Genomic DNA, 55,301 nt, shown 5'->3' on the forward strand with positions numbered 1-55,301 from the left:
TGTCGGCGCCTCCCGCCGTGGCGCTGTCATAGAGATCAGGCTGGAAGCCTTCGTCGCTGCCTAGGTTTTCGGCATGAGGATGCTCGTCGCTGCCGCCGGAATAATCGTCGGCGCCGCGCTCGCGCACGCCGTCCTCGCTTGAGGCGATCTCGAGCAGCGGGTTTTTCTCGAGTTCCTGCTCGATGAACTGGGTAAGCTCGACATGCGTCATCTGGAGCAGCTGAATCGACTGCATCAGCTGCGGTGTCATCACCAGCGACTGGCTTTGGCGCAGAAAAAGGCTTGCGGCGAGGGCCATGCGGACGCGCTACTCCTGGAAAAGTCCGCGCAAAACCATCACGGCCGGCGGCTGAAATCCAACTGGCCCAAAAATTGCTTTTTTGAGAGGTTTGGTCAAGCGCCGGCTGCGCGGATGGTGAAGATCGGCCTCAGAGGCTGAAATTGTCGCCGAGATAGAGGCGGCGCACATCGGCATTGCTGACGATGTCGTTCGCCCTGCCATGCGTCAGCACTTCGCCGGCATGGATGATATAGGCGCGGTCGATCAGGCCGAGCGTTTCGCGCACATTGTGGTCGGTGATCAGCACGCCGATGCCGCGCGAGGTGAGATGGCGCACCAACGCCTGGATATCGGCGACCGAGATCGGATCGACGCCGGCAAAGGGTTCGTCGAGCAGCATGAAGGTCGGGTCTGTCGCCAGCGCACGGGCGATTTCGAGACGGCGGCGCTCGCCGCCCGAAAGCGCGATGGCGGCGGATTTGCGCAGATGCGAGATCGAGAATTCGGCCAGCAGGCTGTCGAGCTTTTGCTCGCGCCGCGCCTTGTCCTTGTCGTGCACTTCCAGCACGGCGCGGATGTTGTCCTCGACCGTCAGGCCGCGGAAGATCGAGGCTTCCTGCGGCAGGTAACCGACGCCGAGACGGGCGCGACGGTACATCGGCATCGTCGTCACGTCATTTCCGTTGATCTCGATCGAGCCCTCGTCGACGGGCACCAGGCCGGTGATCATGTAGAAACAGGTCGTCTTGCCGGCACCGTTCGGGCCGAGCAGGCCGACGGCCTCGCCCCGGCGCACCACGAGCGACACGCCGTTGACGACGCGGCGGTCGCGATAGGTCTTGGTCAGGCCGCGCGCGATGAGCGTTCCCTCGTAGCGCGAGAGATCAGCGGTGTGGTGGGCGTCCTGCGCGGCCTTTTTCGGGCGGCGCGTCAGCCGGGAGAGGAGGGGCAAAGACACGGGATGGCTATCAGTTCGTCGTCTTGCGCGACTTCGGGTCGAGCTGGATCATGACGCGGCCGCCGCAGGCGTCGAGCTTGGCCTCGCCGGTGCGCATGGTCACGGCAAGCTGGCAGCCGACGAAGACGTTCTTGCCTTCCGACAGCACCACCTTGTCGCCCTTCAGGAGCAGCGTCTCGTTGACGAGGTTGAAGGTGCCGGTATCAGCGGTCGCTTCCTGCGTGCCGGACTTGAGGTAGACCTTGCCGGACACGTCGATCTTTTCGATGTCCGCATCGCCGCTGGCCACTGAGCCGCCGCCCGACTTGTAGAAGACGATCATCTTGCCGGCCTGCAGCGTCGTCGTGCCCTGCACGACCTTCACATTGCCGGTGAATTCCGCCTTGTTCTGCTGGTCCTGAATCTCGAGCTTGTCGCTCTGGATCTGGATCGGCTGATCGTTCGAAAGCTGCATGCCTTTCATGCGGCTCGTGGTCTGCTGCGCACCGGCAGGAACCGAGACGAGCGCGAGGCCGGCGGCAAGAACGAAAAGGCTGGCTGCCCGAAGAGGGGCGGAGAGGCTGGCGAACATGGCGCTCTTACTTTTCTCGGTTGCGGATGGCGGCGGGATCGACGTCTACGACGACCTTGCCTTCAAAGACGACGGTCCGGCCTTTATCCGTCATTCGCAGCGACTGCGCAACAATGGATGCTTCCGGCGAACGAATGGAAACCGGCTCGGTCGTCTGCATGCTGCCGCCGTTGATATCGAGATGGGCGGAGCGGAAGGCGGCTTCGAGACCGGTGTTGAGATTGATGGTGAAGGGCGCGACCATGTCGAGCAGGTTTTTGCCGCGGTCGTAGATGCCGGTTGCGGCCACCACTTCGGCAACCGTCGTCTCGTTGACCGGCATTTTCGCCTTGATGTTCTCGAGCGTGATGACGTCGGGCTGCTTCATGTCCTGCAGCGCCCGTTCGGCCTTCATGGAATAGCTGATGCCCGCATCGTTGCGGCCCGAGATGGCCGGATTGAGCATGACGATCTTGCCGTCCTCGATGGAGGCGCTTTCGACTTGCAGGTCGGCGGGAATCCAAGTGCGCACGATCGAGACGGCGACGAAGATGGCGCCGATGACGAGGGCTGCGACCGGCAGGGCCACCTTCAGCAAGCGCACGCGCGAAGAATGCCGCTTGGCGAGACGATACGCCTCGGCGGAAACATTCATGCCCGGTGCACCTGTCGGTGCCTCTGCCACGCTGTTGAGCATTCTGCCTGCTTGGTTCGAGCCGTCCGGCCTTCACTCGCGGAAGCGACGGGCCCAATGCATAACGGGGCCCATATGGCGATTATTCCTGAACAAACAATGGATGTGCAAGAAACTTCAGCGACGAATTGCCATTTGCGCCGGGAATGCCATATCGATAGGGCTTTCGGCAAGCCACGTTTCGCGGCCCAGCTGACATCAAGCCAGCATATTGAGGACAGGGAATGGATCACGCCACCATCGCCGACCGCAGGCAATTGCGCCGAAAGCTGACCTTCTGGCGCATCGCGGCTGTTGTCATAGCGCTTGCCGGCATCTTCATTGCCGCAAGCTGGGGCCGGAAAGATACGGGCGCGGTCGATCACATCGCCCGCGTCAAGATTTCCGGCATCATCCAGGACGATGCCGAGCTTCTCGAACGGCTCGACGGCATCGCCAGGAACGACCGCGTGAAGGCGCTCGTCGTGACGATCTCCTCGCCCGGCGGCACGACCTATGGCGGCGAGGTCATCTACAAGGCGCTGCGCAAGGTGGCGGAAAAGAAGCCTGTCGTCTCCGATGTGCGCACGCTCGCCGCTTCGGCCGGCTACATGATCGCGACGGCCGGCGACACGATCATTGCCGGTGAAAGCTCGATCACCGGTTCGATCGGCGTGCTCTTCCAGTATCCGCAGATGAAGGACCTGATGGACAAGATCGGGGTGTCCCTCGAAGAGATCAAGTCCGCGCCGCTGAAGGCCGAGCCCTCGCCCTTCCATCCCGCAAGCGAGGATGCCAAGGCGATGATCCGCGCCATGGTGATGGACAGCTACGACTGGTTCGTCGATCTCGTCGCCGAACGCCGCAAGCTGCCGCGCGCAGAGGTGGTGCGGCTGGCTGACGGCAGCATCTTCACCGGCCGGCAGGCGCTGAAGAACAAGCTGGTCGACACGCTCGGCGGGCCGGAGGCGATCCGCGCCTATCTCGACGGACGCAAGGTAGCCGCCGACCTTCCCTTCGTCGATTACGACGCGCCGAGCCGGTCCGGTTTCCCCTTCCTGTCCGGCAGCATTCACGAATTTGCGCGCTCCATCCTCGGCCTGCCGCTCGATCTTCAACCGACGATCGAAAAGCTGACTGGCGAAAAGTTGTTTCTTGACGGTCTGGTCTCGGTTTGGCAGGTTGATCATGATTGAAAAACAAGAATTTTTGAGGGGGATACAGTGATCAAGTCGGAACTGGTTCAGATTGTCGCCGCGCGCAATCCCCACCTCTATCACCGCGATGTCGAGAACATCGTCAACGCGGTGCTCGACGAGATCACCGATGCGCTGGCGGGTGGAAACCGCGTCGAGCTGCGCGGCTTCGGCGCCTTCTCCGTCAAGAACCGCCCATCGCGCTCCGGCCGCAACCCGCGCACGGGCGATGCGGTCTTCGTCGAGGAGAAGTGGGTTCCCTTCTTCAAGACCGGTAAGGAACTGCGCGAGCGCCTCAATCCGGGTCAGGCAGACCAGGACGACTGAGGGCTTCGCGCCAGACAGGTGACGCCATGATCAAGAGAATAGTCAACGTCCTCGTGCTTCTGCCGATCGCCATCGTGCTGATCGTGCTGTCGGTGGCGAACCGTCAGGCCGTGACTCTGGCGCTCAATCCCTTCCGGCCGGAAGACAGCGTGCTGTCGGTGACCGCGCCCTTCTTCGTCTATCTCTTCCTCGCCGTAATCTTCGGCCTCGTCGTCGGTTCGCTGGCCACCTGGTTTGCCCAGGGCAAGCACCGCAAGCGCGCCCGCGTCGAGGCGGTCGAGGCCATGAAGTGGCACACGGAGGCCGAAAAGCACCGCACCCGCGCCGAGGCGATCGCCTCGCAGGCCGTACTCCCCGCGAAATAGGTCAGGGCGCGCCGTTCAGCCGCGCGCCAAAATCGGCGAAAAACTGGGTGGCGAGTTTCTTCGACGAGGAATCGATGAGGCGCGAGCCGAGCTGGGCGAGCTTGCCGCCGATCTGCGCCTTCACGTCATAGGCGAGGATCGTGCCGTCACCATCTTCGGTGAGCCGCACATCCGCGCCGCCCTTGGCAAAACCGGCAATGCCGCCCTTGCCCTCGCCTGAAATCGTGTAGCTCTCGGGCGGGTTGAGGTTGGAAAGCGTCACTTCGCCGCTGAAGCTGGCCGAAACAGGGCCGATCTTGAGCTTCACGGTCGCTTCCAGCTCGGTCGGCGATTTCATGGTGAGCGACTGACAGCCGGGAATACAGGCTTTCAGGATCTCCGGGTCGTTCAGCGCTGCCCAGACGGCGTCGCGCGGAGCGGCAATACGTTCTTCACCGGTCATATCCATGATCGATCCTCCCTCAGAGGTTCAATTTATCGCAATCGGAAAGCGCTTTGCCAAGTGGGGGAGGGATGGTATGGGAGCCGCTTGTTTTCCGGCGCTGCCGGCACCCCATCCAACCGACGACGGACGACCATCGTGAAGGACAGACCCCGCCGGCCGAAGAGCGGCCCCGCCGCGCCCGTGAAGGGTTTTGCGCCCGCCAAAGCGCGTGCGCAAAAGGCCCCGGCCGCCAAAGCCGCCACGCCGAACAAAGAACAGCGCCCGGCCCCGGAGGCGCCCGCCCGTCCGCTGATGCGCCGCGAGGGCGCAAAGCCGGCCGAGCGCCTACCCGTCATCCTGGAGACTGCCGGCTCCGACCAGTACCGTCTGATCGACAGCGGTGCCGGCGAGAAGCTGGAGCAATACGGCCCCTACCGCATCGTTCGCCCCGAGGCCCAGGCGCTCTGGCAGCGCAGCCTGCCTGACGGCATCTGGAACAAGGCCGATGCACTCTTCACCGGCGATACGGACGAAGACGGCATGGGCCGCTGGAAATTTCCCAGGACCGCCCTTGGCGAGACCTGGCCGATGCAGCTGCTCGGCGTCGATTTCCACGGCCGCTTCACCGCCTTCCGCCATGTCGGCGTCTTCCCCGAACAGCTCGCCCACTGGAGCTGGATGAAGGAGAAGGTCGAGACGGCGGGCCGTCCGGTCAAGGTGCTGAACCTCTTCGGCTATACCGGTGTCGCCTCGCTCGTCGCGGCTTCCGCCGGTGCGGAAGTTACCCATGTCGACGCCTCGAAGAAGGCCATCGGCTGGGCGCGCGAAAATCAGACTTTGGGCCGCATGGACAAGCTGCCGATCCGCTGGATCTGCGAGGATGCGATGAAATTCATCCAGCGCGAGGAGCGCCGCGGCAGCAAATATGACATCATCCTCACCGACCCGCCGAAATTCGGCCGCGGACCGAACGGCGAGGTCTGGCATCTCTTTGATCACCTGCCGCTGATGCTCGACATCTGCCGCGAGATCCTGTCGCCCAAGGCGATCGGTCTCGTGCTGACGGCCTATTCGATCCGCGCAAGCTTCTATTCCATCCACGAATTGATGCGCGAGACGATGCGCGGCGCCGGCGGCACGGTGGAATCAGGCGAGCTCGTCATCCGCGAGAGCGGCACGGACGGCAAGGAAGCCGGCCGCGCGCTCTCCACCTCCCTCTTCAGCCGATGGATCAGCGCATGAGCCAGGAACACCATGGGAGCCGCCGTGTCGGTCAGGTGAAGGAGGTCACGAGCCTTTCGAACCCCATCGTCAAGGATATCAAGGCGCTCGCCAACAAGAAGGACCGCGACGAGACGAGGAGTTTCATGGCCGAGGGCCTGAAACTCGTCATCGACGCGCTGGAACTCGGCTTCGAGATCAGGACGCTGGTCTATGCCAAGAACGTCAATGACAAGCCGCAGGTCGTGCAATGCGCGACGAAGACGGTGGCGCGCGGCGGTCTGGTGCTGGAAGTGAGTGAGAAGGTGCTCGCCTCGATCACGCGGCGCGACAATCCGCAGATGGTCGTCGGCATTTTTTCGCAGCGCTGGACGAACTTGCGCGATCTCAGGCCCACAAACGGCGAGACCTATGTGGCGCTCGACCGCGTGCGCGACCCCGGCAATCTCGGCACGATCATCCGAACGGCCGATGCGGCGGGCGCCAGCGGCGTCATTCTCGTCGGCGAGAGCACCGATCCCTTCTCGATGGAAACCGTGCGCGCCACCATGGGCTCGGTCTTCGCCGTGCCACTGGTGAAGACCAGCGTGGCCGATTTCCTCTCATGGAAGAAGGGCGCGGGCGTCTCCGTCGTCGCGACCCATCTCGCCGGCGCCGTCGATTACCGCACCATCGATTACAAGAAGAAACCCGTCGTGCTCCTGATGGGCAACGAGCAGTCCGGCCTGCCGGAAGAGCTCGCCCGCGAGGCCGATGCGCTCGCCCGCATCCCGCAGGTGGGGCTAGCGGATTCGCTCAATCTCGCGATCGCCACGGGCGTCATGCTCTTCGAGGCGCGCCGCCATCTGCTGACGCTGGATGCGCGCGCATGAACGACCGCATTCCCCTGATGTCGCGGCCGCTGCCGGTCGTCGTCTTCATCCTGCTCGCGCTTCTCCTTGACCAGGCCGTGAAGTTTGCCGTTGAGATGTGGCTGCCCTTCCAGGAGGCGGTGCATGTCGTGCCGATGCTGGCGCTCTACCGCACCTACAATTACGGCGTCGCCTTTTCCATGCTGTCGGGCATGGAGGGCTGGTTCATCGTAACGCTCCGGCTCTTCGTCGTCGGCTTCGTCATCTGGCTCTGGCGCCAGACGCCGAAGCAGCGCGGCCTTGCGCATGCGGGCTATGCCTTCATCATCGCCGGTGCCTTCGGCAACCTGATCGACCGCGCGCTGTTCGGCTATGTCATCGACTATGTGCTGTTCTACACCGAGACCTGGTCGTTTGCCGTTTTCAATCTCGCCGACAGTTTCATCACCATCGGCGCCGGCCTCGTCATCCTCGACGAGCTGCTTCTGCTGCGCCGCCGGGATCGCTAAGATTTTAACGACTTGCTGAAGCCGATTTGAACGGTCCGCGTGATAAGCGGATCGTTATGAGCGAACCCGTCAAGCTACAGAACCGGCTCCAGGCCGAATTTGCCGAAGCGCCGCGCCGTTCCACCCGCGCCCGTTCCGCGGAGGACGCGCCCGTCTCCCTCGACGTCGAGGCCGATATCGTCGTGCCGCGTCCGGAGCCGGAAAGCCACGCGACGATCCGCAGCGTGATTGCCGGCGTCGGCCTGCTTTCGGCGGCCCTCGTTCTGGCGACCGGCATGGTGACGGGCTTCTATATCGCTGCCATCGCACTCGGCCTTTCCGGCATCGCGGGGGCCGTTTTCCTTTATCGCACCCGCCGCCCGGCCGCTGCCGAGACGGACCATGACCAGTCCTGGGAGCGCAGCGAGACCTCGCAAATCCTTTCGGCCATTCATGACGTGCTCGGCGACATCGTCGTGATGCGCGCGCTCGACGGCCGTATCCTTCGTGCCAATGCCGTGCTGTCCGACCTCACCGGCCTCACCGATATCGAAGGAAAGACCTGCGAGGCCATCGGTCTTTCCTTCCGCTCGCAGGCGATCGCCCATCGCTATGATGTCGATGTGAACGGCCCCGCCGGAAAGCGCATCTATTCCTGGCACGACGTCACCGTGCGCGATCCCGCCTCCGGCGATCTGGTCGTGCATTCCATCGCCCGCGATGTGACGGAAGAGCGCCGTGCGGAAGGCGAGCGCGAACGCGCCCGCCAGCGCGCCGAGGAGGCGAGTGCCGCCAAGTCGCGCCTGCTCGCCACCGTCAGCCACGAAATCCGTACGCCTCTGTCCGGCATTCTCGGCATGTCGCACCTGATCGGCCAGACCCGCCTGACGGCCGAGCAGAAGAACTATCTGGCCGGCATCCGCCAGTCCGGCCATGCGCTGGTGCAGCTCGTCGACGACCTGCTGGATTTCTCGACCATCGAGGCGGGCCGCTTCCAGCTGCGCCCGTCGGAAGAACCGGTGCGGCCGATGCTGGAAAGCGTCGTTGAAATGCTGTCGCACCGCGCCCATGACAAGGGCATCGAGATCGGCTCGTTCGTTTCGCCCGATGTGCCGGGCCTCCTGACCTATGATGCGGCCCGCCTGCGCCAAGTGCTCTACAATGTCGTCGGCAATGCCGTGAAATTCACCCATACCGGCGGCGTTTCGCTGGAAACCACGCTGGAGCACGGTGCGGTCGTCATCCGCGTCACCGATACCGGCCCCGGCATGAATGCCGAGGAACAGGCGCGTATTTTCGAGGAGTTCGAGCAGACCGGAAGTGCGGCCCAGCGCAGCGGCGGCACCGGTCTTGGCCTTGCCATCTCGGCCCGCATCCTCAACGAGGCCAGCGGTGCGCTGACGCTCGAAAGCACGCCCGGCAAGGGCTCCACCTTCACCATCCGCATGCCCGTCGATGCGAAGAAGATGCCCGGTGTCTCGCGCAAGGGCGTGCTGAAGGGCAGCCTCGTCTTCCTGTTCGCTCCCGCCGGCCCGGCATCCAAGGCATTGGTGCGCACCATCGATGCGCTCGGCGGCACCTGCCATCTCGCCAGTTCCATCGACGAAGCCTTCGATCTCTTGCAGGGTCTTGCCGGCCGCAAGGCGGCGCTGACCGACATCATCGTCGACAACAGGCTTGCCGGCGCCTTCCGCCGCGAGCTCGCCGACCTCAACGTCATCAAAGACAGCCGCGCGCGCCGCATCTATCTCGTCAATCCGGAGGAGCGGACCGGCCGCGCCATCGGCAATGGCGAGGGCTACGATTCCTGGCTGATCCGGCCGTTGCGCGAGCGCTCGCTGGTCGAGGTGCTGCGTGGCCGCATGAAGGGCATCGAGGTGCGCGATGCGATCAACGATAACAGGCCGATCCTGAAGGACCTGCCGCTTGCGGTCGATCCGACGCCGGCACCCGTAACCGGTGCGCGCATCCTGCTTGCCGAAGACGATCCGGTGAATGCCATGCTGGTGCGCTCGGTGCTGGAGCGGGCGGGTCATCAGGTGCGCCACGTCCCGGATTATCCGGCCCTCGTCTCCGCCCTTGCCGGCGCCACCGATGCCGGGCCGTTCGCGGCCGATCTCATTGTCACGGACCTCGGTATGCCCGGCGGTGACGGCAAGGAGATGATCGCCCGCATCGTGCAGCGCGACTATGGCAATGCCCGCCTGCCGGTGATCGTGCTCACCGCCGACAGCCGCGCCGGACTGGCCGAGGAACTGCTGGCCGTCGGCGCTGAAGCCGTGCTCGCAAAGCCCGCTGATCCGATGCGGCTGATTGCCGAAATCGCCCGTCTCGGCCGTTCTGTGACAGTCTGATCTTCTCAAGCCGGACTTGCGTCATTATCTTGTTGCAGAATCGTGGTTAAACCCCACGAAGTTCCTGACAACGGGTATAATGCCATGACGCTCGACCTTGCCCAGACCATCGCTCCGGTGGAGATCGCCCAGAAGGCCGCCCCGGTCGCGGGACGTTCGGGAACGGACGTGCTCGGCCGCATCGGCAACCTGGAAACCCGCATCGCCCGCTCGGTCTCCGAGATCGACGCCGCCCAGGCCGTGCGCTACCGCGTGTTCGCCGAGGAGATGAATGCCCGCCTGTCCTCCGACGCCGTGCGCCGCAAGCGCGACATCGACGCCTGGGATATGGTCTGTGATCACCTGCTGGTGCTCGACACCTCCATCGAGGGCGACGCCGAGGAGCAGATCGTCGGTACCTACCGCCTATTGCGCCAGGATGTTGCGGCCGTTTCCGGCGGCTTCTATTCGCAGTCGGAATTCGATGTCGATGCGCTGATCGCCCATCATCCGGAAAAGCGCTTCATGGAGCTCGGCCGCTCCTGCGTGCTGCCGGCCTACCGCACCAAGCGCACGGTCGAGCTGCTCTGGCAGGGCAACTGGGCCTATGCGCTGAAGCATGGCATTGACGTGATGTTCGGCTGCGCCTCCTTCCACGGCATCGTGCCGGAAGAGCATGCGCTGGCGCTCTCCTTCCTGCACCACAATGTGCAGGCGAAGGACGAGTGGAGCGTGTCGGCCCGCCCGGAACTCTTCCGCACCATGGATCTGGTGCCGCCTGAAGGTATCGATGCCCGCAAGGCGCTTTCCGCCATGCCGCCGCTCATCAAGGGCTATCTGCGCCTCGGCGCGACTGTCGGCACGGGCGCCGTCGTCGACCACGGTTTCAACACGACGGATGTGCTGATCGTGCTGCCGATCGGCAAGATCTCCGGCCGCTACCTCAACTACTACGGGGCGGACGCGGGTCGTTTCGCCAGCTAATCATTTTATGAAGGTCAGCACAGTCTGATTTGCCGCCCGTTCCCGACCTCGGGGACGGGCGGTTTTATATGCCATAAACGTTCAAACCCTGCCGCGGCTGCGGCAGGGTTTGAAGACGCTGGGCTGGAAGACGGAAAGATCAGCCGGAATTGTAGGCGGCGAGCGTCGCCATGTTGACGATGTCGCTGTCCTTGGCGCCCATCGAGACGATCTGCACGGATTTGTCGAGGCCGACGAGCAGCGGGCCGATGACCATGGCGCCGCCGAGTTCCTGCAGCATCTTGGTCGCGATCGAGGCCGAGTGGAAGGCCGGCATGACCAGCACGTTGCCGGGGCCGGAAAGGCGGCAGAACGGATACTGCTCCATGATGCGCGGATTGAGCGCCACATCGGCCGCCATTTCGCCGTCATATTCGAAATCGACGCGGCGGCGGTCGAGGATCTTGACCGCTTCGCGCACGCGCTCCGAACGCTCGCCCGAGGGATGGCCGAAGGTCGAGTAGGCGAGCATCGCGACGCGCGGCTCATAGCCGAGACGGCGGGCGAGGCCGGCGGCTTCCTCCGCGATGTCGGCCAGTTCTTCCGACGACGGCATGTCGTGCACGGCGGTATCGGCGACCAGAACGGCACGGCCGCGGCAGAGCGCCAGCGACGCGCCGATGACCCGGTGGCCCGGCTTGGCATCGATGCAGCGGCGCACGTCTTCGAGTGCAGTCGAATAGTTGCGCGTCAGGCCCGTCACCATGCCGTCGGCATCGCCGAGCGCCACCATGCAGGCCGCGAAGTGGTTGCGGTCGTTGTGGATCAGGCGCTGAGCATCGCGGTAAAGGAAACCCTTCCGCTGCAGGCGGGCGTAGAGATAGTCGATATAGACATTGTTGCGCTTGGAAATGCGCGCGTTGACCAGCTCGATGCCGGGACGATCGAGGTCGATGCCGGCGCGTTCGGCCGTCTCGCGCATATGCTCCTCGCGGCCGAGCAGGATGGCGGTGCCGAGCTGCTCGTTCACATAGGAGATGGCGGCGCGCATCATCTGCTCTTCTTCGCCCTCGGCGAAGACCACGCGCTTGGGCTGGCGGCGCACGCGGGCATAGATCTGCTGCAGCGTCGAGGCGATCGGGTCGCGTCGGGCGCGCAGGTCGCGGGCATAGGCGTCGAGATCGGTAATGTCCTTGCGCGCGACGCCCGTCTCCATCGCCGCCTTGGCGACGGCGACCGGAATGGCCGAGATGAGACGCGGATCGAACGGCACGGGGATGATGTACTGCGCGCCGAAGCGTGGACGCACGCCCTGATAGGCGGCGGCGACATCGTCGGGCACGTCTTCCTTGGCGAGCTTGGCAAGGGCCTCGGCTGCGGCGATCTTCATCGCGTCGTTGATGGTCGAGGCGCGAACGTCGAGCGCGCCGCGGAAAATGTAGGGGAAGCCGAGCACGTTGTTGACCTGGTTCGGATAGTCCGAGCGGCCGGTCGCGACGATCGCGTCGTCACGGATGCGGGCGACCTCTTCCGGCGTGATTTCCGGATCCGGATTGGCCATGGCGAAGATGATCGGGCGCGGCGCCATGGAGCGGATCATCTCTTCGGAGAAGGCGCCCTTGGCGGAGAGGCCGAACACGACATCGGCGCCGACCATGGCTTCGGCGAGCGAGCGGCGGTCGGTCTTGACGGCGTGGGCGGACTTCCACTGGTTCATGCCGTCTTCACGGCCCTGGTAGATGACGCCCTTGGTGTCGCAGAGAATGACGTTGTCGGGTGCAAAGCCCATCGACTTGATGAGTTCGATACAGGCGATAGCGGCGGCGCCCGCGCCATTGCAGACAAGCTTGGTCGTCTTGAAATCGCGGCCGGTCAGTGCCAGCGCGTTGATGAGGCCGGCGGCGGCGATGATGGCGGTGCCGTGCTGGTCGTCGTGGAAGACCGGGATGTCCATCAGTTCGCGCAGGCGCTGCTCGATGATGAAACAGTCGGGCGCCTTGATGTCCTCGAGGTTGATGCCGCCGAAGGAGGGGCCGAGATAGCGCACGCAGTTGATGAACTCGTCGACATTTTCCGTGTCGACTTCCAGGTCGATGGAATCGACGTCGGCAAAGCGCTTGAAGAGGACGGACTTGCCTTCCATCACCGGCTTGGAGGCGAGAGCGCCGAGATTGCCGAGACCGAGAATGGCGGTGCCGTTCGAGATGACGGCGACCATGTTGCCGCGCGTCGTGTAGTCATAGGCGGTTGCCGGGTCTTCGGCGATGGCCTTGACGGGCACGGCGACGCCGGGCGAATAGGCGAGCGACAGGTCGCGCTGCGTCGCCATCGGCTTGGTCGGCGTGATCTCGAGCTTGCCGGGACGGCCGTTGGCGTGGAAATCCAGCGCTTCCTTGTCCGTGACGGTTGCCCTCTGGCGATCTGTTTTGTCGGTTCCCGGCATAATCCCCCCTTCACACTCTTGTGGGCGATAAGCCCATAGCTGCGGACAGCTGTTGTTTTCTATATCGCCGCATGGCTAGGGTGACACCTCTTTTTTGGGAAGAACAGACCCCTCGTTTTAGAAGAAACAGAATCTCCGTGAACGATCAGATCGTGCGCCCGAACGATATCCTCTCGACATCAGAGCTTGCCAGCGACGAAAGCCGCGCCTCGGCGACGCCGATGATGGAGCAGTATATCGAGATCAAGGCGGCCAATCCCGACAGCATGCTGTTCTACCGCATGGGGGATTTCTACGAGCTGTTCTTCCAGGACGCGGTGGACGCGTCGCGGGCGCTCGGCATCACGCTGACCAAGCGCGGCCAGCATATGGGTCTCGACATTCCCATGTGCGGCGTGCCGGTGCATGCGGCGGACGACTATCTCCAGCGGCTGATATCAGTCGGTTTCCGTGTCGCCGTCTGCGAGCAGGTCGAAGACCCGGCCGAAGCGAAGAAGCGCGGCTCCAAGTCGGTCGTGCGGCGCGATGTCGTGCGTCTGGTCACGCCGGGCACGCTGACCGAGGAAAAGCTGCTGTCGCCCTCGGATGCCAACTATCTGATGACCGTCTCGCGCATCCGCGGCGGGGCTGAGCCCTCAATGGCGCTCGCCTGGATCGATATTTCCACCGGCATCTTCCGTCTGTCGGAGACCGCGCAAAGCCAGCTCCTCGCCGATATCCTGCGTATCGAGCCGCGCGAGCTGATCGTGCCGGATACGCTGTTCTACGATCCGGAATTCCGCCCCGTGCTCGATGTGCTGGGACGTGTTGCCGTGCCCCAGCCGTCGGTGCTGTTCGACAGCGCGACGGCGGAAGGCCGCATCGCCCGCTATTTCGGCGTCTCGACGCTTGATGGTTTCGGCAGCTTTTCACGCGCCGAGTTCGCGGCGGCTTCCGCGGCTATCGCCTATGTCGAGAAAACCCAGATCGCCGAACGCCCGCCGCTCGGCCGGCCGGAGCGTGAAAGCTCGGCCTCGACGCTGTTCATCGATCCCGCGACCCGCGCCAATCTCGAACTGGTGCGCACGCAGTCGGGCGAGCGCAGCGGCACGCTCCTGAAGGCCATCGACCGCACCGTCACGAGCGGCGGCGCGCGGTTGCTCGCCGAGCGCCTGATGTCGCCGCTGACCGATCCGGAGGCGATCAATGCCCGCCTCGATTCGATTTCGACGCTGGCCGATCGCCCCTCCTTCAGCGAAGACCTGCGCCGGGCGCTGAAGCGCCTGCCCGATATGCCGCGTGCCTTGTCGCGCATCGCGCTCGGCCGCGGCGGCCCGCGCGATCTTGGCGCGATCCTGCAGGGCCTTTCGGCTTCCGCCGAGATTGCGGCGCTGATGGCGGTCGAAACTCTCGATGGCGAACTTGCCGCTGCCCGCACGGCCATTGCCGCCCTGCCGATCGATCTCTCGCACCGCCTGTCCTTCATGCTGGCCGACGAGCTGCCGCTTTTGAAGCGCGACGGCGGCTTCATCCGCGCGGCGGCGGATGCGGAGCTGGACGAGGTTCGGGCGCTGCGCGACCAGTCCCGCCGAGTCATCGCCGGCCTCCAGCTGCAATATGCCGAGGAGACCGGCGTCAAGTCGCTGAAGATCAAGCACAACAACGTGCTCGGCTATTTCATCGAGGTCTCCGCCGGCAATGCCTCGGCGCTCACGGATGGCGACGAGGCGAAGGCCCGGTTCATCCACCGCCAGACCATGGCGGGCGCCATGCGCTTCACGACGACGGTGCTGTCGGAACTCGAAACCAAGATCGCCAATGCCGCCGACCGTGCGCTCGCCATCGAGCTCGCCGCCTTTGATGGCCTGGTCGAGGCCGTCGTTTCCGAGGCGGAAGCCATCAAGGCCGCCGCCCGCGCACTCGGCGTCGTCGATGTCTCGGTCGGTCTTGCAGCACTCGCCGAAGAGCAGGCCTATTGCCGCCCGGTGGTCGACAATTCGACGATGTTCGCCATTGTCGGCGGCCGCCATCCGGTCGTCGAACAGGCGCTGCGCCGCCAGAACGCCGCCGCCTTCGTCGCCAATTCCTGCGACCTGTCGCCGACGGACAGCAAGGGACATGGCGCCATCTGGCTGCTCACCGGCCCGAACATGGGCGGTAAGTCGACCTTCCTGCGCCAGAACGCGCTCATCGCCATCCTGGCGCAGATGGGGTCCTATGTACCGGCCGAAAGCGCCCATATCGGCATCGTCGACCGTCTCTTCTCACGCGTCGGCGCGTCCGACGATCTGGCGCGCGGCCGATCGACCTTCATGGTGGAAATGGTCGAGACGGCGGCGATCCTCAACCAGGCGACCGAGCGCTCGCTCGTCATCCTCGACGAGATCGGTCGCGGCACCGCCACCTTCGACGGTCTCTCCATCGCCTGGGCCTCCGTCGAGCATCTGCATGAGGGCAACCGCTGCCGCGGCCTCTTCGCCACGCATTTCCACGAGCTGACGGTTTTGTCCGAAAAGCTCGGCCGCCTTTCCAATGCCACGATGCGCGTCAAGGAGTGGGATGGCGACGTGATCTTCCTGCACGAGGTCGGCCCCGGTGCGGCGGACCGATCCTACGGCATTCAGGTCGCGCGCCTTGCGGGCCTGCCGGCCTCCGTCGTGGCGCGGGCGAAGGATGTGCTTGCGAAGCTCGAGGATGCCGACCGCAAGAACCCGGCAAGCCAGCTCATCGACGATCTGCCGCTGTTCCAGGTTGCGGTGCGCCGCGAGGAGGCGAAGCGCGATGCCGGCCCGTCGAAGGTCGAGATGCTCGTGAAGGACCTCAATCCCGACGACATGACGCCACGCGAGGCGTTGGACGCGCTCTATGCGCTGAAGAAAGAACTTGGCAATCGGTAGCGGCTAGAATCATTGTCCTCGCGTGCCGAAAGGGTCTATAGGCATGCGAACCGAACGGGCGTTGGACGGGAAGCAGGCCGGCATCTGATGGAACACAAGCTCTTGGCACCGGCCGAGTCCGGCCTTCTCGACGTGCCGGCGCTGCGCGCCAAATGCGAATTCATCGCCAGCACCAATGCCGAGTATCGCGACCGCATGCGCGGCGCGCTTCTGGCGGAGTTCAAGAAGGTCAATGCCGCCGGTCGCGAACGCGCCCGCGAACTGCTCTTCGTGGATGGCAGCGGCCTGCAATGCGCCGCGCGCATTTCCTGGCTGCAGGACCAGCTCATTTCGGTGCTGCATGATTTCGCGCTGAACCACGTCTTCAGCGCCGGCCAAGCGCCGCCTGCGACCCGCATCACGGTGACGGCCGTCGGCGGTTATGGCCGCGGCACGCTCGCACCCGGCTCGGATATCGACCTGCTCTTCCTGCTGCCGGCCAAGCCCGCCGCCTGGAGCGAGCCGGCCATCGAGTTCATGCTCTACATTCTGTGGGATCTCGGCTTCAAGGTCGGCCACGCCACGCGCAATCTGGAAGAATGCATCACGCTCTCGAAGGGCGATATGACGATCCGCACGGCGATCCTCGAAGCGCGCTATATCGGCGGTTCGGCCTCGCTGTTCGAGGAGCTGGCGCTGCGCTTCGACCGCGAGATCGTGCGCGGCACCGGCCCGGAATTCATCGCGGCAAAACTTGCCGAGCGCGACGAGCGCCACCGCAAGGCAGGCGACACGCGTTACCTCGTCGAGCCGAACGTCAAGGAAGGCAAGGGCGGCCTGCGCGACCTGCACACGCTGTTCTGGATCGCCAAATATTTCTACCACATCAAGGACCCGGCCGAACTGGTGAAGCTCGGGGTGCTCTCGCGGCAGGAATACAAGCTCTTCCAGAAGGCGGACGATTTCCTCTGGGCCGTGCGCTGCCACATGCATTTTCTGACGGGCAAGGCGGAAGAGCGGCTGTCCTTCGACATCCAGCGCGAGATTGCCGAATGCCTCGGCTACCAGCCGCATCCCGGCCTCTCGGCTGTCGAACGCTTCATGAAGCACTATTTCCTCGTGGCGAAGGATGTCGGCGACCTCACGCGCATCTTCTGCGCGACGCTGGAGGACCAGCAGGCCAAGGAGGCGCCCGGCATCACCGCCGTCATCAGCCGCTTCACCCGTCGCACGCGCAAGATTGCGGGAACGCTGGATTTTCTGGAGGATCGCGGCCGCATCACGATCGCCGATCCCGATGTCTTCAAGCGCGATCCGGTCAACATCATCAGGCTCTTCCATATCGCCGATCTCAACGGCCTGGAATTCCACCCGGACGCTCTGAAGCTGGTGACGCGCTCGCTCGGGCTGATCAACGGCGCGGTGCGGGAAAACGATGAGGCGAACCGCCTCTTCCTGTCGATCCTCACCTCGCCGCGCGATCCCGCCCTTCTCCTGCGCCGCATGAACGAGGCCGGGGTGCTCGGCAGGTTCATCCCGGAATTCGGCAAGATCGTCGCGATGATGCAGTTCAACATGTATCATCACTATACGGTTGACGAGCACCTGATCCGGTCTGTCGGCGTTCTCGCCAATATCGACCAGGGCCGCGAGAAAGAGGCGCATCCGCTGAGCTATCAGGTGATGCCCTCGATCGAGGACAAGATTCCGCTCTACGTCGCCGTGCTGCTGCACGATGTCGCCAAGGGCCGGCCGGAGGATCATTCGGAGGCCGGCGCCAAGGTCGCCCGCAAGCTTTGCCCACGCTTCGGCCTGACGCCGAAACAGACGGAGCTGGTCGTCTGGCTGATCGAGGAACATCTGACCATGTCGATGGTCGCTCAGACCCGCGACCTCAACGACCGCAAGACCATCGTCGATTTCGCCGAGAAGGTGCAGTCGATGGAGCGGCTGAAGATGCTCTTGGTGCTGACCGTCTGCGACATCCGCGCCGTCGGTCCCGGCGTGTGGAACGGCTGGAAGGGCCAGCTTCTGCGCACCCTCTATTATGAAACGGAACTCCTGATCTCCGGCGGCTTCTCCGAGCTGTCGCGCAAGGAGCGCGCCCAGGCGGCGCGACAGATCCTGTCGGATACGCTGCCGGTCGACTGGAGCCAGAAGGACCGCAAGACCTATACCAAGCTGCACTACGATCCCTACCTGCTGACGGTGTCGCTGGAGGACCAGGTGCGCCATGCGGCCTTCATCCGCGAGACCGACAAGGCGGGGCACACGCTGGCGACCATGGTGCGCACGCATTCCTTCCACGCCATCACCGAAATCACCGTGCTCTCGCCCGACCATCCGCGCCTGCTGACGGTCATTGCCGGCGCCTGTGCGGCAGCCGGCGCCAACATCGTCGATGCGCAAATCTTCACGACGTCGGACGGAAGGGCGCTCGACACGATCCTCGTCAACCGCGAATTCCTCAACGACGCCGACGAGACGCGCCGCGGCGGCACGATCGGGCGGATGATCGAGGACGTGCTGTCGGGCCGCAAGCGCCTGCCCGAGGTGATCGCGACGCGCACCAAAAGCCGCAAGCGCAGCCGTACCTTCACCGTCTCGCCGGCGGTGACGATCTCCAACACGCTGTCGAACAAGTTCACCGTCATCGAGATCGAGTGCCTCGACCGTCCGGGCCTCTTGTCCGAGGTCACGGCCGTGCTCTCCGATCTCTCGCTCGACATCGCCTCGGCGCATATCACCACCTTCGGCGAGAAGGTCATCGATACCTTCTACGTCACCGACCTCGTCGGCCAGAAGGTCACCAACGACAACCGGCAGGCCAATATCGTCGCCCGGCTGAAGGCCGTGATGGCCGACGAGGCGGACGAGCTGCGCGACCGCATGCCGTCGGGCATGATCGCGCCGGTTCCCGCCACACCGAAAAGGGTCAAGGCACAACAATGAGTCTGGTGAAAAAATTCGCGACGGTGGGCGGCGCGACGCTTGGCAGCCGCGTGCTCGGCTTCGCGCGCGAGACGCTGATGGCCGCCGCGCTCGGCACCGGCCCGATGGCCGATGCCTTCTATGCGGCCTTCCGCTTCCCCAATCTCTTCCGCCGTCTCTTTGCCGAGGGCGCCTTCAACGCCGCCTTCGTGCCGCTCTTCGCCAAGGAGATCGAGGCGGGTGGTCTCGACGGGGCGAAACGCTTTTCAGAAGAGGTTTTCGGCGTCCTGTTCTCGGTTCTCCTGATGCTGACCATCGCGATGGAGCTGCTCATGCCGCTCATCGTCGCCTGGGTCATCGCGCCCGGCTTCGTGGACGATGCGGAAAAGTTCGACGTGACGGTGAAACTCGCCGTCGTCATGTTCCCCTATCTCATGTGCATGTCGCTGACGGCGATGCTGTCGGGCATGCTGAACTCGCTGCACCACTATTTCGCCGCCGCCGTCGCGCCCGTCTTCCTCAATGTCGTGCTGATCGGCGCGCTGGGTTACGGCCTCTGGGAGGGCGCGTCGCCGCTTCAGGTGGCCTGGTATCTCTCCTGGGGCGTGCTGGTTGCCGGCCTCTTGCAGATGGCGGTGCTCTATGCCGGTGTGCGCCATGCCGGCATGAAGATCGGCTTTCGCCGCCCGCGCATGACGCCGAACGTCAAGCGCCTGCTCTGGCTCGCCTTCCCGGCGGCGATCACCGGCGGCATCACCCAGATCAACCAGCTGATCGGCCAGATGATCGCCTCCACCAAGGACGGCGCGATCTCCGCCCTGCAATATGCCGACCGCGTCTATCAGCTGCCGCTCGGCGTCGTCGGCATCGCCGTCGGTGTGGTGCTCCTGCCGGAACTGGCGCGGGCGCTGAAGGGCGGCCATGAGCGCGAGGCCGGCAACCTGCAGAACCGCTCGATGGAATTCGTGCTGTTCCTGACGCTGCCGGCCGCCGGCGCGCTCTGGGTCATCTCCGACGAAATCGTGCGCGTGCTTTACGAGCGTGGCGCGTTCAGCCCGGAAACCACCTCCGTCGTCGCCGGAACGCTTGCCATCTACGGTCTCGGCCTGCCGGGCTTCGTGATGATCAAGGCGCTGAACCCCGGCTTCTTCGCCCGCGAGGACACCAAGACGCCGATGCGCATCACCATGCTGTCGGTTGTTATCAACTGCATCCTTGCTGTCTCGCTCTTCCCGCTGTTCTACGAGCGCGGCATTGCGACCGCCGAAACCGTCTCAGGCTGGATCACCGCGCTGCTGCTCTTCGTGACATTGGTGCGCCGTGGTCACTGGCCGCTGGAAAAGGCGCTCGCCTGGCGCGTCGCGCGGCTCTTGATCGCCACGGTCGTCATGGCCGTCTCGCTCGAATATGCCTCCGGCTATCTCGCCCATCGTCTGGCGCCGACATCGTCGCTCTTCGAGCAACTGACGGCACTCGGCATGCTGATCGGCTTTGCCATGGTGGTCTATTTCTCCGTCGCCTTCCTGATCGGCGGCGCCGATCTCGGCATGCTCAGGCGCAACCTGAAGCGCGGCCGCGGCAAGCCGCCGCCGGCGGAGGCCGAATGAGACAGCGCATCGCCCTCGTCTCGCTGCTGGTGCCCGACTACGATGCGGGCATCGCCTTCTATTGCGGCAAGCTCGGCTTCGATCTCGTCGAGGATGTCGCGCTGGACGCCGACAAGCGCTGGGTCGTGGTGCGTCCGAAAGGCGCCGGCGAAAGCGGCCTGCTGCTCGCCGTCGCCGATGGCGAACGACAACAGCAGGCGATCGGCAACCAGATGGGCGGCCGCGTCGGGTTCTTTCTGCATACGGACGATTTCGACCGCGATCACGCAAGCTTTGCCGCTGCGGGCGTGCGTTTTCTCGAAACGCCGCGCGACGAGCCCTATGGCAAGGTCGCCGTCTTCGAAGACGCCTTCGGCAATCGCTGGGACCTTCTGGAGCCGCGGGCCTGAGGCCCCTTGATCGCCGCCCCGGCGGCGTGCATAAGCGCGTCCTATCGTTTTAGGAAAGCAGGCCCTCCACCCGCCTGAAGGAACATCGTCATGAGCGCATTCAAGCCTCTCGTCTTCTCCGGCGTCCAGCCGACCGGCAATCTCCACCTCGGCAACTATCTCGGCGCGATCCGCAAATTCGTGGCTTTGCAGGCCGATAACGACTGCATCTACTGCGTCGTCGACCTGCATGCGCTGACCGCGCAGCTGGTGCATGAGGACATGCGCAACCAGATCCGCTCGATCGCCGCGGCCTTCATCGCCTCGGGCATCGATCCGAAGAAGCACATCGTCTTCAACCAGTCCGCCGTGCCGCAGCATTCCGAGCTCGCCTGGATCTTCAACTGCGTGGCGCGCATCGGCTGGATGGAGCGCATGACCCAGTTCAAGGACAAGACCGGCGGCAAGAATGCCGAGCAGGTCTCGCTCGGCCTGCTCGCCTATCCGAGCCTGATGGCGGCGGACATTCTCGTCTATCGCGCGACGCATGTGCCCGTCGGCGACGACCAGAAGCAGCATCTGGAACTGACCCGCGACATCGCCCAGAAGTTCAACATCGATTTCGGCAATCATATCCGCAATGCCGGCACGGGCGTCGATATCGTCGTCGGCGAAGAGCCGATTCATGCCTATTTCCCGATGGTCGAGCCGCTGATCGGCGGCCCGGCGCCGCGCGTCATGTCGCTGCGCGACGGCACGAAGAAGATGTCGAAGTCGGACGCGTCCGATCTCTCGCGCATCAACCTGCTCGACGATGCCGACACGATCTCCAAGAAGATCCGCAAGGCCAAGACTGACCCGGACGCGTTGCCGAGCGAAGTCGAAGGCCTGAAGGGCCGTCCGGAAGCCGAAAACCTCGTCGGCATCTATGCCGCGCTGTCGGACAAGACCAAGGCGGAGGTGCTCTCGGAATTCGGCGGCCAGCAGTTCTCGGCCTTCAAGCCGGCGCTGGTCGATCTCTCGGTCAACGTTCTCTCGCCGATCACCGACGAAATGCGCCGCCTGATGGACGACACGACCCATATCGACGCGATCCTCCGGGACGGCGGCGAGAGGGCGCGGGCGCGGGCCGAAAAAACCATGAAGGAAGTCCGCGACATCATCGGTTTTGTGCAGTAAGGTCGCCTCGAAACGTCTTTGAGAGAAGGGGGCCGTATGGTTTCTCGACGACTTTCCCGTATGGAAGGCCACCGCCGGAAATTTCTGGCTGTTATCGACGACACGCCGGAATGCCAGCGCGCCGTCCACTATGCGGGGATGCGGGCGAAGAATTCCAACGGCGCCGTGGTTCTGCTCTATGTGATCGCCAATGGCGATTTTCAGCAATGGCTGGGGGTCGAGGAGATCATGCGGGCGGAAGCGCGCGACGAAGCGGAAGCCGTGCTCGCCAAGGCGGGGCAGGCGCTGCGCGAAGCCATCGGCATCGAGCCGGAAACGGTGATCCGCGAGGGCGTCGCCTCGGAAGCGATCAACGGCCTGATCGAGGAAGACCGCGATATCGCGATCCTCGTTCTGGCCGCCGGTTCGGCCAAGGAAGGGCCGGGACCGCTGGTCAGTTCGCTTGCCAGCCGCGCACAGGCCTTCCCGATCCCCGTCACGGTCATCCCGGACCAGCTGAGCGACGAGGAACTGGACGCGCTGAGCTGACCTGCGGTCTTGAAGAGCGGCGGCAAAACGCCTATCTTCTTTTGAACCATTCTAAGATTTTGGCCGACGAAGACGCCTGGCCGGACGGAGACGACCATGTTCATCCAGACCGAATCGACGCCGAACCCGTCGACCCTGAAGTTCCTGCCCGGCAAGGTGGTGCTCGAAACCGGCACCGCCGAGTTCCGCGACGAGACGGAAGCGCGCGCCGCTTCGCCGCTCGCCGCCCGCCTGTTCGGCGTGCCCGGCGTCACCGGCGTGTTCCTCGGCTACGATTTCATCACCGTCACCAAGGACAGCGCCGACTGGCAGCACATGAAGCCGGCGATCCTCGGCAACATCATGGAACACTTCATGTCCGGCCAGCCGATTCTCGCCAGCGGCGCGCTCGGCGGCAGCGACGAGGACGAGGGCGAGTTCTTCGAAGAGGGTGACGAGACCATCGTCGCCACCATCAAGGAACTGCTCGACACGCGCGTGCGCCCGGCCGTGGCGCAGGACGGCGGCGACATCACCTTCAAGGGGTTCCGCGACGGCGTCGTCTATCTCAACATGAAGGGTGCCTGCTCCGGCTGCCCGTCCTCGACGGCAACGCTGAAGCACGGCGTACAGAACCTTCTTCGCCATTTCGTACCGGAAGTGCAGGAAGTTGAAGCCGTCGTATAAGGCCCGCTCCGCCCATCGCAGGTGCCCGGCATGATCGTCCTCGCGATCGATACGGCGGGCGCCGCCTGTTCGGCTGCCCTCTATGATTCCAATCGGGATGTCGTGCTCGGCGCTGCCGGCGAGGATATCGGCCGCGGCCATGCCGAGCGGCTGATGGACTTCGTCGACGGCGCGCTCGCCGCCGCCGGCCTCGACCTTCCCGCAATCGACCGTATCGCCGTCACCATCGGCCCCGGCTCCTTCACCGGCATCCGCGTCGGCGTCGCTGCCGCGCGCGGCCTGGCACTGGCGCTCGGCATCCCCGCCGTCGGCGTCAGCACACTCTCGGCGCTGGCCGCGGATCGTCAAGGCCCGCTGCTGGTGGCCATCGATGCCAAGCGCGACGAGGTTTACTGGCAGGCGTTTGCGGCCGATGGCAGCGAAGCCACGCCGCCGGCCATCGCCAGTGTCGAAGACGCGCGCGCCATTGCGCTGGCGCATGACGGGAATATTATCGGTTCGGCTTCGGCCCTGCTGCGCGAGGGCGCGATTGCGGAGACGGACGGCGTTTCCACTACCACCGTCGCGCGCCTCGGTGCCCGCCTCGATCCACAAAACCATCTGCCGAAGCCGCTCTATCTGCGCGGTCCCGATGCCAAGCCGCAGGCGGGTTTCGCGATCCGCCGAGCCTGATGCCATGTCCCTGAGCGACTATTTCACCCGCAAGCCCATCTTCGAGATCTTTCCGCTGGAGACCGCCGATGCCGGTCTCGCGGCGACGTTGCATCAGTTGCGTTTTCCTCAGCCGTGGAACGACGGCGAATTCCATTCGCTGCTGTCGCAGGACCCGGTTTTCGGCTTTCTGGCGCTGAAGCAGGGCGGGCTCGGCCGGACCGCCGGCGGCTTCGTTCTGGCCCGCGCCACGGCGGGCGAGGCGGAAATCTTGACGATCAGCGTCGATCCGCGCTTCGGCCGCTCCGGCCTCGGCTGGCGCCTGATGCTGGCGGCACTGCGCGAGGCGAAGATGCGCGGCGCCGAAGACATTTTCCTCGAGGTCGACGAGGTCAACCACGCCGCGCGTGGTCTCTACGGCAAGCTCGGCTTCCTCAAGGCCGGCGAGCGCAAAGCCTATTATGCCGCCGCCGATGGCAGCCGCTCGGCGGCGCTTGTCATGCGGCGCGATCTTCGCTAGTCCCCTATCGGGGGGCGACAAGAGAAGGGCAGACGGGATGGCGGACGCGGAAAAATCGCTGGAAGAGCTTTGTGTCGAGCGCGGTATGCGCATGACCGAGCAGCGCCGGGTGATCGCGCGCGTGCTCGAATCCTCCGCCGATCATCCCGATGTCGAAGAACTCTATCGCCGGTCCTCCGCCGTCGATTCGCGCATTTCCATCTCCACCGTCTACCGCACCGTCAAACTCTTCGAGGATGCCGGCATCATCGAACGGCATGATTTCCGCGATGGCCGCTCGCGGTACGAAACGGTGCCGGACGAACATCACGACCATCTGATCGACCTGAAACACGGGCAGGTCATCGAGTTCCACTCGCCCGAGATCGAGGCCCTGCAGGAACGCATCGCGCGCGAGCACGGTTTCAAGCTCGTCGGCCACCGGCTGGAACTCTACGGCATTCCGCTCAAGGAGGGCGAGTGAGGTGGATTATTTCGCCTTGTGAACGCCCGCCGGTGATGCCTTGATCACCTGGCTGCGCATTGCTTTCGGCGCCATCGTCCTTCTTGCGGTCACGCTCCTCCTGTTGCCGGTCCAGCTAATCGGCCTGCGTTTCAACCTGAAAATCCGCCGCCGCCTGCCGCGGCTCTGGCATCGTGTCGCCTGCTGGGTACTGGGCCTGCGCGTGCGCGTGCATGGCGCGCCGGAGCCGAAGCGCCCGCTGCTTTTGGCGGCAAACCATGCCTCGTGGAAGGATATCCTGGTGCTCGGCTCGGTGGCCGACGTCGCCTATATCGCCAAGGCCGAGGTGCGCGGCTGGCCGGTTTTCGGCCTGCTCGCCCGCCTGCAGGCGACGATCTTCGTCGAGCGCGAGCAGCGCCAGAAGACGGGCGATCAGGTGAACGAGATCGCCGAGCGCCTGACGGCCGGCGAGATCATCGTTCTCTTCCCCGAGGGAACGACCTCCGACGGCAACCGCCTCATGGAAATCAAGACCTCGTTGTTCGGCGCCGCCGCCTCCGCCGTGCCGCATGCTCCCGATGGCGTCGTGTTCATCCAGCCGGTCTCGATCGCCTATACGGGCGTGCACGGCATGGCGATGGGCCGCTTCCACCGGCCGCTCGCCGCCTGGCCGGGTGATATCGAACTCGGGCCGCATCTGCTCGGCGTGATGCGCGAGGGGGCTGTCGACGTCGATGTCGATTTTGGCGAGCGGGTCGAGTATTCGCGGGCGAGCAATCGCAAGCAGGTGAGCCGCGAAGTCGAGACGCGCATCCGCGCCATGCTGGGCGCGCGGCTGCGTGGCAGATAGAGCTTCAAATTCCGGCATATTTCCACTATGGAAGCGGCCATGAGCGAACAGTCCCTTCCATTGCCCGAGGCCCCGGCGGCCACGCCGAACACCCGCAAAGTCTTCGTGAAGACCTACGGCTGTCAGATGAACGTCTACGACAGCGAGCGCATGACGGATGCGCTGTCGAAGGACGGCTATCAGGCGACGGACGTGCTGGAGGAGGCAGACCTCGTTCTTCTCAACACCTGTCATATCCGCGAGAAGGCGGCGGAAAAGGTCTATTCCGAGCTCGGCCGTCTGCGCGAGATGAAGAAGGCGCGCGCAAAGGACGGCCGCGATATGGTGATCGGCGTCACAGGCTGCGTCGCGCAGGCCGAGGGCAAGGAAATCCTGCGCCGGGCACCCGCCGTCGATCTCGTCATCGGCCCGCAGACCTATCATCGCCTGCCGGACGCGCTGCGCCGCGCCAAGGGCGGCGAGCGCGTCGTCGAGACGGATTACGCGATCGAAGACAAATTCGAGCATCTTCCCGCGCCGGAAAAGGCAAAGACCCGCGCCCGCGGCGTCACCGCCTTCCTCACCGTGCAGGAAGGCTGCGACAAGTTCTGCACCTTCTGCGTGGTGCCCTATACGCGTGGCTCGGAAGTTTCCCGCCCCGTTGCGCAGATCGTCACCGAGGCCGAACGCCTCGTCGAGGGCGGCGTGCGCGAAATCACGCTGCTCGGCCAGAACGTCAATGCCTGGCACGGCCTCGGTCCGGATGGGGCCGAATGGAGCCTCGGTGATCTGCTCTGTCGTCTTGCCGAGATCGAAGGCCTTGCGCGCCTGCGCTATACGACGAGCCATCCGCGCGACATGGACGACCGGCTGATCGCGGCACATCGCGACTTGCCCAAGCTGATGCCCTATCTGCACCTGCCGGTGCAGTCCGGCTCCGACCGCATCCTCAAGGCCATGAACCGGCGCCACACGGCGGCCGAATATATCGCGCTGATCGCGCGCATCCGCGCCGTCCAGCCGGACCTCGCCATTTCGGGCGATTTCATCGTCGGCTTCCCCGGCGAGACCGACCAGGACTTCGAAGACACGATGCGTCTCATCGAGGCGGTCGGTTATGCACAGGCATTTTCCTTCAAATATTCCATCCGCCCCGGCACGCCGGGCGCAGAGATGGAGGGTCATGTGGCGGAGAATATGAAGGCCGAACGCCTTGAAAGATTGCAGGCTTTGCTGTTTCGCCAGCAGCGCGAATTCGCCAAGGGCTGTATCGGCAAGGAGATCGACCTGCTTCTGGAAAAGCCCGGCCGCATGCCCGGCCAGCTCGTCGGCCGCTCGCCCTGGCTTCAGCCTGTGAATGTTGATGCAAAAGCGTCGGAAATCGGTGACATTATACGGGTACGAATCACCGATGCCGGGCCCAACAGCCTCTTCGCGGAAGCGATCGGGTGACGGGCGGATCGCAAGGAGCTTGACCGCTTGAACGGACACGAACTGATGACGTCCTCGCCGCGCCAGTCGAAGAACCAGACCGACGTAAATCAATTCGTGCTCACGTTCGAAAACAATCGATACGCAAGCGAGCTCTTCGGCCAGTTCGATCAGCATCTGAAGCTGCTCGAAGAGCGCCTGCATATCGATGCGCGGGCGCGCGGCAATTCCGTTTCCATCTCCGGCGATGTGGTCGCCACCGGCCAGGCCCGTCGCGCCCTGGATTATCTCTATGACCGCCTGCAAAAGGGCGGCTCGATCGAGCTGTCCGACGTGGAGGGCGCAATCCGCATGGCGATTGCCGCCGACGACCAGCTTTCGCTGCCGACCATGGAGCGCAAGGCCAAGCTCTCCATGTCGCAGATTTCCACCCGCAAGAAGACCATCGCCGCCCGCACGCCGACGCAGGATACCTATATCCGCGCGCTGGAACGGTCCGAGCTGGTCTTCGGCGTCGGCCCGGCCGGTACGGGCAAGACCTATCTTGCCGTCGCCTATGCCGCCCAGCTTTTGGAGCGCGGCGCGGTCGACCGCATCATCCTGTCGCGCCCGGCCGTCGAAGCCGGCGAGCGTCTGGGCTTCCTGCCCGGCGACATGAAGGAAAAGGTCGATCCCTATCTGCGCCCGCTCTATGACGCGCTCTACGACATGATGCCGGGCGACAAGGTCGAGCGCGCCATCGCCGCCAACGTCATCGAAATCGCACCGCTCGCCTTCATGCGAGGCCGCACGCTCGCCAACGCCGCCGTCATCCTCGACGAGGCGCAGAACACGACGTCGATGCAGATGAAGATGTTCCTGACGCGTCTGGGTGAAAACGGCCGCATGATCGTCACGGGCGATCCGAGCCAGGTCGACCTGCCGCGCGGCGTGAAATCCGGCCTCGTCGAGGCGCTGCAGATCCTCAAGGGGGTCGAGGGCGTCTCGGTTGTGCGCTTCAAGGATGTCGACGTGGTGCGCCACCCGATGGTCGCCCGCATCGTCCGGGCCTATGAGGCGACGACCGCCGTGCAGGACGAAAGCGAGCAGACCGACCGCTGAGCGGTCGACAAGCAATTCCAGCAAAAGTGTGAAGCGGTTTTGCGTTCGGAATTGCGTAAAAAAGAAATCTAATGAGCGAACTTGATATCCAGATTTCCATCGAGGAGGGCGAATGGCCCTCCGAAGAGCGCCTTGCCGACATGAGCGAGCGCGTGCTCGGTGCAGCCGTTGACTATCTGCGCAAGACGGAAAAGCAGCCTTTCCCGAAGACCAGCGCGCCCGAGGTTTCCCTCGTCTTCACCAATGACGCTGACATCCGCGGCATCAATGCGGAATGGCGCAGCCAGGACAAGCCGACCAATGTTCTGTCTTTCCCCGCCTTTCCGCTAACGCCGGGAAAAATGCCGGGTCCCATGCTCGGCGACATCATCTTCGCTGAGGAGACGCTGACCCGCGAGGCGGGCGAACTCGGCAAGTCCTTCGACGACCATCTCACGCATCTGATGGTGCATGGATTTCTGCATCTCTTCGGCTATGATCACATGGACGACGAGGAAGCGGAAAAAATGGAGGGGCTCGAGACTCGCATTCTTGCCGGGCTTGGCCTATCTGACCCCTACGGGGATGACCCCGATTAACCAGTTTGGACCAATGAGCGACTTCAGAAATCAGTCGGCAACGACGGAAAAGCACGAGGCGGACGCCTCAAGTCAGGACGAGGCGGGCAGTAGTAGCAGCGCGCCGAAGCAGGAGAACGGCGGCCGGACATCCTTCTGGTCCCGCGCGACTCGGCTCTGGCGCATGACGGGTGCCTCCACGCTGCGCAAGGACCTCGCCGAGGCCCTGATGACGGAAGACACCGGCGGCGAGCCGGCCTTCCTGCCCGAAGAACGGGCCATGCTGCACAACATTCTCCGCTTCCGCGAAGTGCGGGTCGAGGACGTCATGGTGCCGCGCGCCGATATCGAGGCCGTCGATCAGGACATCACGATCGCCGAGCTGATGGTGATCTTCGAGGATTCCGGCCGCTCGCGCATGCCGGTCTACAATGAAAGCCTCGACGATCCGCGCGGCATGGTACACATCCGCGATCTGCTTGCCTATGTTACCAAGCAGGCCCGCAACAAGCGCCGCAACGGCGCCAAGGCCGCGTCCGCCAATGGCGAGAAGCCGGCCCGTGCGCCAAAAGCCGAATTCGACCTCGGCCGCGTCGATCTGTCGAAAACCGTCGCCGAAGCCGGCATCATCCGTCAGGTTCTCTTCGTGCCGCCGTCCATGCTGGCTGCCGACCTGATGGCGCGCATGCAGGCCGACCGCACGCAGATGGCGCTTGTCATCGACGAATATGGCGGCACGGATGGTCTCGCCTCTCTGGAGGACATCGTCGAGATGGTTGTCGGCGATATCGAGGACGAGCATGACGACGAGGAGGCGATGATCCAGCGCGTCAGCGACGACGTCTTCATCGCCGACGCCCGTGTAGAACTGGAAGAGCTGGCCAAAGCCATCGGTCCGGATTTCGACATTCGTGAACAGCTCGAGGATGCCGATACGCTCGGCGGTCTGATCTTTGCGTCGCTCGGCCGCATTCCGGTGCGCGGCGAGGTCGTTCAGGCAGTGCCGGGCTTCGAATTCCACGTGCTTGATGCTGATCCGCGCCGTGTCAAGCGCGTGCGCGTCACCCGCAAACGCGCTGGCTCGGTACGCCGCCGCGAGCGCCGGCCGGAAGGCGAAGGCACGAATGCTGCCGCCGACCGTCAGCAGACACTTGAACAGCAGACCGGCAAGGCGAACGCCGACTGACGCCATCTGCCTGATCCCTAAAATGATCTGCGCCTTGTCCTGTGTTACGGCAGGACAAGGCGTTGGTTTTTTGGAAGACTGGCGCGGCTGATTCGGGGACATCAAAAAGGGGACGGCATGGAGCGGCTCGCGGGCACGGTCATGCTCCTGTCTGGGACGAGACGGGCGCTTGTGGCATTTTTCGCGGGTCTGATCGGGGTGCTGGCGCTGCCGCCCTTCGGCTTCTTCGCTGCGCTCTTCGTATCCTTCACCCTGCTCGTCTGGCTGCTGGACGGCGCAAGTGCTGCGCCAGAAGCCGGTTTCATCAGGCGTCTCGCGCCCGCTTTCCGTATCGGCTGGTTCTTCGGCTTCGGCTATTTCGTCGGCGGGCTCTGGTGGCTCGGCAATGCGCTTCTGGTGGAGGCCGACGACTATGCCTGGGCGGTGCCACTCGCCGTTCTCGGCCTGCCGGCGTTCCTCGCGCTCTATTATGGCCTCGCCGCCGCCATCGCGCGTCTCCTCTGGTCGGATGGCATGGGGCGCATCGCCGCGCTTGCCTTCGCCTTCGGCGTGGGGGAATGGCTGCGCGGCACGCTCTTCACCGGCTTTCCCTGGAATGCGGTCGGCTACGGCGCCATGCCGGTGCCGCTCCTCATGCAGTCGTCAAGCGTTCTCGGCATCGCTTCCATTAATGCACTCGCCGTCTTCGTTTTCGCCACCCCGGCGTTGATCGGTACGCGGCGCGGCCGCATGCCGGGCTTGGCGCTCGCCACGCTGCTTTTTGCCGCCCATATCGGCTACGGCTACCACGTTCTTCATTTTGTCCCGCCGCCGCAGGGCGAGGCCACCGTCGTGCGCCTCATCCAGCCGGTCATCGATCAGGCGCTGAAGCTCGACGATTCCGCCCGCGCCGAAATCTTTGAAAAGCATCTGAAGCTGAGCGCCGAAAAACCCGCAGAGAGCGGCAAACGGCCCGATATCGTCGTCTGGCCGGAGACCTCCATTCCCTTCATCCTCACGGACAATCCCGACGCGCTGGTGCGCATTGCCGATGTGCTCGAGGACGACCAGATATTGATTGCCGGCGCGGTGCGTACGGAAAGTGCGGGCTCCGGCAAGGCGCCGCGCTACTACAATTCCATCTATGTCATCGACGGCAAAGGCCAGATCATCGCCGCCGCCGACAAGGTGCATCTCGTGCCCTTCGGCGAATACATGCCCTTCGAGGATGCCTTCGCAAGCCTCGGCGTTGCGGCCGTCGCGGCCATGCCCGGTGGCTTTTCCGCCGCCCGGGAGCACCAGCTTCTGACCGCCGCCGGCAAGGGCTTCTACCCGCTGATCTGCTACGAGGCGATCTTCCCGTCCGAGATCAATGACGCGGCAGAACAGGCCGCGGCGCTGCTCAACATTACCAACGATGCGTGGTTCGGCAACACGCCTGGCCCCTACCAGCACTTCCTGCAGGCGCGCCTGCGCGCCGTCGAGCGCGGCCTGCCACTGATTCGCGCCGCCAATAACGGCATTTCGGCCGTGGTGGACAGTCGGGGGACTATCGTAACGGGTATATCATATGATACGCCCGGATTTGTTGATGCAACTCTCCCGGGAAGAATTCAGGTTGCCGACAAGGTGAAACGGCAGGTTTGGTCGTTTCTAGCCGTGCTTGCTGTTCTATTTGCGGCCGCGGCGATTTCTCGTATTGGTTTTAGAAACAGGATGAATTGACCCAAAACCCCTAAAATAGCATAGTGCAACCCGCCGGCCGTTCTCCTGTATTGTGGTAGCCTTTAAGAGGTTGCGCATACAACGTGACGTTAAGTCTTCGTTAAGGCTGCCGGAAGGGTGGGGCCATTCCGCGTTAGGACGAAAGTGATGATGGAAAACAAAAAGAAGCCGAATCCGATAGATATTCATGTCGGAAGCCGGATCCGGCTTCGCAGGACCATGCTTGGCATGAGCCAGGAGAAGCTGGGCGAAAGCCTCGGCATCACCTTTCAGCAGATTCAGAAATACGAGAAGGGCACGAACCGCGTCGGCGCCAGCCGGCTGCAGAACATTTCGAGCATTCTCAACGTACCCGTCTCCTTCTTCTTCGAGGATGCGCCGGGCGATCAGTCGGATGCTCAGGCCGGCCTCGCCGAGGCGTCGAGCTCCAATTACGTGGTCGATTTCCTGTCTTCTTCCGAGGGCTTGCAGCTCAACCGCGCCTTCGTGAAGATCGGCGATCCCAAGGTGCGCCGCAAGCTTGTCGATCTCGTCAAGGCGCTGGCCGCCGAAGCCGAAGTCGAGTGATCCCATCCATTGTTGCATGAGATGAAGGGGCGGCGGGCAGGCCGCCCTTTTCCGTTGCGTATCCTGATTTTCGACGGGGCGGATCGCCCGGAAATCCGGGACATAAAGACATTCTTATGTCCTTGTGTGCTTGTCTTTCCCCGATGAACTGAATAACAACGTCGAAGTCCATTTTCTTTGAGGGGAATTCCCGCATGCGCAGCAGCTATCTCTTCACCAGCGAGTCCGTCGCCGAAGGCCATCCGGACAAGGTTTGCGACCGTATCTCCGACGAGATCGTCGATCTGGTCTATCGCGAAGCCGTGAAGTCGAAGGTCGATCCGTGGTCGGTCCGTATTGCCTGCGAGACGCTTGCGACGACGAACCGCGTCGTCATCGCCGGTGAAGTGCGCCTGCCGCCGAGCCTCCTGAAGAAGGACAAGGACGGCAAGGACGTCATCAATCCCTCCAAGTTCAAGTCGGCCGCCCGCAAGGCGATCCGCGACATCGGCTACGAGCAGGACGGTTTCCACTGGAAGACGGCGAAGATCGACGTGCTCCTGCACTCGCAGTCCGCCGACATTGCCCAGGGCGTCGACAACGCCGCAGACAAGCAGGGTGACGAGGGTGCCGGCGACCAGGGCATCATGTTCGGTTACGCCTGCCGCGAAACGTCGGAACTCATGCCGGCGCCGCTTTATTATTCGCACCGTATTCTCCAGCTCCTCGCCGATGCCCGCAAGAAGGGCGAGGGCGATGCCGGCAAGCTCGGCCCCGATGCCAAGAGCCAGGTGACCGTGCGCTACGTCGACGGCAAGCCGGCCGACGTCGCCTCCATCGTGCTCTCCACCCAGCATCTCGATGACAGCTGGGATTCCAAGAAGGTGCGTCAGGTCGTCGAACCCTATATCCGCGAAGCCCTGCACGACATCAAGATCGCCGACGATTGCGTCTGGTACATCAACCCGACGGGCAAGTTCGTGATCGGCGGCCCGGATGGCGACGCCGGCCTCACCGGTCGCAAGATCATCGTCGATACCTATGGCGGTGCTGCCCCGCATGGCGGCGGCGCCTTCTCCGGCAAGGACACGACCAAGGTCGACCGTTCGGCCGCCTATGCCGCGCGCTACCTCGCCAAGAATGTCGTGGCCGCCGGTCTTGCCGATCGCTGCACGATCCAGCTGTCCTACGCCATCGGCGTCGCCCAGCCGCTGTCGGTCTATGTCGATCTGCACGGCACGGGCAAGGTCGGCGAAGACGCCGTGGAAGCCGCGATCCGCAAGGTCATGGACCTATCGCCGTCGGGTATCCGCCGTCATCTCGACCTCAACAAGCCGATCTATGCCAAAACGTCCGCTTACGGCCATTTCGGCCGCAAGGCCGGCCGCGACGGCTCGTTCTCCTGGGAGCGCGTCGATCTCGCCAAGGCCCTCAAGGACGCCGTGAAGAACTGAGACCCGATATGAGCGATGCCGAGCACCCCACCCGCGCCAGCGAGGCCTTTTTCGGCCGGCGCAAGGGAAAACCCCTGCGCGAGCGGCAGGTGCAGCATCTCGAAACTCTGCTGCCGGAGCTGAAGGTCGATCTGTCGACCGAGGCTCCGGTGGACATTACCACGCTCTACGGTTTCAAGCCGGAGCGCATGCGCCTCGAAATTGGTTTCGGCGGCGGCGAGCATCTCATCCACCGCGCGCTGGAAACGCCCAAGACCGCCTTCATCGGCGTCGAGCCCTTCGTCAATTCCATGGCGAAGCTGATCGGCCGCGTCGAGGAAACGGGCGCACAAAATATCAGGCTTTACGATGACGATGCGACGGAGCTGCTCGACTGGCTCCCGGTCGATTCGATCGATCAGATCGACCTGCTCTATCCGGATCCGTGGCCGAAGAAAAAGCACTGGAAGAGGCGGTTCGTCTCCAAGGTCAACCTGGACCGCTTTGCCCGGGTTCTGAAGCCGGGCGGGCTCTTCTGCTTTGCGTCCGACATCGACACTTATGTCAACTGGACGCTGATGCACTGCGGGGCTCATCCCGCTTTCGTGTGGACCGCGGAAAACGCGGCCGATTGGCTCACACCCTATGCCGGCTGGCCGGGCACGCGCTACGAGGCCAAGGCCAAGCGCGAAGGCCGCAAGTCGGCCTATCTCACCTTCCGCCGGCTCTGACGGAAGGCCTGATCTTCAGACTTAGTGCAGGCTGACGGTACGCAGCTCGTCCTCGGCAGCCTTGTAGAAGGTGCTCGAACGGTTGTCGGTCAGGAGGATCGGCGTGCCGTCGGCGCCGAACAGGGCCCACAGGTCCAGGCTCGGATCGATTTCCGGGGCTTCCGGGAAGACGCGCGACACTTCGTCGGCCTTCATCTTCCTGATATATCCGACTTCGCCCGCGCCGAGATGCGCAAGGTCTGCCTTCGAGACGGTGTTCGGGGTTGCGATTTTCAGTCCCATCTTTGCCTCCATGGCAATGCCGGCAAGTGCCGGCCGCTGGGCGCCCGCGGCCACAATGGCGCTCGGTGCGTCAGCGATCAGGTTACGCTCGAGACGGTCCGGCGGTTGTTCCCGCAGGAACGGCTCATGATCTAGTCTGATACGGAAATGTTAATTTTCTTTACCATTCGAACCGGCTCGGGCCGGACGAGGTCCACCGACAGGAGACCGTTCTTCAATTCCGCGCCCTGCACGCGCATGCCGTCGGCAAGGACGAAGGTGCGTTGGAACTGGCGGGCGGCAATGCCGCGGTAAAGATAATCCCGCTCGCCGCTGTCGACCTGGCGGCTGCGAATGACGAGCTGGTTCTCCTCCGTCGTCACGTCGAGTTCCTCTTCGGAGAAACCCGCGACGGCGAGCGTGATGCGCAGGCGCTCGGGCGCGCCGGTATCGCCGTTCGGGCGCAGACGTTCGATATTATAGGGAGGATAGCCATCGTTGCCCTTGGCGATGCGCTCGAGGGTCTTTTCCATGGCGTCAAAACCCAGCATCAGCGGGCTGGCGAAAGGGGTCATGCGTGTCATCGTCTAGTCCTTGGCTTTCAAGCGACTGTGGCGGGACCCGGCTCGGCATCCCGATGGCTGCAATATGGTGATTGCGCGCCTGTGGCGCAAGACGCTTGCGAACGGCGATTTCGCAAATATAGTCGCCGCTTCGCTCGCGCGAGACGCGCCACGAATCATAAGAAACACGGGATGGAAACGGCATGTCCGAGCCACGGAAAATCATTATCGACACGGATCCGGGGCAGGACGACGCCGCCGCGATCATGCTGGCGCTCGGCAGCCCGGAACTCCAGATCCTCGGCATCACCACGGTGGCCGGCAACGTGCCGCTGTCCCGCACCTCGACCAATGCCCGCATCATCCTGGAATTCTGCGCGCGTACCGACGTGAAGGTCTTCGCCGGCGCCGACAAGCCGATTGCCCGCCCGCTGATCACCGCCGAGCATGTGCACGGCAAGACCGGCCTCGACGGACCGGAGCTGCACGAGCCGCAGATGCCCTTGCAGACGCAGCATGCCGTCGATTTCATCATCGAGACGCTGCGCAGCGAGCCCGAGGGCAGCGTGACCCTCTGCACGCTCGGTCCGCTCACCAATATCGCGACCGCCCTGCAAAAGGCGCCTGACATTGCCGGCCGCGTGCGCGAGCTCGTCATGATGGGTGGCGGCTTCTTCGAGGGCGGCAACATCACGCCGGCCGCCGAATTCAACATCTATGTCGACCCCGAGGCCGCCGCTGTTGTCTTCCAATCCGGTATCCCGATCGTCATGATGCCGCTCGACGTCACCCACAAGGTGCTGACGCTGAAGAGCCGTGTCGCCAAACTGCGCGAAATCGGCAATCGTCCGGCGACGGCCCTGGTCGAGATGCTCGAATTCTTCGAGCGCTTCGACGTGGAGAAATACGGTTCCGACGGCGGCCCGCTGCATGACCCGACCGTCATCGCCTATCTGCTGAAGCCGGAGCTTTTCGGCGGCCGCGATTGCAATGTCGAGATCGAGACGGCCTCGCCGCTGACGGTGGGCATGACCGTCGTCGACTGGTGGCAGGTAACCGGCCGCAAGCACAATGCGCGCGTCATGAAGGATGTCGATGCCGACGGCTTCTTCGCGCTGCTCACCGAGCGCGTCGGCCGCCTGTGATGCGTGGCCCGCGCAGCGCCAGCCCCGCCGTGGAGGCCCGTTTCCACAAGGAGATGATGGGCCTCTACGACCGCTTCGCCGAACTCGGCTTCCGCCCGGTGCTGCTGCGTCGCTTCGTGCTGTTGAACGGCGGCGTGGCCGCCGCGAAGGACCTCGTCTTCAAGCCCGGCACGACAGGGCTGGAGCGCCTGCTCGACGCGGACAAGGCCGAGCTTTCCATGGAAGCCCTGATGCTGCGGCCGGAATATCAGCCGCTGTTTTCCGAACTGGAGCTGAAGGAGGCGATACAGCGCCTCGCGAGCGCGACACGCTCAAGGTCGCGTGGCCGGCTGCAAGCACAGCCGACCGAACCAAAGTAGGGCGGGCCGCCTCAGCCCTGTGCGGCCTGCTCGGCTTCCATCTTCTCGTAGAACTTCACGATGATGTCCCAGGCCTCGTCGGCCGTCTCGACGAACTGCATCAGTTCGACATCGCCGGGCGCGATCGTGCCGAAGGCGGCGAGCGCGTCGAAGTCGATGATCTTGTGCCAGAAGTCCTTGCCGAACAGGATGAGCGGAACCAGCGCCATACGGCCGGTCTGCATCAGCGTCACCGTTTCGAACAGCTCGTCCAGCGTGCCGAAACCGCCCGGAAACACCGTGACCGCCTTGGCGCGCAGCAGGAAATGCATCTTGCGGATCGCGAAATAGTGGAAGTTGAAGCTCAGTTCCGGCGTCACATAAGGGTTCGGCGCTTGCTCGTGCGGCAGAACGATGTTGAGGCCGATCGAGGGCGCGCCGACATCGGCCGCGCCGCGGTTGCCCGCCTCCATCACGCCCGGCCCGCCGCCGGTGACGACGACATATTCCTTGTAGCCGAGCTCCGCCGAGCGCTCCGAGCAGAGCCGGGCGAATTTCTGCGCTTCCGTATAATAGACCGAGGCTGCCTCAAGATTGGCGCGCTGCGTCTCGTTGCGCGCCGCCCACGCCTCCTGGCCGGGGGCGGGGATGCGCGCGCCGCCGAACATCACGACGGTCGACTTGATGCCGCGCTCGGCGAGCATCATCTCGACCTTCAGGAGTTCGAGCTGCAGGCGCACCGGGCGCAGCTCCTCGCGGCACAGGAAATCGTCGTCCACATAGGCAAGCCGGTAGGCGGGATTGGCCGATTGCGGCGTCTGCGGCACCACGGCGGCGCGGTGCTTGTCCTGCGCGCTGTCGGCCAGCGGATCCCACACGCCGTCCTTGCGGCGCAGGCTCTTCTTCTTCAGTCTTGCCATGTCATGTCCTGCTTTCTTCGCCCACGGGATTACCATTTCGCCCGTGCGACAGTATCTGCCGGAAAGGGGCTTCATCTTTCCCGGCACTTGCTCTAGAGCATCTGCTGATTGATGAAATCGACCTTCCGGCATCCCGACAACAGAAAATAAGCGTCGAAGTTTAAGGAATTCCGATGAGCACGTCCAACCTGTCCGCATTGTCCGCAACCATCGACCGCGCCTTCGAGGAACGCGACAGCATCAACACCGGAACGCGCGGCGAATTCCGCGATGCGGTGGAGACGTCGCTCAACCTGCTCGACACCGGCAAGGTGCGCGTCGCCGAGCGCGGCGAGGACGGCAACTGGACGGTCAACCAGTGGCTCAAGAAGGCCGTGCTGCTCTCCTTCCGCCTCAACCCGATGGAAATCGTCAAGGGCGGCCCGGGCGAATCCTCCTGGTGGGACAAGGTGCCCTCCAAGTTCGACGGCTGGAGCGTCAACGAATTCGAGAAGGCCGGCTTCCGCGCCGTGCCGAACTGCGTCGTGCGCCGCTCGGCCTATATCGCGCCGAACGCCATCCTGATGCCCTCCTTCGTCAATCTCGGTGCCTATGTCGGCGAGGGCACGATGGTCGATACCTGGGCGACGGTCGGCTCCTGTGCGCAGATCGGCAAGCATGTGCATCTCTCGGGCGGTGTGGGCATCGGCGGCGTTCTGGAGCCCATGCAGGCCGGCCCGACGATCATCGAGGACAATTGCTTCATCGGCGCCCGCTCGGAAGTCGTCGAGGGCTGCATCGTGCGTGAGGGCTCCGTGCTCGGCATGGGCGTCTTCATCGGCAAGTCGACCAAGATCGTTGACCGCGCCACCGGCGAGGTGACCTATGGCGAAGTGCCGCCCTATTCCGTCGTCGTTGCCGGCTCTATGCCGTCCGACAAGACCATGCCGAACGGCCTGCCGGCACCCGGCCTCTACTGCGCCGTCATCGTCAAGCGCGTTGACGCCCAGACCCGCTCTAAGACCGGCATCAACGAACTGCTGCGAGACTAAGCCATGGCCACGGTCGAAGAGCAGGGGCCGAGCCTCACCTGGCTCTTCTTCGGCTGGTCCGGCCGCCTCAGCCGTGCGCCCTTCGCGCTCGGCTGGGCCTTCTGGCTGATGCTGCTTTCGGCCGCGCTGACGCAGATCGTCATGGTGCCCAAGGAGGACCCGTCCTTCCTGTTCTGGTCCTTCGTCTTCGTCGGCGTCGGCCTTGTCTCGACGGTCTCCTCCATCCTTTTGACGATCAAGCGGCTGCACGACATGAACCTGCCGGTGCCGCTGATCATCTGCCTGTTCATCCCCGCCATCTCCTTCTTCGCGCTCATCGCCTTCCTCGTTTGGCCGGGCACCAATGGCGCCAACGACTACGGCCGCGTGCCCAACCGTCCGAAGGACTGACGGCACGGCCGCTGGCCGCGCGTGACAAATCCCTGGCTGATCGCTACATCTCGATTCTCCTGTTCTCATGCCGTGACTGCGTGCTTCATGACCTCTGCCGATCCGATCCAAAACCTCGCCACGCTCATCCGCTGCCCTTCCGTGACGCCCGCCGAGGGCGGCGCGCTCACCGCACTTGCTGCCATGCTGGAGCCGCTCGGCTTCACGGTGGAGCGCATGGTCGCCACCGAGCCCGGCATGCCCGATATCGAGAACCTCTATGCCCGCATCGGCACCGAGGGACCGCACCTGATGTTCGCCGGCCATACGGATGTCGTGCCCGTCGGCGATGCGGCGGCGTGGACGCATGATCCGTTCGGTGCCGAGATCGCCAATGGAGAAATGTTCGGCCGCGGCGCCGTCGACATGAAGGGCGGCATTGCCTGCTTCGTCGCCGCCGTCGCCCGCCATATCGAGAAACACGGCCCGCCGAAGGGCTCGGTCTCCTTCCTGATTACCGGAGACGAGGAAGGCCCTGCCGTCAACGGCACGATCAAGCTTCTGCAATGGGCGGCCGAACGTGGCGAGCGCTGGGATGCCTGCCTCGTCGGCGAGCCAACCAATCCCGACCAGCTCGGCGACATGATCAAGATCGGCCGGCGCGGCTCCGTCTCCGGCATGGTCACAGTGCAGGGCGTGCAGGGCCACGCCGCCTATCCGCATCTCGCCGACAATGCCGTGCGCGGCATCGTCGCGCTGACCGATGCCTTGATGTATCCGCCCTTCGACGCCGGCACGGAGAGTTTTCAGCCGTCCAACCTCGAAGTGACGACCATCGATGTCGGCAACCGCGCGACCAATGTCGTGCCGGGCAAGGCGACGGCAAGCTTCAACATCCGCTTCAATGACACCTGGACGGCCGAGACCGTGATGGGCGAGATCGTGCGCCGGCTCGATGCCGCGGCCGCCGACGAGAAGCTGCGCCCCGGCCGCGCGCCGCTCAGCTATGACATCATCTGGGCCGAGCGACCGAGCCATGTCTTCCTGACGCGCAACAACAGCCTGATCGCCTCGATGTCGGGCGCCGTCGAAGCCGTCACCGGCCGCGCGCCGAAACTGTCGACGACGGGCGGCACCTCGGATGCGCGCTTCATCAAGGATTATTGCCCCGTCTTGGAGTTCGGTCTCGTCGGCCAGACCATGCATATGGTGGACGAGCGCGTGGCGGTCGCCGATCTGGAAACGCTGACCGTGATCTACGAAACGTTCATCGAACGCTGGTTCGGCGATGCCCGGGCTTGATGAGGTCCTGTATTATCTGACCGGCGTCTATCTGCTTCTTAAACAGAAGCAGGAAGGGTTCGGCTGGCTGGATTTGACGATGCGCGGGCTGACGCGGTCCTTCTGGGCCGTGCTCTGGTGCCTGCCCGCCTTCGCCGTCATCTGGGCGTCGTGGCGGCTCTACTATCTCGCCGGCATGCCGGCGGAGACATATGCCGGTGTCACCTTCTTCGTGAAGCTCGCCTTCATTGACCTTGTCGGCTGGCTGCTGCCGCTGGCGTTGCTGGCCGTGCTCGCCCGCCCCTTGGGCTATGGCAAATGTCTGGCGACCGTCGTGACGGCGAGCAACTGGATTGCGGTGCCCTTCGCCTATGCCGCGGCCGTTCCCTTCGCGCTCACTCTGGTCCTGCCCGCCAGCGCTCCCTTTGCCGGCCTGCTTCTCTACGCGATCTTCGGCGCAAGCGTCGTGCTCCAGTTCCGGCTGGTCTGGATGTGCGTCGGCAAGCAGACGCTACTCGCCGCGGCCATCACGGCGATTTTCGTGCTGCCGCCGATGATCGCCGGGCAGGAATTGCAGGGCCTACTCGGAACGCTGCCCGCTTAGTAGTCGACCGCCATGAAATAGAGCCCATCCGGCGGCGCCACCGGGCCGCAGGCCTTGCGGTCGTGGGCTTCGAGTGCGGCGCGCACATCGTCCGCCGTCCACTTGCCTTCGCCGGCGAGCTTCAGCGTGCCGGCGAACGAGCGGATCTGGTTGTGCAGAAAACTCTGCGCGGAGACCCTCATCTCGATGAGATCGCCGTTGCGCGTTACCTCCAGCCGGTCGATCGTGCGGATCGGGCTGTTCGCCTGGCACTGGGCGGCGCGAAACGTCGTGAAATCGTGCCGGCCGACCAGCATCTGCCCGGCTTCATGCATGGCCTCATGATCGAGGTCATTCGCGACGAACCAGGCGCGCTTCGCTTCCAGCGCCAGCGGCGCCTTGCGCGAAATGATGCGGTAGAGATAGTGCCGCTTCTTCGCGGAAAACCGCGCATCGAAATCATCAGGCACTTCGGCGGCGTCGAGAATAGCGACACGCTCACGCGCCATCCCGAGATGGGCGTTCAGTGCGTTTCGAAGCGTGTGTTCCTTCCAGGGCCGCGAAAGATCGGCATGGGCAACCTGCCCAATGGCATGCACGCCGGAATCCGTGCGTCCCGCGCCGCGAATGGAAACGGTCTCGCCTGTCAGCGACAGGATCGCCGCCTCGATGGCGCCCTGCACGGAGGGGCCGTTGTCCTGCCGCTGCCAGCCGACATAGGGCGTGCCGTCATATTCGATGCGCAGACGATAACGCGGCATCAGGCGAAGACCTGACCGGACGCGACCGGCGTGCCGCGCAGGAAGTCGCCGGCCTCGAGCGGCTTGCCGCCGGCCTTCTGCAAGCGCACGAGCCTCACCGTTCCGCCATCGCCGCAGGCAATGGTCAGATGGTCGTCGATCACCGTGCCGGCCGGGCTGGTCGTCGTTTCAGCGGCAAGGGCGCTTGCCAGAACCTTCACGCGCTCCGGCTTGCCGGCGATCGGCAATTCGAACCATGCGCCGGGGAAGGGCGAGAGGCCGCGGATATGGTTGTGCACGTCCCGAGCGGGCCGGGAAAAGTCGATGCGCGTCTCTGCCTTGTCGATCTTGGCGGCATAGAGCACCCCGTCGTCGGCCTGCGGCGTCAGCGGCAGGTCGCCGGCGTCGAGCTTGGCCATGGCCTCCACCATCAGTTTGCCGCCCGCCTGCATCAGCTTGTCGTGCAATTCGCCGGCTGTCATCGTATCCGTGATCGCAATACGACTGGTCATCGCGACGGGGCCGGTGTCGAGCCCCTTGTCCATCTTCATGACCATCATGCCGGTCTCGGCATCGCCGGCCATGATTGCCCGCTGGATGGGGGCAGCTCCGCGCCAGCGCGGCAAAAGCGAGGCATGGCCGTTATAGCAGCCGAGACGCGTGCCCGACAGGATCGCCTCCGGCAGCAGCAGCCCATAGGCGACGACGACGGCGACATCCGCATCAAGCGCGCGAAACGCCGCGCGATCAGCCTCTTCCCGGAAATTGACGGGCGTGTGGACAGGAATACCGAGCAGTTCGGCGGTCTGATGCACCGGCGATTTCACCAGTTCCAGACCGCGCCGGCCCGCGGGGCGGGGCGGCTGCGAATAGACGGCGACGATCTCGTGGCCGGCTTGCTTGAGGGCCGCCAGCGTCGGAACGGAGAAATCCGGCGTGCCCATGAAAATGATGCGAAGGGCCATCGGTCAGTCTCCGTGAAAGCAATTCCAGCAAAGGTGCAAAGCGGTTTTGCATCCGGAATTGCGTGAAAACAAAAGCCGCTGCTGCAAGTGGGCTCAGAGCGCCTTGCTGCCGCGCATCTTCGCGGCCTTGGTGAATTTGCGGATCACCATTTCGCGTTTCAGCTTGGAAATATGGTCGATGAACAGCACGCCGTTCAGGTGGTCGATCTCGTGTTGCAGGCAGGTCGCGAGCAGGCCGTCGGCCTCCGTCAGCTGTTCCTTGCCGTCGCGGTCGAGATGCTTGACGGTAATGCCGGCGGGACGCTCGACCTCGGCATAATAGTCCGGGATCGACAGGCAGCCTTCCTCATAGACCGAACGCGCATCCGTGGAGGCGACGATTTCCGGGTTGATGAAGACGAGCGGCTGCTTGTCCTCGCCGTCCTTCGACACGTCGAGCACGAGCATGCGGCGCGCAATACCGATCTGGATGGCGGCAAGGCCGATGCCGGGCGCATCGTACATGGTTTCGAGCATATCGTCGGCGAGCCTCTTCACCTCGCTGTCGATGGTCTCGATTGTGCTCGAAACCTGGCGAAGGATCGGATCGGGAAGGATAATCAGCGGCTTGATGGTCATGCGCCTCCTTAGCGCGGTTTTTTTGCGCTTTCAATCGGATTTGGCCTCGTCCTCGTGGCTGGATCGGTGAATTTGTTCACGTTATGATCTGGTTTCCGCGCCAATCCATGCTATGGTCGCGGCATGATTGACCCGACTTTCGATATTCTGCTTTCCTCCCTTCTCGCGCGGCTCGGCGGCCCCGGTCCGGTGCTGGTATTGCTTGCGGCTGTGTTTCTCGGCGTCTTCGGCCTGATATCGGCACGCCGCAGCCAGACGCGCCAGCGCGAAGAGGCCGCGATCGCGGAACTGCGGTTCACCGAGCTTCTGAAGGCGCAGACGGAAATGCAGGGGCGTGTCGCCGCCATGGCCGAGGTGTTCGGCGCCAAGCAGTCGGAGACCAACCAGGCGATCAACACGCGGCTCGACGGACTGACCCAGCGGCTCGGCCAGTCGATTTCCGAACAGACCCGTTCGACGCATGAGAACCTGCGCCGCCTGCAGGAGCGTCTTGCCGTCATCGACACCGCCCAGACCAACATCCAGTCGCTGGCGAAGGACGTCGTGGGCCTGCAGGCCATTCTCTCCAACAAACAGACGCGCGGCGCCTTCGGCCAGTCGCGCATGGAGACGATCATCGCCGACGCCCTGCCGTCGGGCGCCTACCAGTTCCAGGCGCAACTTTCCAACGGCGTGCGCCCGGACTGCACTATTCGCATGCCGAACGGCCAGCCGCCCCTCGTCGTCGATGCGAAGTTTCCGCTGGAGGCCTGGAACGCCATGTCGGACGGGCGTTCGCCGGAGGCGGCCAAGGTTGCCGCCCAGCAGTTTCGCCGTGACATGGAGACCCATATCCGGGACATCTCGGAAAAATACCTGATTGCCGGCGAGACGCAGGACACAGCCTTCCTCTTCGTGCCCTCGGAATCGATCTTCGCCAGCATCCACGAGACGTTCGAGGCCGTCGTGCAGAAGGCGCACCGCGCCCGCATCGTCATCGTCTCGCCATCGCTTTTGATGCTCTCCGTGCAGGTGCTCCAGGCGCTCCTGAAAGACCAGCGCATGCGCGAGCAGGCCCATGTCATCCAGGGCGAGGTCGTCAGGCTGATGGACGATTTGACGCGGCTCGACGACCGGGTGCGCAAGCTGCACGGCCATTTCACCTCGGCGCAGAAGGATGTCGACCTGATTCTCACATCGACGGAAAAGCTTGCGCGCCGCGGCGCGCGCATCGGCGAGCTGGAATTCGAGACGATTTCGGCACCTTCTTCACAGGCCGAGGCAACAGTTGAAAGCCGGTCGGGCCAGTTGCGCTTGAGGATAGTTGACGAGGACTGACCGCCTCAGGCAGTGTCCGGCGGAAACAACAGGGGCAGCTCTCATGATCACCGTCTTCGGCTCCATCAACATGGACCTCATCGCCACGCCAGAACGCCTGCCGAAGCCCGGCGAAACCGTCATGGGCACCAGCTTCACCACCGCTGCCGGCGGCAAGGGCGCTAATCAGGCGCTCGCCGCCCGCCGCGCCGGCTCTATGGTGCGCATGGCCGGCGCCGTCGGCGACGACCGCCTCGGCAGCCAGGCGCTCGCGCTGCTCGCCGATGCCGCCGTCGATCTCAACGGCGTGCGGTATGCCGCCGAGGCCACGGGCACCGCCCATATCCTGGTTGCCGACGATGATGGCGAAAACGTCATCGTCGTCGTACCGGGTGCCAACGCTACCGTCACCGATGAGGATGCCCGGCGGACCGTCGGCGCGATGACGCGCGGCGACTACCTCATGCTGCAATTCGAGATCCTCAACGGCTCCATCGAGGCGGCCCTTGTCGCCGCCAAGCAGAAGGGCGTCACCTCGATCGTCAACATCGCTCCTTTCGGCGCGGACGCCCGCCGCCTTGGCGCCATGGCCGATATTCTCGTCGCCAACGAGACGGAATTCGATCTCTATGTCGGCAAGGGTGAATTGTCGGACGAGGCGCGCGAGGCGACCCTGCGGGCGCTGCATGCCGAAAGCAGCCAGACGATCATCGTGACGCTCGGCGCCGATGGTGTCATCGCGATCCGCAAGGGTGAAATCTTCCGCGCCGCGGGCCTTGCCATCGAGCCGGTCGATACGGTGGGGGCGGGCGATACCTTCTGCGGCTATCTCGCAGCCTCGCTCGATGCCGGTCTCGCGTTCAAGGATGCGCTGCGCCGCGCCTCCGTTGCGGGCTCGCTTGCCTGCCTCAAGCCCGGTGCCCAGCCGTCCATTCCCTTTGCCGCAACCGTCGATGCGAAGATCTAGGCGCGCTACACAACTGTTACGTCAGTCGAAATTCGCAAATGGAAAACCAGGCGTCGTATTGCTTGCGGCGCCTGAGAATTCAATCGGTTGAGCCGTTTCGTAGCATCGACGCTTGGTTATTTATTAATATTTTATCGGTTACTGAAGTCCGCAGACACTGCGCCTTGAAGGCCGCGGACCGTCTCTGGCGATGGTCCTGCGCCCCGCCCTCCATGATGGAGACCCCCCTGCCGAATGTGCTTCTTCGCGGCCGTCCGCCGCGGACGTCTATCATCGTGAGGATTTCATGTTCAAGTTCAAGGCCAAGTCGCTCGCGACAAAGCTCATAGCGGTCACCGGCGGCACGATCGCCCTGGTACTGCTTGCGTCCAACACCGTTCTTATTCACCAGACCCAGAGCCGCGTTTCCGACCTCGTCTATACGCAGGCCGATACCGAAGCGAAGGCGATCGCCTCCGACATCGCAGCCGATATCGGCGCGCTCGCAGGCGCCGCGCGCGCCATGGGCGGTGTCATTGAGCAGGGCCATGCGGCCGGCTTCCTGGACCGCAAGGACGTCGTCGCCATCCTCAAGGCGAATACCGAGAAGAACAGCTTCGCGCTCGGCAGCTGGTTTGCCGAAGAGCCTAACGCCTTCGACGGAAAGTCGCGCGAGGCGGCGGAACAGCTGGAGACCGGCACGTTCAAGGACGGTTCGTTCAACCCCTACTGGACGAAGCGTAAGGACGGCTCGATCACGCTGTCGACTTTCGAATCCGACTACAAGGCAGACTGGTATGGGCTCGCGGCAAAGAGCGGCAAGGGCGCGATGAGCCAGCCCTATCAGGAAACCTCCACCGGCGACGGCCTGACGATGGCCTCCATCGCCTATCCGGTCAATGTCAACGGCAAGATGATCGGCGTCACCGGCGTCGACGTGTCGCTGAAGACACTCTATGAAAAGCTCAGCCAGCTGAAGCCCTTCGGCGAAGGCCGCGTCATGCTGGTCTCCCAGGGCGGCAAGTGGATCGTCGCCCCGAACGTCGACCTTCTCATGAAGGAATACGACTCGACCGGCGTCGAGGTTGTCAAAGAGGCGCTCGCGTCGGGCAAGGTCGGCCATATTCCGAACCTCACCTTCGATGAACTCGCCTCCTTCGACCGCGTCGTCTATCCGTTCGCGCTGCCCGACATCAACACGACCTGGGCCGTAATCGTCGATGTGCCGCGTGCCGCGATCAACGCGCCGGTGCAGGACCAGACCTACATGATGATCCTCGGCGGCCTGATCGTCCTCGGAGCGGTGCTCGCCGGCCTCTATTTCGCCGTGCGCACCTTCGTGCAGAAGCCGCTTGCCGGTCTCGTCGCCGACGTCGCAACGCTCGGTCAGGGCGTCTATACCCAGCCGATCGCCGGCCAGGACCGCTCGGACGAGACGGGCTCGGTTGCCAAGGCGCTGGAAGGCTTCCGCCACCAGCTCGCCGACACCAAGCGCCTGGAAGCCGAAGCCAACAGCCAGCGCCAGCTGACGGAAGCCGAACGCGGCCGCTCGGAAGCCGAGCGCGCAGAGTCGAGCGCCCTCCAGCGCGATATCGTCGCCCGCCTCGGCGACGGCCTCTCGCAGCTCTCCTCCGGCAACCTGACCTTCCGTCTGACGGGCGATTTCCCCGGCGAATACGGCAAGCTCAAGACCGACTTCAACTCGGCCATCGCCAGCCTCGAAGAGACGATCCAGACGGTGAACGCCTCGGTCGGCAATATCGGCGGCGGCACCGGCGAAATCTCCAAGGGCGCGGCCGACCTGTCGCACCGCACCGAACAGCAGGCCGCAAGCCTGGAAGAGACCGCCGCCGCCCTCGACGAGCTGACCTCGCAGGTCAATTCGAGCGCCGACAATGCCCGCGTTGCCGCCAAATCCGTGGAAACGGCAAGCAGCGACGCCAGCAAGTCCGGCGAAGTCGTGCAGAAGGCGATCGCCGCCATGCATGGCATCGAGCATTCCTCGGGCGAAATCTCCAACATCATCGGCGTGATCGACGAGATCGCCTTCCAGACCAACCTCTTGGCGCTCAATGCCGGTGTCGAAGCCGCACGTGCTGGTGAAGCCGGCAAGGGCTTTGCGGTCGTCGCGCAGGAAGTGCGTGAACTCGCCCAGCGTTCGGCCAAGGCCGCAAAGGAGATCAAGGCGCTGATCAACACCTCGGAAGTGCAGGTGCGTGAGGGGGTCGATCTCGTCGGCAAGGCCGGCGAGGCGCTGGAAAACATCGCTGACCAGGTCATCCAGATCAATGGCCTGATCCGTCAGATCTCGCAGTCGGCCTCTGAACAGGCTGTCGGCCTCAAGGAGATCAACTCGGCCGTCAACCAGATGGACCAGGTGACGCAGCAGAACGCGGCGATGGTGGAGGAAACCACCGCTGCCTCGATGGCGCTGAACGACGAGGCGCAGACGCTGAAGTCGCTGGTTGCCCGCTTCCGCGCCGGCGCCGGTGCGGCGGTTGCCCAGCCGGTGCAGCCGGCGGCCCGCCGCGATGTCCAGCCGCCGCGCAGCAGCTACCAGGCGCCGCGCACCACGGCCCGCGCCGTCCCGCAGGTCTCCGGCAACACGGCGCTTGCACAGGACAACTGGGAAGAGTTCTGAGCCCTCAAGGCATAGACGAACTGAAAGGCCGGCGGAAACGCCGGCCTTTTTCGTTTGCGATGCCGGCGCAAAAAGACGCCCCGGTTTTGAGGCCGGGGCGTTGTAGTCGGACGTGCTGTCGGGGAGGGTTTACCGCTTGTGATGCTTGCCGATTTCGTCCTGCGTCAGGAAGCCGTCGCCGTTACGGTCGCGCTGCTTGAATAGCGCGGCGGCGGCGGTTTCCATCTCGGCCTTGGTCAGCGTGTCGTTCTTGTCGGCATCGGCGCGCTCGAACATGCGCGCGCCCATGCGGTCCATACGGGCTTCGCCAAGGGCTTCACGGGCTGCCTTGCGGGCTTCATCGTCGCTCGACTTCACCTCGCGAAAAGCCTTGCGGGCATCGCGGAACGCCTCCCGCCTGGCATCCACCTCCGCCTTGGAGACTTCGCCGTTCTTGTCGGCATCGAAGCGTTCAAAGGTTTTCGTGGCCTGGGCCAGCATCTCGGTCTGCGAGACCTTGCCGTCGCCATCCGTATCGAGGCGCTTCAGCATGCGCTCGGCGCGCTCCTCGCCACCCTTTCCGTGGTGGCCCTTGCCGTGATTCCCCTTGCCCTTCATCGAGCCGGCATCCGCCGTATCCAGGGCGCCGTCCTTGTTGCCGTCACGGCGCGCGAAGATCGTGTCCGCCGCGGCGAGCACTTCGGCTTGCGAAAGCGAGCCGTTCTTGTCCGTATCGGCCCGGTCGAACATTTTTCCAGCGCCCGGCAGCATGAAGGGGCCGGCGGCGTGAAGCGCCTGGCGGGCCTTGTCCTTGTCGGCATCCGCGGCATCGCGAAACGCCTTGCGTGCCTCCTTGAAGGCCGCGTGGCGTGCCTTAATCTCGTCCTTCGTCACCTGGCCATTGCCGTCGGCATCGAAGGTCTTGAAGGCGGCGGTGGCATTGGCCTTGAACTCGTCGCTGGAGACCTTGCCGTCCTTGTTCGTGTCGAGGCGTTCGATCATCGCGGCATGGCGCTGGTGATGTTTGCCCTCGCCCTTGGCGGCGAAAGCCGGTGCCGCGGCACCCGAGAGAAGAAGGCCGGCGGCGACGGCGCCGAGAAGAAGTTCCTTTTTAGCCATGGTCGTTCCTTTCATCATCAGTCCCTTGCGAGACAAGATAGAGGGAACGCCGGCCGGGGCCAGTTACAAATTGGTAATTCAACCCTTTGGCCAAAAAGGGTTTTTTCCATGTCCGGAATATGTCGGGCTTAATTAGAGGAGCGCGTTGAGGAAGGCCGTGAGGTTCGACGTCGCATAGTCGATATGCTGGTCGTCCTCGCTGCGTTTTTCCCAGGCGTCGACGAATTCGTGGTTATCGTCCTGCGGCACGAGCAGCACGGTCTTCATGCCGAGCGCCTTGGGCACGACGAGGTTGCGCGGCAGATCCTCGAACATCACGGCATGCGGCGTATCCACGCGGTGCAGCGCCATGAACTTGTCATAGGTGGCACCCGCCGGCTTCGGCACATATTCGGCCGCCACGATATCGAAGACATCATCGAAGTGGTGGAAGATGCCGAGCGCCTTCGCCGCCATCTCTGCGTGTTTCACGCTACCGTTGGTGAAGATGAACTTGCGGCCCGGCAGCGCCTGGATCGCTTCGCCGAGCGAAAGATCGGGCGACAGCACGTCGTAATTGATGGCGTGCGCCTTTTCCAGGAAGTCGGCCGGATCGATCTTGTGGTGGATCATCAGCCCGTTCAGCGTGGTGCCGTGATCGTAATAATATTGCTTCTGAAGGGCACGCGCGTCTTCGCGCGTCAGACCCAGCAGGGCCGAAACATAGGCCGTCATGTTCTGGTCGATCTGGGCGAAGAGATCGATGTGATGCGGGTAGAGCGTGTTGTCGAGGTCGAAGACCCAGTCACGCACGGTGGAAAAATCGGCTTTGTTCGGAAGATCGCTCATAGGGCGTCTTATGGCACGGGGGACCGTCGAGGAAAACGGAATTTTCGCGGACGGACTTTGCAGATGATGGATTTGCGGCAACCCGCATGCTAGCGGCAGGGCATGGAACTCTGGATCCCCATCACCATCGCCGCTGCCTTCCTGCAGAACCTGCGTTCGGCCCTTCAAAAACACCTTCAGGGCAAACTCGGCACGCGCGGCGCGAGCTTCGTGCGGTTCGGCTACGGCTTTCCGCTGGCGATCCTCTATGCCGTGGTGCTGCACTGGGGTGTCGGACTCGACTTTCTCACGCTCAATGGGCGCTTTGCTTTCTGGGCGGTGGTCGGCGGCCTTGCGCAGATCTTCGCGACCATGCTGCTGGTCTATCTCTTTTCGCTCCGGAATTTTGCGGTCGGCACCGCCTATTCCAAGACCGAGCCGGTGCAGGCGGCGATCTTCGGGTTCGTGCTGCTCGGCGAGCGCATCACGTTAGGCGCCGTTATCGCCATCGTGGTCGGCGTCATCGGGGTGATGCTGATCTCGATTGCCCGCGCGCCGCTTTCCTGGCGCAATACCCTTGCGGCGCTGACCAGCCGCACCGCGCTGATCGGCATCGCTTCGGGCGCAGTCTTCGGCGTCTCGGCCGTCGCTTATCGCAGCGCGTCCCTGTCGCTGGACGGTCCCGGCCCGATCATGAACGCGGCCGTGACGCTTGCCTGCGTCACCACCTTCCAGACGGCCTTCATGCTGGTCTGGATGCTGTGGAAGGACAAGAACGAGATCGTGCAGGTCTTGAGAAGCTGGCGCTCGTCTGCGCTGGTGGGCATTGCCGGGGTGCTGGGCTCGGCCTGCTGGTTCACGGCGATGAGCCTGCAGCAAGTCGCCTATGTGCGTGCGCTCGGCCAGATCGAGCTCGTCTTCACCTTCATGGCCTCCTACTTCCTGTTCCACGAGCGCGTGAACCGCACGGAAGTGGTGGGATGCCTGCTGATCGTCTGCGGCATCCTCGGCCTGCTCTTCTGGTAGGATACCGGCGGCACGAGGCCGCCGGTGGACGAGATCAGGGCACGATCAGCGTGCCGGCGCCATGCTCGGTGAAGATTTCGAGCAGGACGGCGTGGGCGGTCTTGCCGTTCAGGATGACAACGCCCTGCACGCCGGCCTTGATGGCGTCGATGCAGGTTTCGACCTTCGGGATCATGCCGCCGGAAATCGTGCCGTCCCTGATAAGTTCGCGCGCCTGGGCGACGGAAAGCTCCTTGATGAGCTGACCGCTCTTGTCGAGCACGCCGGGCACGTCTGTCAGGAACAGCAAACGCGTGGCGTTCAGCGCACCGGCAATGGCACCGGCGAAGGTGTCGGCATTGATGTTGTAGGTGTGGCCGTCGCGGCCGGGCGCGACCGGGGCGATGACCGGGATCATCTCGGACTTGGCGAGCAGGTCGATCAGCGTGCGGTCGACTTCGACCACTTCGCCGACGAAGCCGAGATCGAGGATGCGCTCGATATTGCTGTCGGGGTCGACGACGGTCTTCTTCGCCTTCTCGGCGAAGACCATGTTGCCGTCCTTGCCGCACAGGCCGATCGCCCATTCGCCCGTTTGGTTGATGAGGGCGACGATTTCCTTGTTGATCGAACCTGCCAGCACCATTTCGACGATCTCGACGGTCTTCTGGTCGGTGACGCGGAGCCCCCCTTCGAATTTCGATTCTATGCCCATCTTGGTCAGCATCGCACCGATCTGCGGGCCGCCGCCATGCACGACGATCGGGTTGACGCCCGATTGCTTGAGAAGCGCGATGTCGCTGGCGAAAGCCTTGCCGAGTTCCGGATTGCCCATTGCGTGGCCGCCATATTTCACCACAATGGTCTTGTTCTCGTAGCGCTGCATATAGGGCAGGGCCTGGGCGAGAAGGCGGGCTTGGGTTTCGCTTTCGGATAGGGACATGGCGGCCTCGTGGAATTGGACGGCGCCTGTTTAACGCATGTTTTGTGACGATGGAATGATCCGCCGTCCACATTGCTGCGTAGGGCCAGAAAAAGACTTTGCTGACGAACGGGAGCCATGCGTGACCGGAAATGACATTTCCTACCTCATCGGCCGTGTGTCGCTGAAGGACCGTAAGGCCTTCTCCGCGCTCTATGAAAAAAGTGCGTCGAAACTTTTCGGCATCTGCGTCCGTATTTTGAGGGACAGAGGTGAAGCTGAAGAGGCCTTGCAGGATGTATATGTCAAGATCTGGCAGCGTGCCGACCGCTATGTCGAAAGCGAGACGAGCCCGATGGCCTGGCTCGCAGCCATTGCCCGCAACCAGTCGATCGATCGTATCCGGGCGCGAAGACCAGTGGCATCGGATATCGATGCGGCCTATGATATCGCCGATCCGCTCGCGAACCCGGAAGAGGATGCCGTGTTGCGGTCGGAGGGCCGGCGGATCGACAACTGCATGGATGAACTTGAGGCGGAACGGGCATCCGCCGTCCGGCGTGCCTATATAGAGGGCCTGAGCTATGAGGAACTCGCCGAAATCCACGGCGTGCCGCTGAACACGATGCGAACGTGGCTTCGCCGAAGCCTGTTGAAACTGAGAGAGTGCATGAGCCGATGACGGCGTCCGACAAAGAGATGAGAGACCCCCGCCGCGACGAGGTGATCGCCGGCGAATATGTGCTCGGGGTACTTTCGGCCGAAGACCGCCGCAAGGTGGAGGCGCGGCTTGCCCAGGATCGCCAGTTCGCCGCCATGGTGAACCGCTGGGAGGAAAACCTCTCGACCTTCAACGACGATTACGAGGCGCTGCAACCGCCGCCGCGTGCCTATTCCGCCATAGAGCAGCGCATCCTGGGCGCCGCGCCGCCGGATGCGGCCTTTTCCGGCAAGGTGGCAGGCGGGTTCTGGAATTCGCTGGCGCTGTGGCGTTCGCTTGCCCTTGCTTCGCTGGTGACGTCCATCGGGCTTGCACTGTCGATGAGCGCGCTGATGACGCCGCGCCCGATGAGCGGCGGCCGGCTGGTGGCGGATCTTGCGGGCGAGAACGCGGCGATTAATCTCGTTGCCCGTTACGACGAGGCCAATGGCGCACTGCGGATCACGCCCGTCGCCGCCGGCAAGGAGAAGGAAAAATCGCTCGAACTGTGGCTCGTCGAGGAGGGCAAGTCGCCGGTCTCGCTTGGCGTGCTGCCGCAGACGGGCGAGGGAGAGATGGCCGTTCCCGCCGTCATGCGCTCGCGCCTGGTTCAGGGCGCGGTGCTGGCCGTCAGCGTCGAGCCGTTTGGTGGATCGCCGACAGGCAGCGCCACCGGTCCCGTCATAGCCTCGGGTGCCGCCCGGTTCGAATGATCTCACGGATTGCCCCGCACAAGCCGCGCTCCGCGCGGCTTTTTTGTTTTGAAATCAGGTCTCTATAAAAAAGATCACCCGGTCTGAAACTCTTTTTCGAAAGGTCCCGTTGCTCGCAATGATCGCCCAATGGGCATCGCAACAGGGAGGCCCCGCATGTCGCGGGCCAAAAGAAGGACAATCCCATGACCCGTTTCACGCTTCGCGCCGCAGCTTTCGCCACGGTCTTCACGCTCGGCGCCTTTGCCGCCCACGCTGAGAACCCGATGGTTGGCGGTGCGCCGATGTTCGCCGAGAAGAACATCGTCGAAAATGCCGTCAATTCGAAGGATCACACGACGCTGGTCGCCGCCGTGAAGGCCGCGGGGCTCGTCGAAACGCTCTCCGGCAAGGGGCCGTTCACGGTCTTCGCGCCGACCAACGAAGCCTTCGAGGCACTGCCGGCCGGCACGGTCGATACGCTGCTGAAGCCCGAGAACAAGGACCAGCTCACCAAGGTGCTGACCTGCCATGTCGTGGCGGCCGATGCGATGTCGGACGCGATCGGCAAGATGATCAAGGACGATGGCGGTGCACACCCGGTCAAGACAGTCGGCGGCTGCATGCTGACGGCCAAGATGGACGGCGACAAGATCACGCTGACCGACGAGACAGGTGGCGTGGCAACCGTCACGATCGCCGACGTCAAGCAGTCGAACGGCGTCATTCACGTCATCGACAAGGTTCTGCTGCCGAAGGCCTGAGCCTCAAGGTTCCGCGTCGTTCATGAACCCACGCGGGATACCAGTCTTTCGCCAGCCCTGGCCGCCGGTCTCCCGGCGGCCTTTTTCATGCGGGGATCGACCGCCGGTCTTCCGGCGGCCTTTTTAGCGCTCGATGGCTGTCAGGATGGCGCCGCGCAGCTCGTCGAGGCCGCGGCCTTTTTCCGAGGAGGTGGACAGCACCTCCGGATAAGCGGCGGGACGCTTGACAATCTTCAGGCGCGTTTCCTCGATCAGGCGCGGCACGCCGGCGTCCTTGATCTTGTCGGTTTTTGTCAACACGACCTGATAGGAGACGGCGGCCTTGTCGAGCAGGGTCAGCACCTCCTCGTCGTTCTTCTTGATGCCATGCCGGCTGTCGATCAGCACATAGACGCGCTTCAGCGTCGAGCGGCCGCGCAGGTAGTCGAAGACCAGCTTGGTCCAGGCATCGACGTGCTCTTTCGGCGCCTGGGCATACCCGTAGCCCGGCATGTCGACGAGCGCCATTGGCGGCATATCGTCCTCGGCGCCCGAATAGCCGTCGGGCACGAAATAGTTGAGTTCCTGGGTGCGGCCGGGCGTGTTGGAGGTGCGGGCCAGCCCCTTGTGGCCGACCAGCGCATTGATCAGCGACGACTTGCCGACATTCGAGCGGCCGGCAAAGGCAATCTCCGGCGGGCCCTCGGGCGGCAGGAATTTCATGGCCGGCACGCCGCGGATGAAGATCCACGGCCTGCCGAACAGTGGCTTGTCGCCCGGTATGGTCGTCTCGGTCATTGCTTCGGCCTTTGTTGTCAGGCCCCCGGCTTCCCGGTTTTGGCTGCGAAAGTCAAGCGCGGCGCTGCCGCCAGAGCTCTACGCCGAGATAGCAGATGAGCGCGGTCAGCACGATGATGCCGCCGATGACCGTATAGGTGCTCGGGATTTCGCCATGGATAAGCGCTACCCAGAGCGGCCCCAGCACCGTCTCGGCGGTGCCGAGCAGGGCGGCGAGCGCGGACGGGATGAGCCGGGCACCCGTGACGAAGAGAGCGAGGCCGAGGCCGAAATTCAGCGCGCCGAAGACGATGAGAATGCCGAGCTCGCTGGCCGTGACGGCAAAGCCGGAAGCCTGACTTGCCGCCGTCGTGCCGGCGATGACGGTACCGAGGAAGACGGCGGGCGTCATGCGCACATGGGCGAAGCGGCGGGTGATGATCGTCGCGCTGGCAAAGGCGAAGGCGATGAGGAGGGCAAGCGCATCGCCGATCATCGAGGTGCCGCCGCCGAGCGATTCCGA

At 63.9% G+C, this 55,301-nt stretch carries 57 protein-coding genes (2 of these 57 cut by a window edge); 40 read left to right on the top strand and 17 right to left on the bottom strand.

Translation table 11 applies throughout. From position 1 onward, the window contains the following. The 4 genes from rpoN to lptC all read right to left on the bottom strand — a co-directional run. A protein-coding gene (gene rpoN, locus AC27VQ_RS04125; RefSeq protein WP_488715333.1) for an RNA polymerase factor sigma-54 crosses the window boundary here: on the bottom strand, nt 1–298 show its beginning. 1,262 nt of this gene lie to the left of the window's left edge; 298 of the gene's 1,560 nt are visible here — the first part of the coding sequence; its start codon is at nt 296–298; its stop codon lies beyond the left edge, outside the window. A 130-nt stretch (nt 299–428) separates the two neighbouring features. Further along, nucleotides 429–1,214, bottom strand: a complete 786-nt coding sequence (gene lptB, locus AC27VQ_RS04130; protein WP_409530390.1) for an LPS export ABC transporter ATP-binding protein — start codon at nt 1,212–1,214, stop codon at nt 429–431. Between the two features lie 34 nt (nt 1,215–1,248). Then, nucleotides 1,249–1,809, bottom strand: coding sequence for an LptA/OstA family protein (locus AC27VQ_RS04135; RefSeq protein ID WP_488715334.1), 561 nt, complete (start codon nt 1,807–1,809; stop codon nt 1,249–1,251). 7 nt (nt 1,810–1,816) lie between these two features. After that, nucleotides 1,817–2,485, bottom strand: coding sequence for an LPS export ABC transporter periplasmic protein LptC (gene lptC / locus AC27VQ_RS04140; protein WP_313529826.1), 669 nt, complete (start codon nt 2,483–2,485; stop codon nt 1,817–1,819). 221 nt (nt 2,486–2,706) lie between these two features. On the opposite strand from lptC, the gene sppA reads away from it, so the two are divergent. The 3 genes from sppA to AC27VQ_RS04155 are packed head-to-tail and all read left to right on the top strand — an operon-like array spanning nt 2,707 to nt 4,349. Further along, on the top strand, nt 2,707–3,657 hold the full coding sequence (gene sppA / locus AC27VQ_RS04145; RefSeq protein ID WP_488715335.1) for a signal peptide peptidase SppA: 951 nt from the start codon (nt 2,707–2,709) through the stop codon (nt 3,655–3,657). Between the two features lie 9 nt (nt 3,658–3,666). Then, a complete protein-coding gene (locus AC27VQ_RS04150; protein ID WP_160858077.1) occupies nt 3,667–3,984 on the top strand; it encodes an integration host factor subunit beta in 318 nt (105 codons plus the stop codon). A gap of 26 nt (nt 3,985–4,010) precedes the next feature. Next, a complete protein-coding gene (locus tag AC27VQ_RS04155) occupies nt 4,011–4,349 on the top strand; it encodes a DUF1049 domain-containing protein (protein WP_313529832.1) in 339 nt (112 codons plus the stop codon). A 1-nt stretch (nt 4,350) separates the two neighbouring features. On the opposite strand, the gene AC27VQ_RS04160 is transcribed toward AC27VQ_RS04155, so the two are convergent. Then, nucleotides 4,351–4,797 carry an SRPBCC family protein gene (locus tag AC27VQ_RS04160; RefSeq protein WP_488715336.1) on the bottom strand — a complete coding sequence of 149 codons (447 nt, stop codon included), beginning with the start codon at nt 4,795–4,797 and terminating at the stop codon, nt 4,351–4,353. Nucleotides 4,798–4,929: 132 nt separating this feature from the next. Here AC27VQ_RS04160 and AC27VQ_RS04165 point away from each other — a divergent pair, with 132 nt between their 5' ends. The 5 genes from AC27VQ_RS04165 to olsB all read left to right on the top strand — a co-directional run bounded on the left by AC27VQ_RS04165 (nt 4,930) and on the right by olsB (nt 10,650). Next, nucleotides 4,930–6,015, top strand: a complete 1,086-nt coding sequence (locus AC27VQ_RS04165; protein WP_488715337.1) for a class I SAM-dependent methyltransferase — start codon at nt 4,930–4,932, stop codon at nt 6,013–6,015. Next, complete coding sequence (locus AC27VQ_RS04170; RefSeq protein ID WP_488715338.1) at nt 6,012–6,866, top strand: TrmH family RNA methyltransferase; 855 nt, start codon at nt 6,012–6,014, stop codon at nt 6,864–6,866. Before AC27VQ_RS04165 ends, AC27VQ_RS04170 begins: the two co-directional genes overlap by 4 nt. Then, nucleotides 6,863–7,354, top strand: a complete 492-nt coding sequence (gene lspA, locus AC27VQ_RS04175) for a signal peptidase II (RefSeq protein ID WP_298100556.1) — start codon at nt 6,863–6,865, stop codon at nt 7,352–7,354. Before AC27VQ_RS04170 ends, lspA begins: the two co-directional genes overlap by 4 nt. Before the next feature lie 56 nt (nt 7,355–7,410). Beyond that, a complete protein-coding gene (locus AC27VQ_RS04180) occupies nt 7,411–9,687 on the top strand; it encodes a hybrid sensor histidine kinase/response regulator (protein ID WP_488715339.1) in 2,277 nt (758 codons plus the stop codon). Nucleotides 9,688–9,771: 84 nt separating this feature from the next. Then, the gene (olsB, locus tag AC27VQ_RS04185; protein WP_488715340.1) at nt 9,772–10,650 is read left to right on the top strand and encodes a l-ornithine N(alpha)-acyltransferase; all 879 of its coding nucleotides are present in this window, start codon (nt 9,772–9,774) and stop codon (nt 10,648–10,650) included. Nucleotides 10,651–10,789: 139 nt separating this feature from the next. On the opposite strand, the gene AC27VQ_RS04190 is transcribed toward olsB, so the two are convergent. Further along, the gene (locus tag AC27VQ_RS04190; RefSeq protein WP_488715341.1) at nt 10,790–13,072 is read right to left on the bottom strand and encodes an NADP-dependent malic enzyme; all 2,283 of its coding nucleotides are present in this window, start codon (nt 13,070–13,072) and stop codon (nt 10,790–10,792) included. Between the two features lie 137 nt (nt 13,073–13,209). Between AC27VQ_RS04190 and mutS the strand changes: the two genes are divergently transcribed. The 19 genes from mutS (at nt 13,210) to trmB (ending at nt 34,337) form a co-directional block, all read left to right on the top strand. Next, nucleotides 13,210–15,948, top strand: coding sequence for a DNA mismatch repair protein MutS (mutS, locus tag AC27VQ_RS04195; RefSeq protein WP_488715342.1), 2,739 nt, complete (start codon nt 13,210–13,212; stop codon nt 15,946–15,948). An 87-nt stretch (nt 15,949–16,035) separates the two neighbouring features. Beyond that, a complete protein-coding gene (locus AC27VQ_RS04200) occupies nt 16,036–18,879 on the top strand; it encodes a [protein-PII] uridylyltransferase (protein ID WP_488715343.1) in 2,844 nt (947 codons plus the stop codon). Beyond that, nucleotides 18,876–20,465 (top strand): murein biosynthesis integral membrane protein MurJ, encoded by a 1,590-nt coding sequence (gene murJ / locus AC27VQ_RS04205; RefSeq protein ID WP_488715344.1) that lies wholly within the window; start codon nt 18,876–18,878, stop codon nt 20,463–20,465. Before AC27VQ_RS04200 ends, murJ begins: the two co-directional genes overlap by 4 nt. After that, nucleotides 20,462–20,854 (top strand): VOC family protein, encoded by a 393-nt coding sequence (locus AC27VQ_RS04210; RefSeq protein WP_488715345.1) that lies wholly within the window; start codon nt 20,462–20,464, stop codon nt 20,852–20,854. Before murJ ends, AC27VQ_RS04210 begins: the two co-directional genes overlap by 4 nt. Nucleotides 20,855–20,944: 90 nt before the next feature. Continuing rightward, on the top strand, nt 20,945–22,012 hold the full coding sequence (gene trpS, locus AC27VQ_RS04215) for a tryptophan--tRNA ligase (protein WP_488715346.1): 1,068 nt from the start codon (nt 20,945–20,947) through the stop codon (nt 22,010–22,012). Nucleotides 22,013–22,048: 36 nt separating this feature from the next. Then, nucleotides 22,049–22,540, top strand: coding sequence for a universal stress protein (locus tag AC27VQ_RS04220; RefSeq protein ID WP_313529862.1), 492 nt, complete (start codon nt 22,049–22,051; stop codon nt 22,538–22,540). A 96-nt stretch (nt 22,541–22,636) separates the two neighbouring features. Then, nucleotides 22,637–23,206, top strand: coding sequence for a NifU family protein (locus AC27VQ_RS04225; RefSeq protein ID WP_257949585.1), 570 nt, complete (start codon nt 22,637–22,639; stop codon nt 23,204–23,206). Nucleotides 23,207–23,236: 30 nt separating this feature from the next. Beyond that, nucleotides 23,237–23,878 (top strand): tRNA (adenosine(37)-N6)-threonylcarbamoyltransferase complex dimerization subunit type 1 TsaB, encoded by a 642-nt coding sequence (gene tsaB / locus AC27VQ_RS04230; protein ID WP_488715347.1) that lies wholly within the window; start codon nt 23,237–23,239, stop codon nt 23,876–23,878. 4 nt (nt 23,879–23,882) lie between these two features. Beyond that, nucleotides 23,883–24,377 carry an N-acetyltransferase gene (locus AC27VQ_RS04235; RefSeq protein WP_313531231.1) on the top strand — a complete coding sequence of 165 codons (495 nt, stop codon included), beginning with the start codon at nt 23,883–23,885 and terminating at the stop codon, nt 24,375–24,377. 37 nt (nt 24,378–24,414) lie between these two features. Next, nucleotides 24,415–24,840: a Fur family transcriptional regulator gene (locus tag AC27VQ_RS04240; RefSeq protein ID WP_117367711.1), complete on the top strand. Its 426-nt coding sequence runs from the start codon at nt 24,415–24,417 to the stop codon at nt 24,838–24,840. Nucleotides 24,841–24,880: 40 nt separating this feature from the next. Further along, a complete protein-coding gene (gene olsA, locus AC27VQ_RS04245) occupies nt 24,881–25,669 on the top strand; it encodes a lyso-ornithine lipid O-acyltransferase (protein ID WP_488715348.1) in 789 nt (262 codons plus the stop codon). 39 nt (nt 25,670–25,708) lie between these two features. Beyond that, nucleotides 25,709–27,100, top strand: coding sequence for a tRNA (N6-isopentenyl adenosine(37)-C2)-methylthiotransferase MiaB (miaB, locus tag AC27VQ_RS04250; protein WP_488715349.1), 1,392 nt, complete (start codon nt 25,709–25,711; stop codon nt 27,098–27,100). A 27-nt stretch (nt 27,101–27,127) separates the two neighbouring features. Beyond that, on the top strand, nt 27,128–28,180 hold the full coding sequence (locus tag AC27VQ_RS04255) for a PhoH family protein (RefSeq protein WP_488715350.1): 1,053 nt from the start codon (nt 27,128–27,130) through the stop codon (nt 28,178–28,180). A gap of 71 nt (nt 28,181–28,251) precedes the next feature. After that, complete coding sequence (gene ybeY, locus AC27VQ_RS04260; RefSeq protein WP_488715351.1) at nt 28,252–28,758, top strand: rRNA maturation RNase YbeY; 507 nt, start codon at nt 28,252–28,254, stop codon at nt 28,756–28,758. Nucleotides 28,759–28,771: 13 nt separating this feature from the next. Further along, complete coding sequence (locus AC27VQ_RS04265) at nt 28,772–29,923, top strand: hemolysin family protein (RefSeq protein WP_313531221.1); 1,152 nt, start codon at nt 28,772–28,774, stop codon at nt 29,921–29,923. 117 nt (nt 29,924–30,040) lie between these two features. Next, the gene (gene lnt / locus AC27VQ_RS04270) at nt 30,041–31,627 is read left to right on the top strand and encodes an apolipoprotein N-acyltransferase (RefSeq protein ID WP_488715352.1); all 1,587 of its coding nucleotides are present in this window, start codon (nt 30,041–30,043) and stop codon (nt 31,625–31,627) included. 147 nt (nt 31,628–31,774) lie between these two features. Then, nucleotides 31,775–32,194: a helix-turn-helix domain-containing protein gene (locus tag AC27VQ_RS04275; protein WP_117367725.1), complete on the top strand. Its 420-nt coding sequence runs from the start codon at nt 31,775–31,777 to the stop codon at nt 32,192–32,194. A gap of 194 nt (nt 32,195–32,388) precedes the next feature. Next, nucleotides 32,389–33,627, top strand: coding sequence for a methionine adenosyltransferase (gene metK / locus AC27VQ_RS04280; protein WP_488715353.1), 1,239 nt, complete (start codon nt 32,389–32,391; stop codon nt 33,625–33,627). Nucleotides 33,628–33,635: 8 nt separating this feature from the next. Next, nucleotides 33,636–34,337, top strand: a complete 702-nt coding sequence (gene trmB, locus AC27VQ_RS04285) for a tRNA (guanosine(46)-N7)-methyltransferase TrmB (RefSeq protein WP_488715354.1) — start codon at nt 33,636–33,638, stop codon at nt 34,335–34,337. Nucleotides 34,338–34,358: 21 nt separating this feature from the next. On the opposite strand, the gene AC27VQ_RS04290 is transcribed toward trmB, so the two are convergent. Further along, nucleotides 34,359–34,619: a BQ00720 family protein gene (locus AC27VQ_RS04290; protein ID WP_488715355.1), complete on the bottom strand. Its 261-nt coding sequence runs from the start codon at nt 34,617–34,619 to the stop codon at nt 34,359–34,361. A 131-nt stretch (nt 34,620–34,750) separates the two neighbouring features. Then, a complete protein-coding gene (locus tag AC27VQ_RS04295; protein ID WP_488715356.1) occupies nt 34,751–35,182 on the bottom strand; it encodes an Hsp20 family protein in 432 nt (143 codons plus the stop codon). Nucleotides 35,183–35,364: 182 nt separating this feature from the next. Between AC27VQ_RS04295 and AC27VQ_RS04300 the strand changes: the two genes are divergently transcribed. Further along, nucleotides 35,365–36,306: a nucleoside hydrolase gene (locus AC27VQ_RS04300; RefSeq protein WP_488715357.1), complete on the top strand. Its 942-nt coding sequence runs from the start codon at nt 35,365–35,367 to the stop codon at nt 36,304–36,306. Further along, nucleotides 36,306–36,665, top strand: a complete 360-nt coding sequence (locus tag AC27VQ_RS04305; protein ID WP_488715358.1) for a hypothetical protein — start codon at nt 36,306–36,308, stop codon at nt 36,663–36,665. The genes AC27VQ_RS04300 and AC27VQ_RS04305 overlap by 1 nt, the downstream gene beginning before the upstream one ends. A gap of 11 nt (nt 36,666–36,676) precedes the next feature. Here the strand turns inward: AC27VQ_RS04305 and AC27VQ_RS04310 are convergent, their stop codons facing one another. Continuing rightward, a complete protein-coding gene (locus AC27VQ_RS04310) occupies nt 36,677–37,564 on the bottom strand; it encodes an LOG family protein (protein ID WP_313531210.1) in 888 nt (295 codons plus the stop codon). 173 nt (nt 37,565–37,737) lie between these two features. Here AC27VQ_RS04310 and dapD point away from each other — a divergent pair, with 173 nt between their 5' ends. The 4 genes from dapD (at nt 37,738) to AC27VQ_RS04330 (ending at nt 40,849) form a co-directional block, all read left to right on the top strand. Further along, the gene (gene dapD / locus AC27VQ_RS04315; protein WP_488715359.1) at nt 37,738–38,595 is read left to right on the top strand and encodes a 2,3,4,5-tetrahydropyridine-2,6-dicarboxylate N-succinyltransferase; all 858 of its coding nucleotides are present in this window, start codon (nt 37,738–37,740) and stop codon (nt 38,593–38,595) included. 3 nt (nt 38,596–38,598) lie between these two features. Beyond that, entirely contained in the window at nt 38,599–38,985 is a 387-nt protein-coding gene (locus AC27VQ_RS04320; protein WP_488715360.1) for a DUF805 domain-containing protein, read from the top strand. 87 nt (nt 38,986–39,072) lie between these two features. After that, nucleotides 39,073–40,266 (top strand): succinyl-diaminopimelate desuccinylase, encoded by a 1,194-nt coding sequence (gene dapE / locus AC27VQ_RS04325; protein ID WP_488715361.1) that lies wholly within the window; start codon nt 39,073–39,075, stop codon nt 40,264–40,266. Then, on the top strand, nt 40,253–40,849 hold the full coding sequence (locus AC27VQ_RS04330; protein ID WP_488715362.1) for a hypothetical protein: 597 nt from the start codon (nt 40,253–40,255) through the stop codon (nt 40,847–40,849). Before dapE ends, AC27VQ_RS04330 begins: the two co-directional genes overlap by 14 nt. On the opposite strand, the gene truA is transcribed toward AC27VQ_RS04330, so the two are convergent. The 3 genes from truA to def all read right to left on the bottom strand — a co-directional run bounded on the left by truA (nt 40,846) and on the right by def (nt 43,151). Next, the gene (gene truA, locus AC27VQ_RS04335) at nt 40,846–41,589 is read right to left on the bottom strand and encodes a tRNA pseudouridine(38-40) synthase TruA (protein WP_488715363.1); all 744 of its coding nucleotides are present in this window, start codon (nt 41,587–41,589) and stop codon (nt 40,846–40,848) included. The two genes, AC27VQ_RS04330 and truA, sit on opposite strands and share 4 nt — an antisense overlap. Beyond that, entirely contained in the window at nt 41,589–42,533 is a 945-nt protein-coding gene (fmt, locus tag AC27VQ_RS04340; RefSeq protein WP_488715364.1) for a methionyl-tRNA formyltransferase, read from the bottom strand. The genes truA and fmt overlap by 1 nt, the downstream gene beginning before the upstream one ends. Before the next feature lie 93 nt (nt 42,534–42,626). Continuing rightward, nucleotides 42,627–43,151 carry a peptide deformylase gene (def, locus tag AC27VQ_RS04345; RefSeq protein ID WP_488715365.1) on the bottom strand — a complete coding sequence of 175 codons (525 nt, stop codon included), beginning with the start codon at nt 43,149–43,151 and terminating at the stop codon, nt 42,627–42,629. A gap of 123 nt (nt 43,152–43,274) precedes the next feature. Here def and AC27VQ_RS04350 point away from each other — a divergent pair, with 123 nt between their 5' ends. The 3 genes from AC27VQ_RS04350 to AC27VQ_RS04360 all read left to right on the top strand — a co-directional run bounded on the left by AC27VQ_RS04350 (nt 43,275) and on the right by AC27VQ_RS04360 (nt 48,034). Continuing rightward, the gene (locus AC27VQ_RS04350; RefSeq protein WP_488715366.1) at nt 43,275–44,468 is read left to right on the top strand and encodes a DNA recombination protein RmuC; all 1,194 of its coding nucleotides are present in this window, start codon (nt 43,275–43,277) and stop codon (nt 44,466–44,468) included. 43 nt (nt 44,469–44,511) lie between these two features. Beyond that, nucleotides 44,512–45,414 carry a ribokinase gene (locus AC27VQ_RS04355; protein WP_421592235.1) on the top strand — a complete coding sequence of 301 codons (903 nt, stop codon included), beginning with the start codon at nt 44,512–44,514 and terminating at the stop codon, nt 45,412–45,414. Nucleotides 45,415–45,700: 286 nt separating this feature from the next. Next, on the top strand, nt 45,701–48,034 hold the full coding sequence (locus AC27VQ_RS04360) for a methyl-accepting chemotaxis protein (RefSeq protein WP_488715367.1): 2,334 nt from the start codon (nt 45,701–45,703) through the stop codon (nt 48,032–48,034). Nucleotides 48,035–48,163: 129 nt separating this feature from the next. On the opposite strand, the gene AC27VQ_RS04365 is transcribed toward AC27VQ_RS04360, so the two are convergent. Then, complete coding sequence (locus tag AC27VQ_RS04365; RefSeq protein ID WP_488715368.1) at nt 48,164–49,132, bottom strand: EF-hand domain-containing protein; 969 nt, start codon at nt 49,130–49,132, stop codon at nt 48,164–48,166. Nucleotides 49,133–49,264: 132 nt separating this feature from the next. Beyond that, entirely contained in the window at nt 49,265–49,960 is a 696-nt protein-coding gene (locus AC27VQ_RS04370) for a pyrimidine 5'-nucleotidase (protein WP_421592238.1), read from the bottom strand. Nucleotides 49,961–50,062: 102 nt separating this feature from the next. On the opposite strand from AC27VQ_RS04370, the gene AC27VQ_RS04375 reads away from it, so the two are divergent. Then, nucleotides 50,063–50,965 (top strand): DMT family transporter, encoded by a 903-nt coding sequence (locus AC27VQ_RS04375; protein ID WP_488715369.1) that lies wholly within the window; start codon nt 50,063–50,065, stop codon nt 50,963–50,965. A 34-nt stretch (nt 50,966–50,999) separates the two neighbouring features. On the opposite strand, the gene argB is transcribed toward AC27VQ_RS04375, so the two are convergent. Then, nucleotides 51,000–51,887, bottom strand: a complete 888-nt coding sequence (gene argB, locus AC27VQ_RS04380; RefSeq protein WP_313526466.1) for an acetylglutamate kinase — start codon at nt 51,885–51,887, stop codon at nt 51,000–51,002. Between the two features lie 121 nt (nt 51,888–52,008). Here argB and AC27VQ_RS04385 point away from each other — a divergent pair, with 121 nt between their 5' ends. The 3 genes from AC27VQ_RS04385 to AC27VQ_RS04395 all read left to right on the top strand — a co-directional run bounded on the left by AC27VQ_RS04385 (nt 52,009) and on the right by AC27VQ_RS04395 (nt 54,022). Next, nucleotides 52,009–52,548: a sigma-70 family RNA polymerase sigma factor gene (locus AC27VQ_RS04385; RefSeq protein WP_313526464.1), complete on the top strand. Its 540-nt coding sequence runs from the start codon at nt 52,009–52,011 to the stop codon at nt 52,546–52,548. Further along, complete coding sequence (locus AC27VQ_RS04390; RefSeq protein ID WP_313526462.1) at nt 52,545–53,279, top strand: anti-sigma factor; 735 nt, start codon at nt 52,545–52,547, stop codon at nt 53,277–53,279. The genes AC27VQ_RS04385 and AC27VQ_RS04390 overlap by 4 nt, the downstream gene beginning before the upstream one ends. A 185-nt stretch (nt 53,280–53,464) precedes the next feature. Then, a complete protein-coding gene (locus AC27VQ_RS04395; RefSeq protein ID WP_488715370.1) occupies nt 53,465–54,022 on the top strand; it encodes a fasciclin domain-containing protein in 558 nt (185 codons plus the stop codon). Between the two features lie 123 nt (nt 54,023–54,145). Here the strand turns inward: AC27VQ_RS04395 and yihA are convergent, their stop codons facing one another. Then, entirely contained in the window at nt 54,146–54,799 is a 654-nt protein-coding gene (gene yihA / locus AC27VQ_RS04400; protein ID WP_488715371.1) for a ribosome biogenesis GTP-binding protein YihA/YsxC, read from the bottom strand. Nucleotides 54,800–54,851: 52 nt separating this feature from the next. Then, nucleotides 54,852–55,301 carry the final stretch of a DMT family transporter gene (locus AC27VQ_RS04405; protein ID WP_488715372.1) on the bottom strand. 465 nt of this gene lie beyond the right edge of the window, so 450 of the gene's 915 nt are visible here — the last part of the coding sequence; the start codon falls outside the window, past its right edge; the stop codon is at nt 54,852–54,854.

This window comes from Shinella sp. 20P9.1.1, from assembly GCF_057798995.1.

Excerpts from the sequence above, each read along its gene's own strand:
- AC27VQ_RS04135 (WP_488715334.1), bottom strand. The coding sequence starts at position 1,809 with ATGTTCGCCAGCCTCTCCGCCCCTCTTCGGGCAGCCAGCCTTTTCGTT.
- lptC (WP_313529826.1), bottom strand. The coding sequence starts at position 2,485 with ATGCTCAACAGCGTGGCAGAGGCACCGACAGGTGCACCGGGCATGAAT.
- sppA (WP_488715335.1), top strand. The coding sequence starts at position 2,707 with ATGGATCACGCCACCATCGCCGACCGCAGGCAATTGCGCCGAAAGCTG.
- AC27VQ_RS04155 (WP_313529832.1), top strand. The coding sequence starts at position 4,011 with ATGATCAAGAGAATAGTCAACGTCCTCGTGCTTCTGCCGATCGCCATC.
- AC27VQ_RS04160 (WP_488715336.1), bottom strand. The coding sequence starts at position 4,797 with ATGGATATGACCGGTGAAGAACGTATTGCCGCTCCGCGCGACGCCGTC.
- AC27VQ_RS04170 (WP_488715338.1), top strand. The coding sequence starts at position 6,012 with ATGAGCCAGGAACACCATGGGAGCCGCCGTGTCGGTCAGGTGAAGGAG.
- lspA (WP_298100556.1), top strand. The coding sequence starts at position 6,863 with ATGAACGACCGCATTCCCCTGATGTCGCGGCCGCTGCCGGTCGTCGTC.
- AC27VQ_RS04180 (WP_488715339.1), top strand. The coding sequence starts at position 7,411 with ATGAGCGAACCCGTCAAGCTACAGAACCGGCTCCAGGCCGAATTTGCC.
- olsB (WP_488715340.1), top strand. The coding sequence starts at position 9,772 with ATGACGCTCGACCTTGCCCAGACCATCGCTCCGGTGGAGATCGCCCAG.
- AC27VQ_RS04190 (WP_488715341.1), bottom strand. The coding sequence starts at position 13,072 with ATGCCGGGAACCGACAAAACAGATCGCCAGAGGGCAACCGTCACGGAC.
- AC27VQ_RS04200 (WP_488715343.1), top strand. The coding sequence starts at position 16,036 with ATGGAACACAAGCTCTTGGCACCGGCCGAGTCCGGCCTTCTCGACGTG.
- murJ (WP_488715344.1), top strand. The coding sequence starts at position 18,876 with ATGAGTCTGGTGAAAAAATTCGCGACGGTGGGCGGCGCGACGCTTGGC.
- AC27VQ_RS04210 (WP_488715345.1), top strand. The coding sequence starts at position 20,462 with ATGAGACAGCGCATCGCCCTCGTCTCGCTGCTGGTGCCCGACTACGAT.
- trpS (WP_488715346.1), top strand. The coding sequence starts at position 20,945 with ATGAGCGCATTCAAGCCTCTCGTCTTCTCCGGCGTCCAGCCGACCGGC.
- AC27VQ_RS04220 (WP_313529862.1), top strand. The coding sequence starts at position 22,049 with ATGGTTTCTCGACGACTTTCCCGTATGGAAGGCCACCGCCGGAAATTT.
- AC27VQ_RS04225 (WP_257949585.1), top strand. The coding sequence starts at position 22,637 with ATGTTCATCCAGACCGAATCGACGCCGAACCCGTCGACCCTGAAGTTC.
- tsaB (WP_488715347.1), top strand. The coding sequence starts at position 23,237 with ATGATCGTCCTCGCGATCGATACGGCGGGCGCCGCCTGTTCGGCTGCC.
- AC27VQ_RS04235 (WP_313531231.1), top strand. The coding sequence starts at position 23,883 with ATGTCCCTGAGCGACTATTTCACCCGCAAGCCCATCTTCGAGATCTTT.
- AC27VQ_RS04240 (WP_117367711.1), top strand. The coding sequence starts at position 24,415 with ATGGCGGACGCGGAAAAATCGCTGGAAGAGCTTTGTGTCGAGCGCGGT.
- miaB (WP_488715349.1), top strand. The coding sequence starts at position 25,709 with ATGAGCGAACAGTCCCTTCCATTGCCCGAGGCCCCGGCGGCCACGCCG.
- ybeY (WP_488715351.1), top strand. The coding sequence starts at position 28,252 with ATGAGCGAACTTGATATCCAGATTTCCATCGAGGAGGGCGAATGGCCC.
- AC27VQ_RS04265 (WP_313531221.1), top strand. The coding sequence starts at position 28,772 with ATGAGCGACTTCAGAAATCAGTCGGCAACGACGGAAAAGCACGAGGCG.
- lnt (WP_488715352.1), top strand. The coding sequence starts at position 30,041 with ATGGAGCGGCTCGCGGGCACGGTCATGCTCCTGTCTGGGACGAGACGG.
- AC27VQ_RS04275 (WP_117367725.1), top strand. The coding sequence starts at position 31,775 with ATGATGGAAAACAAAAAGAAGCCGAATCCGATAGATATTCATGTCGGA.
- metK (WP_488715353.1), top strand. The coding sequence starts at position 32,389 with ATGCGCAGCAGCTATCTCTTCACCAGCGAGTCCGTCGCCGAAGGCCAT.
- trmB (WP_488715354.1), top strand. The coding sequence starts at position 33,636 with ATGAGCGATGCCGAGCACCCCACCCGCGCCAGCGAGGCCTTTTTCGGC.
- AC27VQ_RS04290 (WP_488715355.1), bottom strand. The coding sequence starts at position 34,619 with ATGGGACTGAAAATCGCAACCCCGAACACCGTCTCGAAGGCAGACCTT.
- AC27VQ_RS04295 (WP_488715356.1), bottom strand. The coding sequence starts at position 35,182 with ATGACACGCATGACCCCTTTCGCCAGCCCGCTGATGCTGGGTTTTGAC.
- AC27VQ_RS04300 (WP_488715357.1), top strand. The coding sequence starts at position 35,365 with ATGTCCGAGCCACGGAAAATCATTATCGACACGGATCCGGGGCAGGAC.
- AC27VQ_RS04305 (WP_488715358.1), top strand. The coding sequence starts at position 36,306 with ATGCGTGGCCCGCGCAGCGCCAGCCCCGCCGTGGAGGCCCGTTTCCAC.
- AC27VQ_RS04310 (WP_313531210.1), bottom strand. The coding sequence starts at position 37,564 with ATGGCAAGACTGAAGAAGAAGAGCCTGCGCCGCAAGGACGGCGTGTGG.
- dapD (WP_488715359.1), top strand. The coding sequence starts at position 37,738 with ATGAGCACGTCCAACCTGTCCGCATTGTCCGCAACCATCGACCGCGCC.
- AC27VQ_RS04320 (WP_488715360.1), top strand. The coding sequence starts at position 38,599 with ATGGCCACGGTCGAAGAGCAGGGGCCGAGCCTCACCTGGCTCTTCTTC.
- dapE (WP_488715361.1), top strand. The coding sequence starts at position 39,073 with ATGACCTCTGCCGATCCGATCCAAAACCTCGCCACGCTCATCCGCTGC.
- AC27VQ_RS04330 (WP_488715362.1), top strand. The coding sequence starts at position 40,253 with ATGCCCGGGCTTGATGAGGTCCTGTATTATCTGACCGGCGTCTATCTG.
- truA (WP_488715363.1), bottom strand. The coding sequence starts at position 41,589 with ATGCCGCGTTATCGTCTGCGCATCGAATATGACGGCACGCCCTATGTC.
- fmt (WP_488715364.1), bottom strand. The coding sequence starts at position 42,533 with ATGGCCCTTCGCATCATTTTCATGGGCACGCCGGATTTCTCCGTTCCG.
- def (WP_488715365.1), bottom strand. The coding sequence starts at position 43,151 with ATGACCATCAAGCCGCTGATTATCCTTCCCGATCCGATCCTTCGCCAG.
- AC27VQ_RS04350 (WP_488715366.1), top strand. The coding sequence starts at position 43,275 with ATGATTGACCCGACTTTCGATATTCTGCTTTCCTCCCTTCTCGCGCGG.
- AC27VQ_RS04355 (WP_421592235.1), top strand. The coding sequence starts at position 44,512 with ATGATCACCGTCTTCGGCTCCATCAACATGGACCTCATCGCCACGCCA.
- AC27VQ_RS04360 (WP_488715367.1), top strand. The coding sequence starts at position 45,701 with ATGTTCAAGTTCAAGGCCAAGTCGCTCGCGACAAAGCTCATAGCGGTC.
- AC27VQ_RS04365 (WP_488715368.1), bottom strand. The coding sequence starts at position 49,132 with ATGGCTAAAAAGGAACTTCTTCTCGGCGCCGTCGCCGCCGGCCTTCTT.
- AC27VQ_RS04370 (WP_421592238.1), bottom strand. The coding sequence starts at position 49,960 with ATGAGCGATCTTCCGAACAAAGCCGATTTTTCCACCGTGCGTGACTGG.
- AC27VQ_RS04375 (WP_488715369.1), top strand. The coding sequence starts at position 50,063 with ATGGAACTCTGGATCCCCATCACCATCGCCGCTGCCTTCCTGCAGAAC.
- argB (WP_313526466.1), bottom strand. The coding sequence starts at position 51,887 with ATGTCCCTATCCGAAAGCGAAACCCAAGCCCGCCTTCTCGCCCAGGCC.
- AC27VQ_RS04390 (WP_313526462.1), top strand. The coding sequence starts at position 52,545 with ATGACGGCGTCCGACAAAGAGATGAGAGACCCCCGCCGCGACGAGGTG.
- AC27VQ_RS04395 (WP_488715370.1), top strand. The coding sequence starts at position 53,465 with ATGACCCGTTTCACGCTTCGCGCCGCAGCTTTCGCCACGGTCTTCACG.
- yihA (WP_488715371.1), bottom strand. The coding sequence starts at position 54,799 with ATGACCGAGACGACCATACCGGGCGACAAGCCACTGTTCGGCAGGCCG.